Source organism: Nocardia sp. bgisy118, from assembly GCF_057708605.1.
On record NZ_JBYISM010000009.1, the window covers coordinates 1 to 56,338 of the forward strand.

At 67.3% G+C, this 56,338-nt stretch carries 55 protein-coding genes and 1 tRNA gene (1 of these 56 cut by a window edge); 33 read left to right on the forward strand and 23 right to left on the reverse strand.

All coding sequences use genetic code 11. The annotated features are described in order from the left end of the window. From AC3EO7_RS13365 to AC3EO7_RS13375, 3 genes are all read left to right on the forward strand, one after another. Positions 1–2,704: VirB4 family type IV secretion system protein (locus tag AC3EO7_RS13365; RefSeq protein WP_435591323.1), on the forward strand; the 2,704-nt coding region annotated here is incomplete at its 5' end. Between the two features lie 598 nt (positions 2,705–3,302). Further along, positions 3,303–3,524 (forward strand): helix-turn-helix domain-containing protein, encoded by a 222-nt coding sequence (locus AC3EO7_RS13370; RefSeq protein WP_431950284.1) that lies wholly within the window; start codon positions 3,303–3,305, stop codon positions 3,522–3,524. Next, the gene (locus AC3EO7_RS13375; protein ID WP_435591324.1) at positions 3,524–4,861 is read left to right on the forward strand and encodes a site-specific integrase; all 1,338 of its coding nucleotides are present in this window, start codon (positions 3,524–3,526) and stop codon (positions 4,859–4,861) included. The genes AC3EO7_RS13370 and AC3EO7_RS13375 overlap by 1 nt, the downstream gene beginning before the upstream one ends. Positions 4,862–4,904: 43 nt before the next feature. Here the strand turns inward: AC3EO7_RS13375 and AC3EO7_RS13380 are convergent. Together AC3EO7_RS13380 and AC3EO7_RS13385 are read right to left on the reverse strand one after the other, a co-directional pair. Next, positions 4,905–4,978: transfer RNA gene (locus AC3EO7_RS13380), tRNA-Pro, on the reverse strand. Positions 4,979–5,043: 65 nt separating this feature from the next. Next, on the reverse strand, positions 5,044–5,202 hold the full coding sequence (locus tag AC3EO7_RS13385) for a hypothetical protein (protein WP_431969812.1): 159 nt from the start codon (positions 5,200–5,202) through the stop codon (positions 5,044–5,046). A 596-nt stretch (positions 5,203–5,798) separates the two neighbouring features. Between AC3EO7_RS13385 and AC3EO7_RS13390 the strand changes: the two genes are divergently transcribed. After that, positions 5,799–7,634 carry an acyl-CoA dehydrogenase gene (locus AC3EO7_RS13390; RefSeq protein ID WP_435591325.1) on the forward strand — a complete coding sequence of 612 codons (1,836 nt, stop codon included), beginning with the start codon at positions 5,799–5,801 and terminating at the stop codon, positions 7,632–7,634. 120 nt (positions 7,635–7,754) lie between these two features. Here AC3EO7_RS13390 and AC3EO7_RS13395 read toward each other — a convergent pair whose 3' ends face one another. The 3 genes from AC3EO7_RS13395 to AC3EO7_RS13405 form a co-directional block, all read right to left on the reverse strand. Next, positions 7,755–7,958 (reverse strand): cold-shock protein, encoded by a 204-nt coding sequence (locus tag AC3EO7_RS13395; protein WP_068067736.1) that lies wholly within the window; start codon positions 7,956–7,958, stop codon positions 7,755–7,757. A gap of 242 nt (positions 7,959–8,200) precedes the next feature. Beyond that, entirely contained in the window at positions 8,201–9,727 is a 1,527-nt protein-coding gene (locus AC3EO7_RS13400) for an FAD-dependent monooxygenase (RefSeq protein WP_435591326.1), read from the reverse strand. Positions 9,728–9,964: 237 nt separating this feature from the next. Beyond that, positions 9,965–13,216: an ATP-binding protein gene (locus AC3EO7_RS13405; protein WP_435591327.1), complete on the reverse strand. Its 3,252-nt coding sequence runs from the start codon at positions 13,214–13,216 to the stop codon at positions 9,965–9,967. A gap of 75 nt (positions 13,217–13,291) precedes the next feature. Between AC3EO7_RS13405 and AC3EO7_RS13410 the strand changes: the two genes are divergently transcribed. From AC3EO7_RS13410 to AC3EO7_RS13430, 5 genes are all read left to right on the forward strand, one after another. After that, positions 13,292–13,927 (forward strand): hypothetical protein, encoded by a 636-nt coding sequence (locus tag AC3EO7_RS13410; protein ID WP_435591328.1) that lies wholly within the window; start codon positions 13,292–13,294, stop codon positions 13,925–13,927. Positions 13,928–14,133: 206 nt separating this feature from the next. Next, positions 14,134–14,436 (forward strand): hypothetical protein, encoded by a 303-nt coding sequence (locus AC3EO7_RS13415; RefSeq protein WP_435591329.1) that lies wholly within the window; start codon positions 14,134–14,136, stop codon positions 14,434–14,436. Beyond that, a complete protein-coding gene (locus tag AC3EO7_RS13420; protein ID WP_431969818.1) occupies positions 14,426–14,821 on the forward strand; it encodes a hypothetical protein in 396 nt (131 codons plus the stop codon). The genes AC3EO7_RS13415 and AC3EO7_RS13420 overlap by 11 nt, the downstream gene beginning before the upstream one ends. 349 nt (positions 14,822–15,170) lie before the next feature. Continuing rightward, positions 15,171–16,085 carry a D-alanyl-D-alanine carboxypeptidase family protein gene (locus tag AC3EO7_RS13425; RefSeq protein WP_435591330.1) on the forward strand — a complete coding sequence of 305 codons (915 nt, stop codon included), beginning with the start codon at positions 15,171–15,173 and terminating at the stop codon, positions 16,083–16,085. A gap of 846 nt (positions 16,086–16,931) precedes the next feature. After that, a complete protein-coding gene (locus tag AC3EO7_RS13430) occupies positions 16,932–17,309 on the forward strand; it encodes a hypothetical protein (RefSeq protein WP_435591331.1) in 378 nt (125 codons plus the stop codon). A 206-nt stretch (positions 17,310–17,515) separates the two neighbouring features. Here AC3EO7_RS13430 and AC3EO7_RS13435 read toward each other — a convergent pair whose 3' ends face one another. After that, positions 17,516–18,307 (reverse strand): hypothetical protein, encoded by a 792-nt coding sequence (locus tag AC3EO7_RS13435; RefSeq protein ID WP_435591332.1) that lies wholly within the window; start codon positions 18,305–18,307, stop codon positions 17,516–17,518. A 335-nt stretch (positions 18,308–18,642) separates the two neighbouring features. Here AC3EO7_RS13435 and AC3EO7_RS13440 point away from each other — a divergent pair, with 335 nt between their 5' ends. Together AC3EO7_RS13440 and AC3EO7_RS13445 are read left to right on the forward strand one after the other, a co-directional pair. Next, entirely contained in the window at positions 18,643–19,530 is an 888-nt protein-coding gene (locus AC3EO7_RS13440) for a hypothetical protein (RefSeq protein WP_435591333.1), read from the forward strand. Between the two features lie 82 nt (positions 19,531–19,612). Beyond that, positions 19,613–20,242, forward strand: coding sequence for a TetR/AcrR family transcriptional regulator (locus tag AC3EO7_RS13445; protein WP_435591334.1), 630 nt, complete (start codon positions 19,613–19,615; stop codon positions 20,240–20,242). 154 nt (positions 20,243–20,396) lie between these two features. Here the strand turns inward: AC3EO7_RS13445 and AC3EO7_RS13450 are convergent, their stop codons facing one another. Together AC3EO7_RS13450 and AC3EO7_RS13455 are read right to left on the reverse strand one after the other, a co-directional pair. Beyond that, the gene (locus tag AC3EO7_RS13450; protein ID WP_431969824.1) at positions 20,397–21,050 is read right to left on the reverse strand and encodes a CoA transferase subunit B; all 654 of its coding nucleotides are present in this window, start codon (positions 21,048–21,050) and stop codon (positions 20,397–20,399) included. Beyond that, the gene (locus tag AC3EO7_RS13455) at positions 21,047–21,793 is read right to left on the reverse strand and encodes a CoA transferase subunit A (protein WP_435591437.1); all 747 of its coding nucleotides are present in this window, start codon (positions 21,791–21,793) and stop codon (positions 21,047–21,049) included. The genes AC3EO7_RS13450 and AC3EO7_RS13455 overlap by 4 nt, the downstream gene beginning before the upstream one ends. A 79-nt stretch (positions 21,794–21,872) precedes the next feature. Between AC3EO7_RS13455 and AC3EO7_RS13460 the strand changes: the two genes are divergently transcribed. After that, positions 21,873–22,652, forward strand: a complete 780-nt coding sequence (locus AC3EO7_RS13460; protein ID WP_435591335.1) for an IclR family transcriptional regulator domain-containing protein — start codon at positions 21,873–21,875, stop codon at positions 22,650–22,652. Positions 22,653–22,679: 27 nt separating this feature from the next. Here AC3EO7_RS13460 and AC3EO7_RS13465 read toward each other — a convergent pair whose 3' ends face one another. Next, positions 22,680–23,456: a helix-turn-helix domain-containing protein gene (locus tag AC3EO7_RS13465; RefSeq protein WP_431969826.1), complete on the reverse strand. Its 777-nt coding sequence runs from the start codon at positions 23,454–23,456 to the stop codon at positions 22,680–22,682. A 396-nt stretch (positions 23,457–23,852) separates the two neighbouring features. On the opposite strand from AC3EO7_RS13465, the gene AC3EO7_RS13470 reads away from it, so the two are divergent. The 6 genes from AC3EO7_RS13470 (at position 23,853) to AC3EO7_RS13495 (ending at position 29,761) form a co-directional block, all read left to right on the forward strand. After that, positions 23,853–24,743 (forward strand): NAD(P)-dependent oxidoreductase, encoded by an 891-nt coding sequence (locus AC3EO7_RS13470; protein WP_431969827.1) that lies wholly within the window; start codon positions 23,853–23,855, stop codon positions 24,741–24,743. Further along, a complete protein-coding gene (locus AC3EO7_RS13475) occupies positions 24,740–25,147 on the forward strand; it encodes a nuclear transport factor 2 family protein (protein ID WP_431969828.1) in 408 nt (135 codons plus the stop codon). Before AC3EO7_RS13470 ends, AC3EO7_RS13475 begins: the two co-directional genes overlap by 4 nt. Continuing rightward, the gene (locus AC3EO7_RS13480; RefSeq protein ID WP_431969829.1) at positions 25,144–26,214 is read left to right on the forward strand and encodes a maleylacetate reductase; all 1,071 of its coding nucleotides are present in this window, start codon (positions 25,144–25,146) and stop codon (positions 26,212–26,214) included. The genes AC3EO7_RS13475 and AC3EO7_RS13480 overlap by 4 nt, the downstream gene beginning before the upstream one ends. After that, positions 26,211–27,095 carry a dioxygenase family protein gene (locus tag AC3EO7_RS13485; RefSeq protein ID WP_435591336.1) on the forward strand — a complete coding sequence of 295 codons (885 nt, stop codon included), beginning with the start codon at positions 26,211–26,213 and terminating at the stop codon, positions 27,093–27,095. Before AC3EO7_RS13480 ends, AC3EO7_RS13485 begins: the two co-directional genes overlap by 4 nt. A gap of 293 nt (positions 27,096–27,388) precedes the next feature. After that, a complete protein-coding gene (locus AC3EO7_RS13490) occupies positions 27,389–28,621 on the forward strand; it encodes an MFS transporter (protein ID WP_435591337.1) in 1,233 nt (410 codons plus the stop codon). Between the two features lie 87 nt (positions 28,622–28,708). After that, positions 28,709–29,761, forward strand: coding sequence for a zinc-dependent alcohol dehydrogenase (locus AC3EO7_RS13495; protein WP_435591438.1), 1,053 nt, complete (start codon positions 28,709–28,711; stop codon positions 29,759–29,761). A gap of 138 nt (positions 29,762–29,899) precedes the next feature. Here AC3EO7_RS13495 and AC3EO7_RS13500 read toward each other — a convergent pair whose 3' ends face one another. Beyond that, positions 29,900–30,523 carry a prolipoprotein diacylglyceryl transferase gene (locus AC3EO7_RS13500; RefSeq protein ID WP_435591338.1) on the reverse strand — a complete coding sequence of 208 codons (624 nt, stop codon included), beginning with the start codon at positions 30,521–30,523 and terminating at the stop codon, positions 29,900–29,902. Next, positions 30,520–31,083, reverse strand: coding sequence for a hypothetical protein (locus AC3EO7_RS13505; protein WP_435591339.1), 564 nt, complete (start codon positions 31,081–31,083; stop codon positions 30,520–30,522). The genes AC3EO7_RS13500 and AC3EO7_RS13505 overlap by 4 nt, the downstream gene beginning before the upstream one ends. Positions 31,084–31,465: 382 nt before the next feature. Between AC3EO7_RS13505 and AC3EO7_RS13510 the strand changes: the two genes are divergently transcribed. Next, positions 31,466–32,110, forward strand: a complete 645-nt coding sequence (locus AC3EO7_RS13510; protein WP_435591340.1) for a TetR/AcrR family transcriptional regulator — start codon at positions 31,466–31,468, stop codon at positions 32,108–32,110. Positions 32,111–32,648: 538 nt separating this feature from the next. Beyond that, entirely contained in the window at positions 32,649–33,410 is a 762-nt protein-coding gene (locus tag AC3EO7_RS13515) for a hypothetical protein (protein ID WP_435591341.1), read from the forward strand. A gap of 134 nt (positions 33,411–33,544) precedes the next feature. On the opposite strand, the gene AC3EO7_RS13520 is transcribed toward AC3EO7_RS13515, so the two are convergent. The 7 genes from AC3EO7_RS13520 to AC3EO7_RS13550 all read right to left on the reverse strand — a co-directional run bounded on the left by AC3EO7_RS13520 (position 33,545) and on the right by AC3EO7_RS13550 (position 41,049). Then, positions 33,545–34,009, reverse strand: a complete 465-nt coding sequence (locus AC3EO7_RS13520; protein WP_431969836.1) for a nitroreductase/quinone reductase family protein — start codon at positions 34,007–34,009, stop codon at positions 33,545–33,547. Positions 34,010–34,038: 29 nt separating this feature from the next. Beyond that, complete coding sequence (locus AC3EO7_RS13525; RefSeq protein ID WP_435591342.1) at positions 34,039–34,452, reverse strand: PPOX class F420-dependent oxidoreductase; 414 nt, start codon at positions 34,450–34,452, stop codon at positions 34,039–34,041. A 166-nt stretch (positions 34,453–34,618) separates the two neighbouring features. Continuing rightward, on the reverse strand, positions 34,619–36,196 hold the full coding sequence (locus AC3EO7_RS13530) for an alpha/beta hydrolase (RefSeq protein WP_435591343.1): 1,578 nt from the start codon (positions 36,194–36,196) through the stop codon (positions 34,619–34,621). Between the two features lie 121 nt (positions 36,197–36,317). Then, positions 36,318–36,752 carry a saccharopine dehydrogenase family protein gene (locus tag AC3EO7_RS13535; protein WP_435591344.1) on the reverse strand — a complete coding sequence of 145 codons (435 nt, stop codon included), beginning with the start codon at positions 36,750–36,752 and terminating at the stop codon, positions 36,318–36,320. 176 nt (positions 36,753–36,928) lie between these two features. Further along, the gene (locus tag AC3EO7_RS13540) at positions 36,929–38,512 is read right to left on the reverse strand and encodes a succinic semialdehyde dehydrogenase (protein WP_431969840.1); all 1,584 of its coding nucleotides are present in this window, start codon (positions 38,510–38,512) and stop codon (positions 36,929–36,931) included. Positions 38,513–38,559: 47 nt separating this feature from the next. Then, the gene (locus AC3EO7_RS13545) at positions 38,560–39,477 is read right to left on the reverse strand and encodes an acetoacetate decarboxylase family protein (protein WP_431969841.1); all 918 of its coding nucleotides are present in this window, start codon (positions 39,475–39,477) and stop codon (positions 38,560–38,562) included. Positions 39,478–39,762: 285 nt separating this feature from the next. Continuing rightward, positions 39,763–41,049, reverse strand: coding sequence for an NADH:flavin oxidoreductase/NADH oxidase family protein (locus AC3EO7_RS13550; RefSeq protein ID WP_431969842.1), 1,287 nt, complete (start codon positions 41,047–41,049; stop codon positions 39,763–39,765). A 105-nt stretch (positions 41,050–41,154) separates the two neighbouring features. Here AC3EO7_RS13550 and AC3EO7_RS13555 point away from each other — a divergent pair, with 105 nt between their 5' ends. From AC3EO7_RS13555 to AC3EO7_RS13570, 4 genes are all read left to right on the forward strand, one after another. After that, the gene (locus tag AC3EO7_RS13555) at positions 41,155–41,745 is read left to right on the forward strand and encodes a TetR/AcrR family transcriptional regulator (RefSeq protein ID WP_431969843.1); all 591 of its coding nucleotides are present in this window, start codon (positions 41,155–41,157) and stop codon (positions 41,743–41,745) included. After that, entirely contained in the window at positions 41,742–42,251 is a 510-nt protein-coding gene (locus AC3EO7_RS13560) for a winged helix-turn-helix transcriptional regulator (protein ID WP_431969844.1), read from the forward strand. Before AC3EO7_RS13555 ends, AC3EO7_RS13560 begins: the two co-directional genes overlap by 4 nt. 80 nt (positions 42,252–42,331) lie before the next feature. Then, complete coding sequence (locus AC3EO7_RS13565; RefSeq protein WP_435591345.1) at positions 42,332–42,838, forward strand: SRPBCC family protein; 507 nt, start codon at positions 42,332–42,334, stop codon at positions 42,836–42,838. After that, the gene (locus AC3EO7_RS13570; RefSeq protein WP_435591439.1) at positions 42,838–43,911 is read left to right on the forward strand and encodes an LLM class flavin-dependent oxidoreductase; all 1,074 of its coding nucleotides are present in this window, start codon (positions 42,838–42,840) and stop codon (positions 43,909–43,911) included. Before AC3EO7_RS13565 ends, AC3EO7_RS13570 begins: the two co-directional genes overlap by 1 nt. A 33-nt stretch (positions 43,912–43,944) precedes the next feature. Here AC3EO7_RS13570 and AC3EO7_RS13575 read toward each other — a convergent pair whose 3' ends face one another. Together AC3EO7_RS13575 and AC3EO7_RS13580 are read right to left on the reverse strand one after the other, a co-directional pair. Further along, positions 43,945–44,919 carry an RNA polymerase sigma factor gene (locus AC3EO7_RS13575; protein ID WP_435591346.1) on the reverse strand — a complete coding sequence of 325 codons (975 nt, stop codon included), beginning with the start codon at positions 44,917–44,919 and terminating at the stop codon, positions 43,945–43,947. Positions 44,920–44,967: 48 nt separating this feature from the next. Then, positions 44,968–45,924, reverse strand: coding sequence for a GlxA family transcriptional regulator (locus AC3EO7_RS13580; protein ID WP_435591347.1), 957 nt, complete (start codon positions 45,922–45,924; stop codon positions 44,968–44,970). A 60-nt stretch (positions 45,925–45,984) separates the two neighbouring features. Between AC3EO7_RS13580 and AC3EO7_RS13585 the strand changes: the two genes are divergently transcribed. The 7 genes from AC3EO7_RS13585 to AC3EO7_RS13615 all read left to right on the forward strand — a co-directional run bounded on the left by AC3EO7_RS13585 (position 45,985) and on the right by AC3EO7_RS13615 (position 52,263). Beyond that, positions 45,985–46,299: a putative quinol monooxygenase gene (locus AC3EO7_RS13585; RefSeq protein WP_431969848.1), complete on the forward strand. Its 315-nt coding sequence runs from the start codon at positions 45,985–45,987 to the stop codon at positions 46,297–46,299. A 58-nt stretch (positions 46,300–46,357) separates the two neighbouring features. Then, positions 46,358–47,449, forward strand: coding sequence for a lipocalin-like domain-containing protein (locus AC3EO7_RS13590; protein ID WP_435591348.1), 1,092 nt, complete (start codon positions 46,358–46,360; stop codon positions 47,447–47,449). Between the two features lie 190 nt (positions 47,450–47,639). After that, on the forward strand, positions 47,640–48,668 hold the full coding sequence (locus tag AC3EO7_RS13595; protein ID WP_435591349.1) for a zinc-binding dehydrogenase: 1,029 nt from the start codon (positions 47,640–47,642) through the stop codon (positions 48,666–48,668). Positions 48,669–48,770: 102 nt separating this feature from the next. Then, positions 48,771–49,568 (forward strand): crotonase/enoyl-CoA hydratase family protein, encoded by a 798-nt coding sequence (locus AC3EO7_RS13600; RefSeq protein WP_435591440.1) that lies wholly within the window; start codon positions 48,771–48,773, stop codon positions 49,566–49,568. A gap of 490 nt (positions 49,569–50,058) precedes the next feature. Further along, complete coding sequence (locus tag AC3EO7_RS13605; protein ID WP_435591350.1) at positions 50,059–50,661, forward strand: putative immunity protein; 603 nt, start codon at positions 50,059–50,061, stop codon at positions 50,659–50,661. Positions 50,662–50,833: 172 nt separating this feature from the next. Next, entirely contained in the window at positions 50,834–51,058 is a 225-nt protein-coding gene (locus tag AC3EO7_RS13610; protein WP_431969852.1) for a hypothetical protein, read from the forward strand. A gap of 77 nt (positions 51,059–51,135) precedes the next feature. Beyond that, positions 51,136–52,263: a metallophosphoesterase gene (locus AC3EO7_RS13615; protein ID WP_435591351.1), complete on the forward strand. Its 1,128-nt coding sequence runs from the start codon at positions 51,136–51,138 to the stop codon at positions 52,261–52,263. Positions 52,264–52,636: 373 nt separating this feature from the next. Here the strand turns inward: AC3EO7_RS13615 and AC3EO7_RS13620 are convergent, their stop codons facing one another. Together AC3EO7_RS13620 and AC3EO7_RS13625 are read right to left on the reverse strand one after the other, a co-directional pair. After that, positions 52,637–53,314: a hypothetical protein gene (locus AC3EO7_RS13620; protein WP_431969854.1), complete on the reverse strand. Its 678-nt coding sequence runs from the start codon at positions 53,312–53,314 to the stop codon at positions 52,637–52,639. Between the two features lie 1,190 nt (positions 53,315–54,504). Further along, entirely contained in the window at positions 54,505–54,990 is a 486-nt protein-coding gene (locus tag AC3EO7_RS13625) for a carboxymuconolactone decarboxylase family protein (RefSeq protein ID WP_435591352.1), read from the reverse strand. 178 nt (positions 54,991–55,168) lie between these two features. Between AC3EO7_RS13625 and AC3EO7_RS13630 the strand changes: the two genes are divergently transcribed. Then, entirely contained in the window at positions 55,169–56,083 is a 915-nt protein-coding gene (locus tag AC3EO7_RS13630; RefSeq protein WP_435591353.1) for an RNA polymerase sigma-70 factor, read from the forward strand. Positions 56,084–56,124: 41 nt separating this feature from the next. On the opposite strand, the gene AC3EO7_RS13635 is transcribed toward AC3EO7_RS13630, so the two are convergent. Next, positions 56,125–56,256 (reverse strand): SDR family oxidoreductase, encoded by a 132-nt coding sequence (locus AC3EO7_RS13635; RefSeq protein WP_435591354.1) that lies wholly within the window; start codon positions 56,254–56,256, stop codon positions 56,125–56,127. Here AC3EO7_RS13635 and AC3EO7_RS13640 point away from each other — a divergent pair. Beyond that, on the forward strand, positions 56,229–56,338 hold the 5' portion of the coding sequence (locus tag AC3EO7_RS13640) for a response regulator transcription factor (RefSeq protein WP_435591355.1). It continues 22 nt past the right edge of the window; the window shows 110 of its 132 coding nt (coding positions 1–110); its start codon is at positions 56,229–56,231; the stop codon falls past the right edge of the window. The genes AC3EO7_RS13635 and AC3EO7_RS13640 overlap by 28 nt on opposite strands.

Sequence of the window (56,338 nt, forward strand, 5' to 3'; positions counted from 1 at the left end):
GCTGTCGGCCGACCTGCTGCTCGTGGCCGCGATCCGCCACCGCTTCCGCCCACGCCACCTCGCCCGATCACGCGGAAGCACCCGGACCGAGGCACCGCGCTGGATCGCCACCCGCGCCAATCGATCCCGGCCTCGCCCACCCGTCCCCACCGAGCTGTCCGCGAATCAGGTACGCCTGCCCGAGTCGGTGTCGAACAGCGGCAGCGGCGCTGTCGGGGTGATCGACCTCGGCGCCGACGGGCTCGCCGTCATCGCGGCCGCCGGAACCCTCAACCTCTCGCTGCGCACCCCGGCCGAACAGGACAGCCTCGTCGGTCAGCTCGCGGGCTGGCTGCACACCCTGCGCCAACCGGTACAGATCCTGGTGCGTTCGGCACGGCTGGACCTGACCGAGCACATCACCGGCCTGCACACCGCCGCCGAACAGATGTCACCCGACCTCGCCGCTGCCGCGCTCGACCACGCCGACCACCTCGCCGAGCTGACCGCACGCGAGGACCCGACCCACCGCCAAGTGCTGCTGATCTGGCGCGAACAGATCGAGACCCTGGCCGCCACCGGGCTGCGTGCCAAGTTGCCCGGCAGGGGTCGGGCACGGCGCGCGTTGTCCGGCGGTGCCCGCCGGGCGGCCGAGTCCCGGCTCTTGCGTCGTATGAATGAGGCCGCCGATGTGCTGGCACCGCTGGGTATCTCGGTCAACGCCCTCGATGACGTGGCGGCTACCGCCGTGCTGGCCAGCTGCACCAACCCGGAGGGCCTCGTCTCGGCCGCCGCCGACATCGCCGCCGCCGACGCGATCATCACCACCGATCCCCAAGTCCGGACACCCGACCCGTTCACCGGTGAGGGCCTCGACCGGTTCGCGCCGGAATCCCTCACGATCGGCACCCGGCATCTGGAGATCGGGTCGGACTGGACCGCGACCCTCGCGGTCACCGGCTACCCGCGAGAAGTGACCGCTGGCTGGCTCGCGCCGCTGCTCTCGCATCCCGGCAGGGTCGAGGTCGCAGTGCACATCGACCCCATCGACCCGGCCACCGCCGCGACCCGGCTGCGCCGCCAGCAGGCCCGCCTGGAATCCTCGCGCATGCACGACGCGAGCCGGGGCCGCCTGACCGACCCGCAGGTCGATGTCGCCGTCGAAGACGCCGCCGACCTGTCCGCCCGGGTCGCCCGCGCCGAAGCGCGCCTGTTCCGGGTCGGGGTGTATCTGAGCGTGCACGCCGCCTCGGAAACCGAACTGGCCGACGAGGTCGCCGCCGTCCGCGCCCTGGCCGCGAGCCTGCTCGTGGACACCTGCACCCTGTCCTACCGCGCCGCTCAAGCCTGGGCCACCACCCTCCCACTTGGGCTCGATCTCATCCGGGTGCAGCGGACCTTCGACACCACCGCCCTCGCCGCGGCCTTCCCCTTCGACTCCCCACAACTACCCGCCACCGACCCTGCCCAGGCCACCCGCCCGCAGGGGGTGCTCTACGGTCGCGATGCCGCCTCGGGGTTGTTGTTCGTGGACCGGTTCTCCCCCGACGCCCACAACCACAACCTCGTCATCCTCGGCCGCAGCGGCGCGGGCAAGTCCTATCTGGTCAAGACCGAGATCCTGCGCTCGCTGTATCGCGGCATCGAGCAGGTGATCATCGATCCCGAAGACGAATACCGCCGCCTCGCCGCAGCCGTCGGCGGCGCCCACATCCGCCTCGGCGCACCGGGTGTCCGGCTCAACCCGTTCGACCTGGAAATCCACACCCGCCCCGACGGTCACCGCACCGCCCCCACCGACGCCCTCACCCGACGGAAACTGTTCCTGCACACCCTCATCCAAGTCCTGCTCGGCGACCAGAACCCCGCGCAGCGGGCAGCATTGGACACCGCCCTGGCGGCGACCTACGCCGCTGTCGGGATCACCGGCGACCCCGCCACCTGGACCCGGCCCGCGCCTACGCTGAGCGGGTTGCGTGACCAACTCGCACGCCTCGCCACACCGGCTGCCGGGGAGTTGGCCGCCGCACTGCACCCGTTCGTCGGCGGCGGGGCCTATGCCGGGTTGGTGGACGGGCCGACCACCACCGACCCCGAGGGCGGGCTGATCGTTTTCTCCCTGCGCGAGCTACCCGAGGAGTTGAAGACGATCGGGACCCTGCTCGTGCTGGATGTGACCTGGCGGCGAGTATCGAGCCCGGCGAATCGGAGGCCCCGCATGATCACCGTGGATGAGGCGTGGCTGCTCATGCGCCAACCCGCCGCCGCCGAGTTCCTGTTCCGGGCGGCCAAGAGTTTCCGCAAGCACTGGGCCGGGCTCACCATCGCCACCCAGGACAGCGCCGACGTGCTGTCCACCGAGTTGGGGCGCGCGATCGTCGCCAACGCCGCGACCCAGATCCTGCTGCGCCAAGCCCCGCAAGCCATCGACGAGGTCGCCACCGCCTTCCGCCTCTCCGAGGGCGAACAGCAATTCCTGCTCTCCTCGGCACGCGGCAGCGGCCTGCTCGCAGTCGCGGGCACCGATCGGGCCGTATTCGGATCATTGGCCTCACCAGGTGAGAACGCGCTCATCACCACCGACCCCGGCGAACTCGCGACCATCGACACCGTCGACACCGACATCGAACTCGACCGGGTCCGGCCACTGGCCCCACTCACCGAACCCGACCCAGGCGACGACACCGCCACGGCAACCGCAGGTCTGGACGGGCGGGTGGCATGAGCGCGGATTTCTCCATCCCGCCGCCGGTCGTCGTCTCCGTGCGTCGCGCGGCGAAGGCAACTGTCGCACGCGAACGGGGGCGGCCGGTGGTGTGGGTGGTTGATCGCGCCCCCAGGATCGGCCGCTGGCGCGATGTCGGGGGCAGCGGTGGCCCGGGGGTCAAATGGCGGCCGGGATGGCGTCAGAAGCGTTGGGCGAGAAGACAGTTGACGACTCGGCAGGTAGGGAGCGTTGATAGACCCCCGGTGCCCGGCGATCCGGCCACCGAGACACAGATATCAGCGATACCTGGTGCCCGCTCCACCCGTATTGGACGTCGTGGACGTGGTGCCGGGAATGGAAGGAAAAGGGGTGTTCGTGGACAGGCAATCCCCAGCGAGACAGGTAGTCACGTCGCTACACCGCCCGGGTGAGCCGCGTGATCGGGCAAAGCGTGGAAATGATCGGAGAGGTGAGTCAGCAATGACAATTGCGAAGGTAAGCGATCAGTTCGGTATGTCGCCGGTTCGGAGGGGGAAGTATTTGGGGGCCGCAATGTGCTCTCGCAATGGATTGTCCACCACGAACCCCGGATTCGGCAGCGCAGGAGGTCGCGGTGATGGGCAGTAATGAGCAGGTTATCCAGCCGTCATGCTGGTATACGACCGAAGAGGTGGCGGCGGTCCTGAAGGTGGATGCGTCGAGCTTGCGGCGCTGGCGTACCGCCAGCCCGACCCAGGGTCCGCCGTTCGTCACGATCTCCGACCGCACCACCCGGTACAGCGGCGCTGATCTTTTGGACTACCTGAACAGTCGGCGTGTGGATCCGAGAGCCGCGTGATGGGTGATCGGATAGGCGTGATGCCGATCGGTGTGCCGATGCGCGGCGATATCGAGGTCCGGGGAAAGGCCGGGCGTTGCCGGGCTCGGATGCGGTGGACCGACCCGGTTACCAAGCGACGTGACTCGAAATCGGAATCCTTCGCTACCGAGGACGAGGCACGGGCATGGATCGAGCGAATCGAACAGGCTGCCGCGCGTGGTGTCGATCCGAGGACCGCGACATCCACTCTGGCCGAGTACGGAGACGCCAACTGGGACACGGCTCTGCGCGGAGTCGAGCCGAAGACGCTGGACCCGTACCGGGCGGGCTGGCGGCTGCGGGTGAAGAAGACACTCGGGCATCTGCCGATCACGATGGTGACAACCGGCGTTGTGGACAGGGCCGTGACGAAGTGGATCGAGTCCGGGTGCGGTGAGTCGACGATCAAGAACACCCTTGCGGTATTGAGCCGTGTGCTCGATCAGGCGGTGCGCGACGAGGTGATCGATCGAAACCGAGTGAAGGTCGTCGGCTGGCAGAACCAGCTCGTCAAGCACGAGGACGACATCGATGATCCGCGAGCGTTGGCGTTGCTGAACTGGGAAGCGTTGCAGCAGTTGGCTGCCGCGCTCGTGGAGGCGTCGGTCGGCCGTTTCCAGGGGTGGGGTGATGTGGTGCTGTTCGCGGCCTGCACCGCTGTGCGAATCGGTGAGGTGTCCGGCTGCCGCATCCGTGACATCGATACCGAGAAATGGATCTGGACGCTGCGCCGTCAGACGACTCCGGGGCCGGGTGGAATGCTCGACAAGCGCACGAAGGGCAAACGCGCTCGCTCGATTCCGCTGATCGCGGAGATCCGTCCGATGATCCTCCGCCGGATCGAGGCGGCTCAGGAGCGGGTCGCCACCGATCCGGCGCTCCGCGATGCGAATGAAGACGAGCGACGGGAAGCCCTGCTGGACGCGCGGCTGTTCGTCGGTCCGCGCGGCGGCCGGATCGCTACCGCAGTTCTCCGCAACGCCACCCACTGGGACGAGGTGGTGACCCGGCTCGGTCACCAGCATCTGCGTCGTCACGATCTGCGGCACACCGGCCTCACCTGGTTCGCTGACGCGGGCGTACCGCTGCACCGGCTTCAGCGCATCGCAGGACATACCGACCCGCGAATCACTCAGCGATACCTCCATCCCGACATTCAGGCGTTACAGAACGACGGCGAGCTGTTGTCGCGGTTCCTCGTGATGCCGAACAGCGGACCACAGATCCCGGAGCTACTGGCCCGACAAGGGCAGGACTTCACGGACGATGGGCCCGACGGTCCCAAAATGGTCCCAAGGCTTCGGATGGTCGAGTGACAGAAAACCCCTTCCGACGCTGGTCGGAAGGGGTTTTTCGGTGTCGGGCTGACAGGATTTGAACCTGCGACCACTTGACCCCCAGTCAAGTGCGCTACCAAACTGCGCCACAGCCCGTGGTGCGCCCGTTGGGGCGCTTGAAGAGATTACAACAGTGTGTGTCGGGAGAGCTAATCGGCTGGTCAGATGGGGTGGCGGGCGCGTTGGTCAGGGTCGGGTGGTGGGCGGTGTTGTGATGAGGATTCGGGGATCGCTTGTCCGAACCAGGGCAGCCGGGTGTGCCAGAGGTCGTGCCGCCACAGGTGCTCGTAACCCAGCTCGATCACCACCTTGTCCGCCATCGGTGTCGAGATCGCCCACGCAGCAACCCAATACCTCACCGATGCGGGTCGCGGTGCACGGAGCGAACTCCACCACCTCACTCCAGCCCTGCCATTCGCCCGCCGACGCAGCGACCAGGGCCGCGGCGGATCTGGATGCCGAAGAAACCGTTCCACACCGGTATCGGCGCTCCCGAACTCATGCTCGCCATCATGGTGGGCGCCACACCCGACCGCGTGTCAGCTCGGCAGGGGCCGGTCGCACGAGTCCCGATAAGGCGATGTCGACTGTCCCCGCCGACCCGGGCGCAATCCACGGTCCACTCGACGCGGGGATCTACTCGAAGCCCTCGTCGACCGGATCGCGTTCTTCTCCCCTTTCGCCGAACATGCACCCAGACCACCCGCCTAGCTGTAATTTATCATTAACTTCCTCTCCCGAATATCAAGAGGTACTCCTTTAGTTCGCACATCAGACGCAACAGATACTCCTTAATGATCAGTAACTTACGACTCCCTCGCGAGCTTCCCGCCTGCCAGAATTTCGGCTGGGCGTGATCACATGCGCCCGACACGTCTCGGCAACCGGACCGAGAATCGTCGGAAGGACAGGGCCGATGGGGCACTACAAGAGCAATGTCAGGGACCTGGAGTTCAACCTGTTCGAGGTACTCGGCCTCGAGGAGATCTTGCGGACCGGCGCGTTCGGCGACCTGGACGGCGAGACTGTGCGGTCGATGCTGACCGAAGCCGCGCGGCTGGCGGAGGGGCCGGTCGCCGATTCCTTCGCCGAGACCGACCGCAATCCGCCGGTCTTCGATCCGGCGACGCATTCGGTGCGATTGCCCGACGCGTTCAAGCGATCGGTGCGCGCATGGTACGACGGCGAGTGGTGGCGCGTTGGCAAAGCCGAGGTGGTCGGCGGCGTTCCCGCACCGCGGATGCTGGATTGGGCTATCAGCGAATTCGTCCTCGGGGCGCAGCCTGCCGCGTTCATGTACACGGGCGGACCTGGCATGGCCGACATCATCAACGGCATCGGCACCGAAGAACAACGCCATTGGGCCGCGCTGGCGGTACAACGGCAATGGGGCGCGACCATGGTGCTGACAGAACCCGACGCCGGTTCCGACGTGGGCGCGGGCCGCACCAAGGCGGTCGAGCAGGAGGACGGCTCCTGGCACATCGAGGGAGTCAAGCGCTTCATCACCTCCGCCGACTCCGACGACCTGTTCGAGAACATCCTCCACCAGGTGCTGGCACGCCCCGAGGGCGCCGATCCCGGTACCAAGGGGCTGAGCCTGTTCATCGTGCCGAAGTACCTCTTCGATTCCCAGACAGGCGAACCCGGTGAACGCAACGGTGTGTTCGTCACCAACGTCGAGCACAAGATGGGCCTGAAAGCTTCTGCCACTTGCGAATTGACCTTCGGCGGTCACGGCATCCCGGCGAAGGGCTGGCTGGTCGGCGAGGTACACAACGGCATCGCGCAGATGTTCGACGTCATCGAACAAGCCCGGATGATGGTCGGCACCAAGGCCATCGCGACCCTGTCGACCGGGTACCTCAATGCGCTGGAGTACGCCAAACAGCGCGTGCAGGGCAGCGACCTCACCGAGATCGCGGCCAAATCCGCCCCGCGGGTGACTATCACCCACCATCCCGATGTGCGTCGCTCACTGATGATGCAGAAGGCCTACGCCGAGGGCCTGCGCTCGATCTACCTGTACACCGCTGCCCACCAGGATCCCGTTGTCGCCCACCATGTCTCCGGCGTAGATGCCGAACTCGCCGCGCGGGTCAACGATCTGCTGCTGCCGATCGTCAAGGGCGTCGGTTCCGAGCGGGCCTACCAGTACCTGACCGAATCGCTGCAGACCTTCGGCGGCTCCGGCTTCCTGCAGGACTACCCGGTCGAGCAGTACATCCGCGACGCCAAGATCGACTCGCTCTACGAGGGCACCACCGCCATCCAGGCGCAGGACTTCTTATTCCGCAAGATCGCCCGCGACCGCGGCGTGGCACTGGCCCATGTTGCGGGCAAGGTCAGGGAAACAGCCGAATCCACCGCCGACAACGACCGGCTGAAGGCCGAGAAGATCCTGCTCGCCACCGCCCTGGAGGACGTGCAGGATATGGCGGGCCGGCTCACCCAGCACCTGCTCGACGCGCAGGAGAACCCCACCGAGCTGTACAAGATCGGCCTGGAGTCGGTGCGTTTCCTCCTCGCTGTCGGCGACCTGCTGGTCGGATGGCGTCTGCTCGTCGCCGCCGAAATCGCAATCACGGTGCTGGATTCCGGCGATGGCGGCGCCGACCGCGCCTTCTACGAAGGCAAGATCGCGGTCGCGTCGTTCTTCGCCAAGACAGTGCTGCCGCGACTGAGCGCCGATTGGGCCGTCATTTCCGAGATCGACACCTCGATCATGGAGCTCGACGAAGCCGCCTTCTGAGGCGTCGTACGCCCGGGATGAGCGTGACGGCCGAGCCCGAACAAACGTGGAAGCCGCTCTTGCCGCTGGAAAGGCAGAAGCCCCGCATCCGAGGGATGCGGGGCTCATCTACTGCGTCGCTCAGATCGTGCGGACGTCCTGCGCCTGCGGGCCCTTCTGGCCCTGACCGATCTCGAACTCCACGCGCTGTCCTTCTTCCAGGGACTTGAATCCCGAGCCGGACACGGCGGAGAAATGAACGAAGACGTCGGGGCCGCCACCGTCTTGCGCGATGAAGCCGAAGCCCTTTTCGCTGTTAAACCACTTCACACTGCCTTGAGCCATTTGCTTACTTCATCTTTTCTGTAGGTGAGCCAGCGAATCACACCGATAAGCCTGATCTCACTCGTCTACCCTCCCATGGATCGGCGGTTTCCCCGCCATCGATACCGCAGCCTGTGAGCAAGCCGACAAACGACGATTCAGGCCGATCTCCGTTCGCCTGGCATCGGAGCGCGCTGACCGGCGACACCATCCTCGTGGCGCTAACGCCTCCGGTCGAGCCGCATGCGATGGGACGCGCGGGACTACGCGACGGCCGCTGAGCCGAACCAGTGCGACAGCGCTTCGCGCAGCGTGGGTGCGGCGGTATCGGCCGGTTCGCCGATCGTCACGGCCCAAGCGATGTGGCCGTCCGGGCGGATCAGCAGGGCGTCGGCCGGTTGATCATCGGTCTTGGCCGTGTGAATGTCGATGCGGTGCGCCCATTCCCGGCCGATCTCGCGGAGCTCCGGGCGGTCGGCCAGGTCGAGGAAGACAGGCCGCCCGGCGTGCATGAGTTCGGCGACGCTCGTCGTGCCCCGATCGGTGTGCAGGGTGAGATCGGCCGCGAAGACGCCGGTCAGTATGTGCTCGCCGGGCATCGGGTAGCGGATGTCGGTGCCGCCGACCAGCGCTCCGATGCGGCGCAGAGCCGGTTCGTCGCTGAGCAATTCCTGGAAGACCTCGCGCAGCGAGTCCGCGGCCTCGTCGTGTCCGCGCCGCAGCGCCACCTGCGCCCGGGTCTGCAGCCGTGCCCGCGCACCGGCGAAGTGGCGTTCGTCGTGATAGGTGTCCAGCAGTCCGGCCGGAGCCCAGCCCTGGACGTCGGCGGCCAGCTTCCAAGCCAGGTTGACCGAATCGAGCATGCCGACATTGAGCGCGGTGCCGGTGGCGGGCAGCAGGTGCGCCGCATCGCCTGCGAGCAGGACCCGCCCGTCCCGGTACCGTTCGGCCTGCCGATCCTTGAAGGTGAAGCGCGACAGGCGCTTCGGATCCGACATGGGGAGATCCACGCCGAGCACGCGGCGCACACTGTCCGCGAGCTCGGTCAGGGTCAGCGGCTCGTCATCGTCGTAGTCGGCGGTCTCGTCCTCGACGGTTTGCAGGAACAGACCCCCGGGGTTGGGCGCGAACGCGAACATACCGCGGTCGGTTCGGTTGAACCCGAAGGGAAGCCGGCCCAGCCCGGGGACATCGATGTCGCCGTTGTCGTGCACGGTGACCGTATCGCCCACGGAGACCTGAGCGACCCGGTTGACCTCCGGATAGGTGGTGCCGGGGAACGCGATACCCGCCAGGTCGCGGATACGGCTGCGGCCGCCGTCGCAGCCCACCAGGTAGCGGGCGGTCAGCCGGTACGGTCCGTCCGGCCCGCGCACCTCCGCGGTCACCGTGGCCTCGTCCTGGCTCACCCCGACCACCTCGTGTCCGCGGCGGATCTCGGCGCCGAGTTCGCGGGCGCGTTCACCGAGTAGTCGTTCGATCTCCCGCTGCGGAAGCGGCACCGCCCGCATCGGCGGATCCGCCAGCTGCGTGAAGTCCAGATGCGTTCCGCCGAAAGGGAATCGGGCGGTCACGTGTGGGTCGCTGCTGGCCGCCTCGAAGCGATCCAGAATGCCGCGGTAGTGCAGCACGTCCAGAATCCGACCGGCGATACCGCTGGCCTTCGGGACGTCTCGGGGCTCCCGATGCTTCTCCAGCACCAGCGGCCGCACACCGGCCAGGCTCAATTCGGCGGCCAGCGTCAGCCCGGCCGGGCCGGCGCCCACGATGATCACGTCGATGTCGGTCACGCGTTACTCCCAAATGTCCGCAGGTTCTGGCTCAGGTCGGCAATTCTGCGGCACACCCCGGGTCTTGCCGCAAGGCCCCCGGTGGGCTATATGTTGAGAAGGGAAGGGATTCAGCAGCACCCTCCGTTTTCCCGCAAAATCCCCAAACGGCACGCGAACCCCGAGCTTCCGTTGTGCCGGTGGCCGGTCAAAGTCGGCGCCGCGCCCTTGGTGATGATCGAGGTGCCGGTGAACGGCTCAGTCGAACGGCCACCGCGTCAGGCGGTCCGCCGCACGCAACTCGTAAGGCCGCGCACCGAGTACGCGCGCCCGGTGCCGCGCGGCGACCACCTCGTCGCGCGCGCCAGCGAGTCCGAGAATTCCGCGTGCGGTGCCGCGGTAGAGCCCGGACGGCCCGAGGCACACCAGCCCCGGCCATTGCACGATCAATGTCTCGCCCCACCCCTGGGTGAACGGTTCGAGTTCGGCGGTGAGCTCGACCACCCGGTCGCGCTGCCGCGGCGCGCGCTGACCGACCGCGAGCAGCGCCTCGACCAGCAGTGGCACACGCACGACCAGGCGCGGGCCGTGCAACCTCCCCGGCAGGGCGATGATGGACTCGATCGACGACAACGCGCGCTCGTGGTCACCGATCTCCGCCGCGGCCATCGCGACCACGAGCGCGAAGTCCTCGTCGAAGTCCTGAGCCATACGGTCCACTTCGGCGAGTAGCTCGCCGAGACGCCCGCGATGCCACAGCTCGATCGAATTGCTCGTCAGCGCCGAGACCTCGGCGAGCAGTCGGGCGTGGTCGTCGACCGCGCCGAGATCGTCGGCGAAGCGTGTCATCAGCGCCTGCGACTGCTGGTAGTCGCCACGCAGCACGGCGAGCATCACCTGCCACCACAGCTGGGTGGCCGCGAGGTCGATGTCGCCGGCGGCGGCGAACCGGGCGAACTCGGCCGAAAGCCGGCGGACCAGCCGCATATCGCCGGCCTCGAGGGCGCAGACGCGGCGCAGATGGACCGCCGTCGCGCGCGCCGTGCGGTCGTGACCCGCGAGTTCCTCGAGTTCCTCGGCGATCTTGCGCCGGTCGGCGACTGTTGTCGGGCCCCAGGTGCACAGAAACTCGGCGAGCAGCACCTGGGGCCACGATCGGCTGCCGGGTGCGCTGCGCGCCCGCGCTTCGGTCAGAGCATCGAAATGCCCTGGTAGACCGTGGATTGCGCGGTCCGCGGCCTCGATCGCTTCCGCTTCGGCGACCAGCTCGGCATCGAGATCGAGGCGATGCGCCAGTGCCTGCGCCCGCAGCGCCGACGAACCCGCATGCACCACACCGTATCCGGAGAAGTAACCGGCTACGCCACGCGGCGCGGCCAGCAGTGCGGTCCGTGCCAGACCAGACCAGTCGCCGCGGTCACCGCATCGCCGACCGGCCCGGTCGAAACTCTCGGCGGCCGCGCCGTAGTGGCCGAGACGGTGATGTGCCTGTCCCGCAAGCCAATCGAACTCGATCAGCAACTCCACGTCACCGGGATCCGCGTGCCGGAGTCCGCGCGCGGCGAGTTCGGCGCATTCGGTGGGCGCGTCCCGCCGTAGTGCGTCCCGCGCCGCGACTGAACAGGCATGCGCGGCAGAGGAATCCAGCGCACCGAGCGCGGCGGCGCTGCGATGCCGTGCCTGTGCCGCGAGTGCGCCCGGTTGCAGGTCGGCCAGCGCGTCCGCGATCCGCCTGTGCAACAGTGCCGTTCGCACCTCACCGATCGTGGCGAGTACGGCATCGCGCACGAGTTCGTGTTCGAAGGCGACGGTGCCGTCTTCGAGCGAGACGACCCGTGCGGCGACGAGTTCACCGATCCGATCGTCGAACCGTGGCCCACCGTCTGCGGCGGCGACCAGTCCGATCGACGCGCACGCGCCGATCACGGCCAGCACCTCGGCGAGCGCACGCGCCGAGGCCGAAACAGCGGCCAGCTTCGCCGTCGTGATCTCGGGGGCGGAGCCCCTGACGTCCAAGGGGCGCCCCGCTCGAACGAGATCGCACAGTTGCGCCGCGACGAACGGGCTGCCGGCGCTCAATTCGATGATCTGGGCGCGCACTTCGGGACCGACCGAACCGAGATCGGCGCGCATCAACTCGTCCACCGCCGCATCGGACAGCGGCGGCAGGTCCACCACGATATGGGTGCCTGAGGACTGGAGCAAGCGCACCGCGGCGTCCACCTCGGCAGAAAGCGGCTCTGGGCGAACCGTGAGAAAGAGCAGGACGGGGTGGGCACGCAGCACCCGCATGGCCGCCGCGATCATCCGAACCGAATCGGGATCGGCCCACTGCACGTCATCGATGACCGCGACCAAGTGTCCGGTCTCTCGTGCCACGTCGGCGAACAGCGCGGCGAGCGCACGCGGTGTCGGGACGTCGGGCACGGCGCGCCCGGCCAGCGCGGCCTGATCCAGCCACGGCATCACCGTCGCCAACGCCGAAGCGCTCGCCCCGCTGATCCCCGCGGTGAAGAAGGGCGCGTCGCCGTGGCGTCGTACGGCGTCCTCGACGACGGCCGTCTTGCCGATGCCGGATGCGCCGCGCACGGTCACGACGGCCAGTCCCTGCCGCGACCGGTTCCGAGCACGGTCGACGACAGCGGCGACGTCGTCACGTCCGACGAGGGCCGACCGTCCCACCGCCGGTGCCGCCGTCGGCGTCGCGGGATTGCGGATCTCGTTCTCGACCCGGACGGTGTCGGGCGCGGGATCGAGGCCGAGATCTTCCCGCAGCGATCGCCGCAATCGAACGAGAACGTCGAGCGCCTCCGAGATCCGTCCGCAGTCGCGCAGCGCCAGCGCCAACAGCCGTGCCGTGCCTTCCCGCTGCGGATGCCGCTCGCATTCGTCGGTGAGCAGTGTGACCGCGTGCCGGGCGCGGCCGAGCACGATCAATCCCTCGGCACACATTTCGACGAGTTCCGATCGCAGCTCGGCCAGACGCGCGCGTTCGGGAGCGAGTTCGGCGACGTCGTCGACATCGGAGAGCGCGTCGCCGCGCCACAGACGTAAGGCGCGTTCCAGCAGATCGACGGTCCGTCCGACGTCACCGTCGGTGTGTGCCGCGCGGGCGTCCCTGGACAGCACGTCGAGCAGGTCGAGGTCCGTGCCGGATCCGCCGCACCGCAGCACGTAGCCGTTCGGGCTGGTCTCGATCCGGAATTCGGAGAGTGGCCGCAGCGTGCGGCGCAGCCGTGACACATAGCCCTGTAGCGTCACCAGGGCGCTCTCCGGCGGGCTTCCTCGCCAGAGCAATTCGCAGAGATAGGGCGCGCTGCGGGCGGTGCGCTCCGCCGCGAGAATGACCAGGAGCTCGGCGTGTTTACGCGCCGGGATGGTGACGCGAGCGCCGTCCTGGCCGCGCACTTCCAGCGGCCCGAGTACCGAGATGGCCGGTCGGTCGTCGTCGGACCTGCCGCGCACCAGCGTCACACCAGCGCCCTCGTCGACCCTTGGCTCATGACACACACGCAAGCACTCCTACCAACCCCGACCACCGGCGACAATCGGACCATCGGCCCCTCTCGCGAGACTGTACTGCGGATGAGCGGTGCCGCACTGGCCATCGCAGGACCCCTGTGCATCGCGGGCGGCACACTGCATCCGATCGTCGCGCGCAAGAGCCATTCGGTCGAGGCGCTCACCAGCCCCGGCGCGCCGATCGCGCAGATCCTGCTCGGCATAGGAACCGTACTGCTGATCCTCGGCCTGCCCGGGATGTACGCGTGGATGCGGCCGAGACTCGGCACGGCCGGATTCATCGGCACGGTCTGCTATCTGGTCGCCAACGTCGTCACCGCAACCGGTCATCTCACCGTCGAGTTGTTCGTCGCCTACCCATTCGCGGCCGACTCCGCCACCGCGCACCTGATCGCCGACAACGACAACATGATCGACACGACCGCGTTCGCGTTGTTCAACATCATCGGCGCTCTCCTCCTGCTCGCCGGGATGGGGCTGCTGGGTGCGAGCATGCTGCGCAACAACACGGTGCCCCGCTGGATCGCGGTGCTCACCCTGCTCGCCGGAGTCGGCTTCTTCCTTCCGATTCCCGCTACCCAGGGGTTGACCGGATTCGTCTACGAGGCGCCGCGCGGCATCGTCGTCGCGGCCATTGGTGTCCTGATGTTGCGTTGGCCGGACGGATTGCGGCGGTGGGTGGAGAACACGGGTAAGTAGGTGAGGCGATCACCCCCGTGTCGGCGGCGGAGTAGTGCAGTTCCTTGCCGCCCTTTGCGGTCCCCGCGTCGCTCCGCTGCCTCGGTCCGGAGCGACCTGCGGGGATACCGATCGAGTCCAGCCGTCCTCACCGCTGCGCGCGGAACTGTCACCCGCCCGGTTGGGCAGTAGTCGCGCTGTCGGTGATCGGCGCTACGGTCGACTCCATGTCCGTGAATATTGATGTCTCCTTGACGATTCGGGAGCTGAGGGACGAGCGCGAACGTGCGGGCGTCACCGCACTGCTGACCGACGTGCTCGAGAGCGAAGGCTTGAGCCGCGAAGTGTTCATCACTCTGGGAGAGGTCGGGGAGAGTCTGTTCGTCCGGGCGGACTCCGACTATCCAGTCATCTTCAGCAGGTTCTATCTCTGGTCGGAGGACTTCGAGCAGAAGCTGACTCGCCGGGTGACCGCCCTCGTCCCGCACGCCCGGGTGGATTTCGATTGGGGGTACCCGGATGAAGACTGACGAGGAACTCGGCGCTCCCTGGCCCGACACCCTGCCGGCGGAGGCGCCGGTCGTGCATCGAAGCCTGAACGTCACAGTCGGCGCCAGAGAGTTGACGACACTCACCTACGACCACCTGAACTACTGGCTGGGTAACCTGCTCTACACCCGTGGCGGTCCCTTCATGACGGTGGCAAGAGCCAACGGGGCGGCGTTCATTCAGACCTACCGCAACAGCGACACCGACTACCTGATCGAGGTGCACTCCGGAGTCGCCGACGCCGAATACCTCGCCGCTACGACGGTGCACGACGCGCGCGAGGTCGGGCAGCTGATCTGGGACTGGCTGGAGAACGACTGGCAGCGACTCGACGCGGTCGCGTGGGAACGGCACTACCTGTCGTGAGCTGCGGCACTGTAGCGGATCACCAGAAGTAGAGGGTCGGGCCCCATGCATCGAGGCGGTCCGCACGGCGGTGTGCTGACCGGCGGTTCACAGCCGATTTCGGCGAAACTTTTTTCGCCGCAATACCATCGGATGCGCACTCGCGATGATGCCCCTATCGACCGGTTCGAGAGGGAAATTGCGGCCCTGCGGAGCCGCCCCGGAAATCCACTCATGCCGCTCACACGCGACAAACGTTGGGCTCGGAGCATCCCGGCAGCAATCGATTGCATGTTGTCGCCGGAGCCGCGCGAAAATCCGGGCGGTTAAATACCGCTGGTCGACGAGGTTCAACGGCACAATATGGGCCATGCGCAAATTTGCCCAATTGTTGCAGGCTGTCATCGCCGGGGCGCTGGTCGTCGCAGTCAGCCATGGCGTCACGGCCGCCCCCGCCTCGAGCGTCCCCCATATTCAGTTGCCCTGGCTGGTTTCTGAGCCGGGCGGGGTGCAGGCGACGGGAGCGCAGCTGGCAGAAGGATTCACTGGCACGGCGCTCTGGTCGCGACAGGCGAACACCCCGATCCCGATAGCCAGCATCACCAAGGTGATGACGGCACTGGTCGTGGTCGAGGCCGGCGACCTCGACCGGACTATTACCGTGCCGCAAGAAGCCATCGCCTACTGCAGCAGGCACGACGGAAGCACCGCGGGCCTGGCCCCCGGCGAGGTGCTCACCGCGCGACAGCTTCTCTACGCGTTGATGCTGCCGTCGGGCTGCGACGCCGCCTATACCCTTGCCGAGACCTACGGGCCCGGCCAAGACGGCTTCATCGCCAGAATGAACGACACCGCGCGTGGAATGGGCCTGGCAGGAACATTTTTCACCGACCCCAGCGGACTGCCCGTCCCCACCGACCACTCCACCTACTCCACACCGGCGGACCTGGTGACCCTCGGACTGCGCGCGATGCGCCTGCCGGCGTTCCGCGAGATCGTCAGCTCGCAGAGCTATCACCTGCCCGCAGGCCCGGGCAACCGCGATCACCTCTGGCAGACCACGAACCTGCTGCTGGGCGACTATCCCGGCACCATCGGCATCAAAACCGGATGGACCGACGCCGCGGGAACCTGCCTGCTGTTCGAGACGGTCCGGGCGGGAATACCGCTGATCGGTGTGGTCCTGCACAGCTCACCCGGCAACGCCGTCGCCGCAAAGGACGACGCCGAGCGCATGCTGAACTGGATCTACGACCCGCTCCTGAGCGTGCTGCCGATCGGTTAGCGCCAGGTCTTCGCTTTGTCAGGTCGCCAGGCCGTCACCAACGTCATGACCCGCAACAGCTAGCTCACATACTTGCCCAGGACGTTCTGCAATTCGATGAGGGTAGGACCCGTGTAGAGCTTCGGATTCTCACGATCCACGACCTCGAGAATCCCACATCCGGATGTATGGTCCCCACGAATCAATTCGCGGCCGACCTCGCGTCCTGTCTTGGCCTCGTATACGACAGCGTTGTACAGACCCCGATACTGTGTCACCTCGACCCCACCGGCGAATGCGCAGTCCCCACGTACTCCCCGTTGTCATGTCCGCGCCCGAGGCACGCGATGAGCTGATAGCGCTTGGGATCGAACTCGTTCATCCACTCGGGTGGCTGCAGCGGTGTGTTCAGGATGGGACTTACCCCTCCCCTGGCATTTTCGTCGAACACCGCAATGGGATGCGGCCCGGGCCCACCGTAAGCGTCCAGTGCCGGAAAGAAGCCCCGCTTCGATAAACACGCATCCGCCAGATCCCCAATTCTCCGCACCGTGTCCGTGACGGCCGTCGGCGCCGGGGGGCTCGCTTCCTTCTGGCTACCGTCGATCACCGCACACGCTGACACCGCCGCCAACACCGACAGCGAAACAACCGCCGCCACGACCGAACCCCGCCCTCGACAAACCACGCGCCCCAACATAGCGCGGAGCCTACCGATTCATCTCGGCTCGGTTCGGCGCCGCCGACCAGACCACAGATCCCCCACTCGGTCCTTTCCCGGGTTCCTGGTGGGATCGGAGGGACTCCAGGTAAACCTGGTGGCAGTCGATGACTACGCCATCAGGAGAGGCACCGTTGGAATTCGATATGTCGAAGCTGACGCTGAGGGAACACGACTTCGTGGACGCCGCACTGGCCAGCTGGACCGGAGTGTCAGGCAGGGCACCGATCCCGGTGCGGGCATTAGGGTTTCCCGACCGTGACCGGTTCGACGATGAGACCGAAAGGCTTCGTCGCGCGGTACGCGAGCGCGCGACGCTGACCGAGGTAGAGACCGCGAGGGTGCTGTTCCTCATCGAACTGGCTTTCGGCAGTGACCTTTTCGGTGCCGGTGTGGAGTTCCACTTGGTCAGCGCGATCCGCGACGCCGAAGCAGTCGCGATCCTGCGTTCGCTGCAACGGAAGCTTTTCACCCGCGCGGGAGCCGAGGCGTTGTTCGAGCCCGAGCTCTACGCACCCGAATAAGCCCAAAGCAGCAGCGCCTCGCCGGTGGCAACCGAGCCGCATGACAGCGCCAGTGACTGCCCCGCGCGTGGTTTGAACCGCGGGCAACACGGCGGTGGTCGGCGTCTACACCACCGCGATGGCGAACACGGCGGCGAAGGCGAGCGGTTCGTCTGCGCCGCCGAACCTTTCGCGCATCACTTCAGCCCGGTGTGCCGTCGCAGTCGTCACGATGTGGCCGCGACCGGGGCCGCCGCGATCATCCAATTGCTGAACTCGCAGGCCAGATGCCACTGGTGTTGGCGAATGAGTCTGGCGGGCGAGGTGCCCGGGAACTGCACGGTCAGCAGGGCATCGAGTGTGCCGTCGCGGTCGCGGAACTGGTGGCGGACCCCGCCGATGACCAGACCGTCGTCGAGGAGGGCTTGGCCCGCGATCTGGATCGGATAGCCGGGATCGATCGGGATGGTCAGGGTTTCGGTCCTGCCGTAGTCGACGACGAACCGCGACGCCGCCGGTGATCCGCCGGTGGTTTCGACGACTTCCTGATGGCCGTCGGGCAGCCCGCGCAGCAGGTAGTGGTCCGGGCAGGCGTCGACCATGTCGGTTTCGGCGTTGGTCGCGGTCAGGTTGTCGAACCACGCGGCGAACCGCTCAGCGGAGTAGCCCGGAACTTCGAGGCGGGTGATGGAATGCTTGGTCCTCCCTCTGCTCATAGCGACACCGACCCGGACCATCCGCTCGGAAACCGCCAACTCGCGCCTGAGCATCGCGTAGACACCGGCATGACCCAACCGAATCTTCAGTGCCGTCAGCGCGGATCGCTGCACATCGAGAGGGGCGGCGAGCAGTTCGTCGATCGTATGGTCCGGCATGATCTCGGCCGTGCCGCGCGGCCCTAGGCGCGCGGCGAACTTCGCGAGCACCGCTGCGGCCCGAAGTGCTTCCCACGCCCGCACCTGTTCGCGCGAGACCCTGTCCGCACCCACGATCGCACGGATCTCGATGGACTCGACCACGGTGGTTCCTGCCTCTCCTGCGCCGGTGATCCGACATCGATGAACAGCTTCTCGAACAGTGGTTCCCCTTCGCCGAGGCGGCGATCGCGCCGCGACGCTCACCGCAAGGCGGAGAAGGTCACCATCAGAGTTAAAGCTAGTCTCAATTGCGTTAAGAATGCAGCACGCGCCGTACTAACGCAAGTTCTAATAGCCTTTGCTGCCGCGTAGCCGTTGACAGGGCCAGGCACATCGCCCATGCTTCATTAACGCAAGTTCGACTTGCGTTAATTCTGTCACTGGTCCGTCCGTCGATTACGTGCACGGATAAGCAAGTACGCGAAGGGAATTGGTCAATGCTGACCAGAAGAAACTTCATCGTCCGCGCGGCCGGAGCAACGGCCGCCGCCACAGCGGCCGCGGCCTACGTCGGCGCGGGGCCTGCGGTCGCCTCCCCCGGTTCGCCGGTGACCGGAACTGGGTTGCGGACGTTCATCGACGGTGCGCTCGTCGACCAGTCCAGGGTCGCCGAGTGGGAACGCCAGCGCATTGCCGTCGCGGCGGCGCGGCTGTCGAAGGACTACGTCGGCGTGCTGCGTGGCGAGTTGGAGTCGCTCATCGGGCGCTACACGGTCTCGGTCGGCGACATCCCCGCCGCACGGTCGGCGCTGTCGCGAGCCCGTGCCCTGCTCGGCCCGGATGCGCTGCGGGAGCTGCTCGCCAGCGAGCTCGCCGCCTCCGATGCCGCCACGCGGACCGCGCTCGCCGCCTCGGGTGGGCGATGGGCTGTGTCGGTCACCGAGATCGTCAGCGACCGCGGCAGCGCCGAGGGGTTCGTCGACTGGTTCACCAAGGCCAAAGACACCGACGACCGCGCCACCTGGACCGATGCGTGCCCGGACCACTACATCATCGTCACCGGCCCCGACGGTCGGCAGGAAGTCATCGAGGTGACCGGCGGCGCGATGCTGGCCAGCCGCTTCTTCGTCGACTACACCGACCGGGCGCGGGTGGCGGTGCCCGCCGACCCGGCCTACCCGCTGGTTGTCGCCGGAACCGCCTCGCTCGCCAGCGGAGAACTCATCGGCAGCGTCTGCCACCAGTTCCGCGACGAACCCGGCGGCGGGTTCCGCAGCCAGCTCAAAGTCGCCTTCCCCGCCGCGGTTCCGAGTCTGTACATCGCCGAACACCGGTGGCATCTGGCCTGCGAGTTCGGCAACTGGATCACCACGTACCTGCGCTGATCCGACCGATCGGCACACAACCTCCTACTCGCACGCCCGCACCGTTCGGCGCGCAACGCGCGCCGTCGAGTAGAACAGGGCCATGAACCAGCGCGGACGTGATCCCGAGAACGAGCAACCGGTAGCGCCCCCGGCTCCGCGCAAGCGGACCGGGGGACGCTCCGCCCGGGTGCGGGAAGCTGTGCTCGCCGCGACCCTCGACCAGGTCGCCGAACACGGCATCGAGGGCTTGACCATCGGCGACGTCGCCGCCCGGGCCGGTGTCGCCGAGACAACGATCTACCGGCGCTGGGGCACCCGCACGGCCCTGATCGCCGAGGCGGTCACCGAGCTGGCGGCCGTGGGCAACCCCGCCCCCGACACCGGCACGCTGCGCGGTGATCTCCAACAGCTCGCCGAGCAGATCTCGCATCTGATCTCCCGCCCCGGCATCGCGCGGCTGCTGGGCACCACCATCGCCCTGTCCACCGACCCGGACGTCGCCGCGGCACGCCACAGCTTCTGGAACGAGCGATTCGAACGGACCGCCCACGTCATTCGCCGAGCCGTCGACCGCGGCGAACTACCCGACGACGCCGACCCCCGCGAGTTTCTCGAAACCCTCTCCGCCCCTTTGTATTTCCGGCTATTGGTCGGCGACAGCCCCCTCGACGGCGCATTCATCGCCCGCTGCATCGACCACACCCTCACCCTTTACGGCAAGCCGGACTGACGAGCGACAACATGCCCCACCGCCGCGATGGACGAAGCGACTCCCCACCCCCTGCGTGATGCCCACACCCCCCTTCGGTGTGGGCATCACGTGTTGCGGTCACCGCAGCCCGGCACGGCAACGCGCGGTGCGAGCCCGAACCGACCGACCGATGTCAACAGACCGGTTCGACGTCTGCCGCGACCCGGAAGTCCGCTCCCGTGGCCTCTCGCACCTCGGATTCACTGACTCCCGGCGCGGTCTCGACCAGCACGAGCCCGTCGGGTCCGACATCCATCACCGCCATGTCGGTGATGATTCGGTGCACGCAGCGCATTCCGGTCAGCGGCAGAGTGCATCGGTCGACAATCTTCGGTTCGCCGCCGCGGGAGACGTGTTCCATCATCACGATGACCCGTTGTGCGCCGTGGACCAGGTCCATCGCGCCTCCCATGCCCTTGACCAGCTTGCCCGGAATCATCCAGTTCGCCAGGTCTCCCCGCGCGCTGACCTGCATGGCGCCGAGAACGGCGACATCGACGCAGCCGCCACGGATCATCCCGAAGGACTGCGCGGAGTCGAAATACGATGCACCCGGCACCACCGTGATCGTCTCCTTCCCGGCGTTGATCAGCTCGGGATCGAGTTCGGCTTCGGTCGGGTAGGGCCCGACGCCGAGAACTCCGTTCTCCGAATGCAAGACGACCGTGACATCGTCGGGTAGGTAGTTCGGAACCAAGGTCGGCATGCCGATGCCGAGGTTCACATACTGGCCGTCGCGCAACTCGGCAGCCACGCGCGCCGCCAGCTCCTGCCGTGTCCGTTTCATGCCCTTACCGTCCTGTTCTCGATGCCGACCTCGACCTTTCCGACGTGGACCACGCGCTGCACGTGGATGCCCTGCGTGTGCACCTCGTCCGGGTCCAGCTCCCCCGGCTCCACCAGCGTCTCCACCTGAGCGATGGTGATGCGGCCTGCCGCGGCCGCAGGCGGATTGAAGTTTCGGGCGCTGCGGCGATACACGAGATTGCCGTGACGGTCGCCTTTCCAGGCGTGCACGAGTGCGAAGTCGGTGACGATCGCATGTTCCAGCACATAGGGAACCCCGCCGAAGTCCCGGGTTTCCTTCGGAGAACTCGCGAGGGCGATCCCACCGCCACCGTCATAACGCAGCGGAAGGCCACCGTCCGCGACTTGCGTGCCCACACCAGCGGGCGTGTAGAACGCCGGAATGCCTGCGCCGCCGGCCCGCATCCGCTCGGCCAGCGTCCCCTGCGGCGTCAGCTCCACCTCGAGCTCGCCGGACAGGAACTGGCGTGCGAACTCGGCGTTCGCGCCGACATAGGAGCTCGTAGTGCGGCGGATCCGGCGAGCCTCCAGCAGCACGCCCAAACCGACACCGGCTGTCCCGCAGTTGTTGCTGACGACCTCCAGATTCGTGGCGCCTTGCGCGAGCACGGCATCGATCAGCGCCTGGGGGACGCCGACCAGCCCGAATCCGCCGACCGCCAGCGACGCACCGTCGTGAATATCAGCGACGGCTTCGGCCGCCGTCGCAAAGACTTTGTCCATCACGGCAGCGATGATAGACCGCGCGTTCGTTCTACGCACTATAGTTCGCATAGCGAACACATAGGAGGATTCGGCAGCCATGACAGAACCGTCGCCGGAATACGTGCAGTCCCTCGGACGCGGCTTGGCCGTCATCCGATCGTTCAACGCCAGGCATCCCCGGCGCACGCTGAGCGAGGTCGCCAAAGACACGGGCCTCACACGTGCGACGGCCCGGCGCTTCCTGCTGACCTTGATCGAGCTCGGCTACCTGCGCACCGACGGGTCGCAGTTCTGGCTCACCCCCAAGGTGCTCGAGCTCGGCTACAGCTTTCTGTCCAGCCTCTCCCTGCCCGATGCCGCAGGCCCGCACCTGGAAACCCTGGCAGAGCGGGTGCGCGAGTCGACCTCGGTGTCGATTCTGGACGGGACCGACATCGTCTACGTCGCACGGGTACCCGTCAGCCGCATCATGACCGTGTCGATCGACATCGGCACCCGCTTTCCGGCATTCGCCACCTCGATGGGTCGTGTCCTGCTGGCCGGGCTCGAACCCGAGGCGCTCGACCGGCACCTGGCCGAGGCCGAGCTCATACCGCTCACCGAGGCGACGATCACGACGCAACGGCAGCTTCGCGAAGAACTGGCGCGGGTACGCGCCGACGGTTACTGCGTCGTCGACCAAGAACTCGAGCAGGGGCTGCGGTCGATGGCCGCACCCATCCGCGACCAGACCGGCACCGTCGTTGCGGCGGTGAACATTTCCACCCAAGCGGCCCGCTACTCCCTCGGCGAGGTCCACGCCACGCTGATACCGGCCCTACTCGAGACAAGTGCCGCGATCGAGCTGGATCTGACCCGGATTCGGTCCAACACCTGACGCCCACCGAGCCTCTCGCGGCCAGACTCACTCGCTCCGGCGGGTTTCCGAACTCATGTCCTGGCGGTCCTGCTCGATACGAGCCGGCCCGGCTCCGAGCAGGTCCAGCACGTCGACGGCATTCGCCACGCGGGGCGATGATTCGGTCTCACCGAGTTGCGAAGCGACCCATGCGCGCGTGTGGACCAGATCGTGGCGACCGGACACGAACCACACTCCCCGCGCGGGCTCGTCGCCCTCGTTGACATACAGGTGCGGTCTGGTGGAGTCGAAGCACAGCGAGTCACCGGCGGCGATCGAGTAGCGGTCGAAGTCCAGCAGCAGCGTCAACTCACCGGAGAACAGGTAGGCGTACTCGGTTCCCTGGTGGCGCATCAGCATTCGGTCGACCGAGCTGGCGGCCCCCGGCTCGTAGGTCACCAGCAGGGCATCAACAGCGCCATGCGGATCGACGGCCAGCTTCTCCCACCGAACTCCGTTCGCCATCTCCAGAACAGGGTTGTCCGCGGCGCGCTGAACAACGCTGGACGGCTGGCTGGGGCCTGAGCGCTCGGATGATCCCGAGCCCGCGACGGGGGTCGGGGAGCCTTCGGCACGGCCGTGTCCGATGCCCAGCAGCTCGTCGAGTGAGACATCGAGGTGGGTGACCAGCGCGTACAACGTGCTCACCGACGGCTGGGACTTGCCGGTCTCGATCTGGGAGAGCTGGCTGGCCGAGATTCCCGCTGCCGCCGCCAGCCCCCGCAGACTCAGGCCACGCTCGAGGCGCGCCTGCCGCAATACCGACCCGATCCTGTCCTGCATCAGCGCACCCCTGTCCACATACACACCCGAGTATCAACTCTCAGTGAACAGTACCGGCCGCACGCGGTGAACAGCGAGGGCCGACGGTCAGCACGGCCCGGCATTCCCGCAACCATCAGCGGTTGACCTGGTCACGACACAAAGTGGCAGGAACAAATAGCGTTCCGCTATTCAATCATGTGTTCCGTGGCAGTTGACACTCACGCGGAGCTGTTCCATGATACTGAACACATTGGTGGCCCCTACGGCCCGTTCCCGTCATCGACGACCTAGGAGACTCGTGTCCTCCCCGATTCCACGACTTCGCTCGACCTGTCCGCCTCCGCCTTCGGCGACTGCTCGTCGAGTTCGCCGGTTCGCCGATTCGCACTCGTCGGAGGCCGGTGAGGGGCAGCCGTGCTGATCGGATTCGCGGGACTGGGACGGATGGGCCGGCCGATGGCCGCGCACCTGGCACGGGCGGGCCACACCGTTCTCGCCTACGATCCCGCGGTCGAGCGAGCCCCAGAGGGAGTAACCGTTCTCTATTCGGTCGACGAACTCGCCGTGGTGCCTCTGTCGATCAGCATGCTGCCCGATGGCGAATCCACGCGCGCACTGGTCGTCGACGGCTTGCGCGAGGTGGCCGCCGGCCACCTGCACATCGTGATGGGCACTGTCGGCCCCGAAGTCGTGCGCGAACTGGCAGGCCGACCGCAGCTGGAACTGATCGACGCGCCGGTGTCGGGCAGTGTGTCGATGGCCGAAACCGCTGCCATCACAACGATGGTCGGCGCTACCCCCGAACAGTACGAGCGGGTTCGCCCAGTGCTGGCCGCGATGACCGCGGCCCAGTTCCACGCAGGCCCGGTCGGTTCGGGGTCGGCGGCCAAGCTCGCGGTCAACGCGGTGCTCGCCGGACTGAGTCAGGCTGTCGCAGAAGGACTTCTACTTGCCGAAGCGGGCGATCTCGATCTGGCGACCTTCTACGACATCCTGCGCAACAGCGCAGCGGGCGCCCCCTACGTCGGCTACAAACAGCAGGCGTATCTGGCGCCGGACGCCGCACCCGTCGCGGCGCCGGTGTCGCTCATCCGTAAGGACCTCGGCCTCGCCCTCGACCTCGCCCATCGACACGGGCTCACCCTGCCGGGATCCGAAGCCGCGCTCGCCGTGCTCGACGACGCCATCGCCGACGGGCTGGGCCAGGCGGACATGGCCCGAATTCTCACCGCGCTGCGCCGCCGCAGTCGTGCGCCACTTCGCGGAACCCTCTCCACCCCTCAGCAGACAGGAGCAAGCCGATGAGCGGCGAAACCACCACCGCCACAGCGGAGATCGAGTCGACCATTCGGTCGCTCGAGGACGAACGCTACGCCGCGGTGCTGGCAGGAGACATCGAACGGTTCGCCGCACTGGCCCACCCGTCCCTCGTCTACACCCACTCCAACGCCGATGTCGACACCCTCGACAGCTACCTCGACAAGCTCCGCTCGGGCCACTACGTCTATCACCGCATCGATCACCCGGTGACACGAATCGTCGTCGCGGACGACACCGCTGTCGTCCTCGGTGAGATGCACGCCGATATCACCGCGGGCGGAGTGCGCAAGCAGCTGGCCAACCGCGCACTGGCGGTGTGGGTGCGCGAAGGCGCCGGCTGGCTGCTCCTCGCCTACCAGCCGACGGTCATCCCGGGAGACATCCGATGACGACCTTCACCTACGACGGACTACCCGGTCGCGTCGTCTTCGGCGCAGGCGCCGCGCGCACCGAACTGCTCGGCGAGGTCGACCTTCTCGGAGCCGAACGTATTCTCCTCATCTCCTCCGGCCCGGAAGGCGAAACCGCGACGCGGCTGTGCGCCCCCTTCGCCGACCGGCTCATCGAGACCTTTTCTGGTGTGCGCCCACATGTTCCGGTGGACGTCGCCGAGCTCGCTCGTGAAGCAGCGGCCGAGGCCGACCTGGTGCTGTCCGTCGGAGGCGGCTCTACGACAGGAACAGCCAAGGCCGTCGCGCTGACCACCGCTCTGCCGATCATCGCCGTACCGACAACCTATGCGGGGTCGGAGGTCACGCCCGTGTGGGGAATGACCGACAAGGGCCGCAAGACCACGGGGACCGATCGACGGGTCCTGCCGAAGACAGTGGTCTACGACCCCGAGCTGACGTTGTCACTGCCCGTAGAGCTCTCCGCCGCCAGCGGCCTCAACGCGGTGGCGCACTGCGTCGAAGCGTTCTGGGCGCCCGGGCGCAATCCGGTGTCGAGCGCTGTCGCGGAAGACGGCATCCGCCACCTCGCCAACGGCTTGGCGACGATTGCCACCACGCCGACAGACCCCGCTACCCGCACCGAGCTACTACTCGGCGCCTACCTCGCTGGATCGGCATTCGCCGTGGCCGGCTCGGGGCTGCACCACAAGATCTGCCACGTCCTCGGCGGCGCGTTCGATCTGCCCCACGCGCAAACACACGCGATCGTCCTGCCGCATGTGCTGGCCTATAACGCCCCGAACGCACCCGAGGCCGCCGACCGGATCAGCCGTGCACTCGGCCGATCCGGCTTCGTCGACGGGCTGCGCGAAGTGGGCGAGAAGCTCGGCGTCCCGGCCGGGTTGCGCGACCTCGGCATGACCGAAGCCGATATCGAGGCCGTGATCGAAGACATCCTGGCGATTGCCCCGGCCGACAACCCCACCCCTGTCACACCAGCCGGTCTCCGCGCGATTCTGCACGCGGCATGGGCCGGATCCGACCTAGCAAGGCACACGCCATGACCACCGACCACATCGTCGCCGCCGACCGGGAACAAGCCGTCACCGAAGAAGTTCTCGCCAGCTTCGACGCCACGCCCGATCCCCGGCTGCGTGAGGTGATGCATAGCCTCGTACGGCACCTGCACGCCTTCGCCCGAGACGTCCGGCTCAGCGAACGCGAGTGGGAGACGGCGATCGAGTTCCTCACCCGCGCCGGGCATATCACCGACGAGCACCGCCAGGAGTTCATTCTGTTGTCCGACGTGCTCGGCCTGTCCATGCTGACCGTCGCCATCAACGAACCATCCGCACCCGGCGCCACCGAATCGACGGTGTTCGGTCCCTTCTTCGTCGACACGGCCCCCGAAGTACCGCTCGGTGGCGACATCGCTCGCGGCGCGTCCGGGATCCGCTGCTATGTGTCAGGCCAGGTTCGGTCGGTCACCGGAGAACCGATCGACGGAGCGCGCATCGAGGTATGGGAAGCCGACCAGGACGGCTTCTACGACGTCCAGTACCCCGACGGCCGCTCGGCAGGCCGCGGATGGCTGCGGTCGGGTGAGAACGGCGAGTACCGATTCTGGTCGGTGCTGCCCGCGCCGTACCCGATCCCGCACGACGGTCCGGTCGGAGACCTGCTGGCGGCCACGGCCCGCGGCCCGATGCGGCCTGCCCACCTCCATTTCATGGTCACCGCCTCCGGGTTCCGGACACTGATCACGCACATCTTCGTCGCGGGCGACCCGTACCTCGGCTGTGACGCGGTCTTCGGGGTGAAGCAAGACCTTGTGGTCGAAGCAATCCACCACCCCCACGGCTCCGCCCCTGACGAGTCACATTACGAAACAGGTTGGACAAGCATCACTTTCGACCTGGTTCTCGCCACCCACGACGGTAGATAGCACTTCGGTGCCGAACCGCGCCGTTGCCGCGGAAAAGCACAGCCGCCCGTAATCGGCTGTCCACTACGGCAATCGACCATTCCGCCGGGCAATTCCACAGCCCGGACACTCAGCCGACCGGAGCCTCCGAGGCCCGGACCGATCGGTGCCGCAGTCACTTACCGTCCAGTTCTCCACTGACGTGCCGCGACTCGATACCGGACCTGCCCCTGCGGGGAACCCCCGTTCCCCGCGATCGAAGTTTCTCTGCTGCAAGGGCATTCGCCGCAGCGGCTCACAATGGAGGTGCGACGATGCGACGTACTCGTTGGATCGTGCTCAGCGGGTGTTTCCTCGCCTACCTGTTCGATGCCCTGGAGATAGTTCTGCTGTCCATGGCGCTACCGACGATACGCAAGGACATGGGCCTTTCGGTCACCCAGGGCGGACTATTGGCCACCGCCACGCTGATCGGCATCGGCGTCAGCAGTGTCCTGGGCGGATACGTGGCCGACAACTTCGGGCGCAAGAAGGCGCTCATCGCCTCGCTGGTCACCTTCGGCGTCTTCACCGCGGCGATCGCCGTCGTGCCGAACTATGAAACGTTCCTGCTGCTGCGGTTCCTCGCCGGCATCGGGCTCGGCGCGGTGTGGAGTGTGGTCTCGGCGTATGTGGTCGAGACCTGGCCGGAGAAGAGCCGGGGTCGTGCGGCGGCGTTCGTGATCAGTGCCTTCCCTGCCGGTGGCGCGATGGCGGCCACCATTTCCGGCCAGTTCCTGCCCGACTGGCGCCTGATGTTCCTGGTGGCGGGCGCCGCCGTCGCGCTCCCGGTCCTCGTGGTCCTGATCTTCTTCGCCGAATCCGCCACCTGGGCAGCCCACAGGGCCGACAACACAGGCGATGTCGTCTCGGTCCGCGACGTCCTCGGCTCGTCGCTGCGCCGCAGGACACTGCTGGGTACCCTCATGGCGGCCCTGGCGCTGTTCGGCTACTGGGGTGCCACGACCTGGTTGCCCACCTACCTCACCACCGAACGTGATCTGCCATCGAGCTCGGTAGCGGTGTTCATGACGATCCTGAACCTGGGAATGTTCGCCGGATACAACGGATTCGGCTTCCTCGCCGACCACATCGGCCGTCACCGGACGATCATCCTGACCTTGCTCGGGGTCTCGCTGACATTGCCGGTCTACGCGGTCACCACCCATCAGAGCACGCTGCTGTGGCTGGGTCCGCTGTTCGGCGTGTTCACCGCATTCTTCGGCCTGTTCGGCTCCTACCTGGGCGAACTGTTCCCGACGAGGGCTCGGGCCACAGGCGCCGGATTCTGTTTCAACGTCGGCCGCGGGGTGTCCGCGTTGGCGCCGTTCGCGCTCGCCGGCCTTGCCACCACCATCGGATTCAGCGGTGGGCTCCTCGTGTGCGCCGGGTTCTTCGCCCTCGCCGCACTGGTCGCGATGATGCTGCCCCGCACCGGAGCGACCACCGACAGCGTTGTCTCCGAACGCATCACCGATCCGCGAGACGGCGCACCGACCACGGTGTGAGTCCCGTTCCCGGGCCGGTCGGCACGCCACGGCGCCGACCGGCCCGGTGCCGAACCAACCGAGAGGAAAACTCCTGTGCCACCGACGATGAAAGCCGCTGTGTACTACGGCGCCCGCGACATTCGGCTCGAAGAAGTAGACATCCCGACGCCTGGTGAAGGTGAGGCGCTCGTCCGAGTGTTGCGTTCGGGTATCTGCGGGACAGACGCTTCCGAATGGGTGGCCGGTCCGAGAATCTATCCCGTCGAACGCCGCCACCAACACAGCGGCCACCTCGGGCCCATCATTCCAGGCCACGAGTTCGTCGGTGAGATCGTCGAAGCCGACCCGGACTCCGAGCTCCCGCCGGGCAGCCTCGTCGCCAGTGGCGCCGGAGTCTGGTGCGGGACCTGCCGGAGATGCCGTGAAGGCCGAACGAACCAATGCGCGCGGTACAAGACGTTAGGACTCAACGTCGACGGCGGCATGGCCGAATACGTGGCGGTGCCCTCGAAAACGTTGCGCCAGTTGCCCAGTGGTGTGCCCCTGGACCATGCCGGACTCGCGCAACCACTCGCGGTCGGCATCCACGCAGCCCGACGAGCCGGGGCACGCGACGGCGACCGTATCGTCGTCATCGGCGCCGGAGCCATCGGCTCGTTCGTCCTCGCAGGCCTCGCACACCTCGGCGACTTCGACATCACCGTCATCGACTTCCCCGGTAGCCGCCTCGAACGCGCGGCGCGGCTGGGAGCCGACCGCTGCCTCCCACCATCGCAGACCATCGCCGCCGAAGTCACCGACGCTCTCCGAGGCCGCAAACCCGATGTTGTCATCGAGGCGAGCGGCGCGCCGGGACAACTGGCGGCAGCGCTCGAGATGGTTGTCGATGGCGGCCGGGTGCAAGCCATCGGGATTCCCAAGGAGAAGCCCGCGCTCGACCTGCACTCGATGATCTTTCGCGAGATCACCCTCGACACCACACTCGCGCACGTCTGCGACAACGACCTGCCTGCCGCATTGCAAATCCTCGCCACCAGCCCGCTGCTGGGAAACGAATTCGCCGAGACACCAGTGGGACTCGACCACTTAGGCGCATCACTCGACCGACTCGCCGACGGCCAGGTGGAAGGCAAGATCCTCATCGACCCCGCCGCATGACCCCAGGCCGCAGGCTTCCGCGGGGCGCGTGAAGCGCTCCCGTTCGGCATCCCGCCGACCGCGCAGGGCCCGCAGCAGTTCGTCGAGATCCACAACACCGATCACTTCCTGGTGACCGATGTGGAGTCGCCCGTCCGGCTAGGCGCCCGTCGACAGCAACTGGTCGAAGAACTCCTTGTAGCCGCGCAGCGCCTGCCGGAGGTCTTCGGTGTCCGACGTGTCGCCGCGCCGCTCGTCGAGGTCGTGCTTGCGCTGCTGGCAGGTGGCGATCATCTGGTCCATGGTGCCGCTGACCAGGTCGTCGGCGCGGGCGACAGCGGTTTTCGGATCGTCGACGAAGGTGACCTGGACCTCCCGCCACTGCGTGCGCAGGCGATCGGAATCGGCTTCGGGGAGCAGCGGTGCGGGCTGGCCGCCTGCGGCGGTCGCCTGCTCGGACGTCGCGGCGGTGCGCGACCCGGCGTACTCGACGCGTTCGGTGGCGGACTCCCCTGCCGCGGTGTCCGCACGCGCGGACTCCGGCGCGCGAGCGGGACGGTCCGCCTCGACCGTATCGCCGGTGCGCCGTGCTTCGGGGTCCGCGGTCCGCTCAGTGTCGTTCCGTGCCTCTGCGGATTCACCGACCCTCTCCGCGTCGGCCCCCTGGCGGCGGCCTGCCTCCGGCGCTCCCGCGCCGTACTTGTCGTCCTGGGACTTCGAGCCGGTTTCCCCAGTTCTCGCCGTCCCGTCTCCGGGCAGTCGCCGCTCGGACTCGGTGCTCATGATTTCACGTCCTTGTTCTCCTGGCCGCCCACGCCGACCAGGTCTTGAAACAGTTCTCGGTAGTGCACGATGGCGGTGCGGCGGTCCTCGGTGGACACCTCGGATTCCGCGGGTCGCGTCACGATCTCGTGCGCGGCGCGATAGTGGCCCAGCGGAGCGGCGTGCTCTACGGACAGATCGGCGATCTGCTGCTCGTAGTTCTCCGTGGGGTAGCCGCGCTCGGACATGATCGTGGTGACGAGGCGGTCGGCCTCGGTCAACGCCCCTGAGGGGTCGTCGATGAAACGCTCCTGCACCTCTACCCAGCGGGTGGTGTAGACCCGCTTCTCGTCGTCCGACAGTTCACGTAACCGCAGTTTCGCGTGCCTGCGCTCGCGTTCGCCGAGTTCGCGCTCGGCGGCCTTGCGGTCTTCGCTTTCCTCGACCGTCCGGTCGTACTCGGGCCCGAACGTACGGCGTAGTCGCTGCCTGCGCACCATAGGCCACACCAGGAACGCGACAACAGCCGCGACGACGACAATGGCGATGACGACAATGATTACCCATACTGCAGTCGACATCCGAACCTCCTTGTCGAGCTCGTTCGCAGGGGTAATGCCTCCTGGCGGTGGTTCCAAACTCTCGAGCGTCAAGAGGCTCTCTGCCGCCCGGCGCCGTCAGCGGCGCGACGACGAGAACACACGGGCAAAGCCGTTGCGGCACAGCGCTGCTCGTCATTCGGGGGCGTTCGCGCAGCGGCGCGGCGATTGAGCACAGTTTTCACGGCGATGCGAGTTCGTGCCGTGATGCGCCGGTCCGCGCCGAAACAACCCGTCGAATCGGTGGGAACGCCGAGGCCGTATCCGGGCCGCACTTCGAGACACGCCCCGGCTGGCCGAATCGAGCCTCGGGCGGGTTTCGTTGCGCGGGGCCGGGTGAGTGGGCGCCAGTAAGCTGGCCGCCATGGATTCAGCACTCGAGCCGACGCCGAGCCCGTCCACGCGGGGACGTAGGGCGCGCGGTATCAGCGGTGACGACCGCGAGCGCGCGATCCTGGCCGGGGCGGAGCGCCTGCTCGCCGAGCGGCCCCTGTCGGAAATCTCGGTGGACGATCTGGCCAGGAGCGCCGGGATCTCGAGGCCGACCTTCTACTTCTATTTCGCGTCCAAGGAGCAGGTGGTGCTGTCCCTGCTCGACAAGCTCGTCCAGGAAGCCAGGGAACGCCGCGGCGAGGCGCTGCTGTCTCTGGATCGCGGGGAGGAGCAGGGGTGGCGCGCGGCGATCGGCGCGTTCGTCGCCACCTTCGCCGCACACCGCTCCGCCGCCGCGGCGAGCGCGGCCGCGCTGTCCAGCAGCGCCGCGGTCCAGGAATTGTGGTCTCAGGTGATGGAGCAGTTCATCGAGGACGGTGTGGTGGCGATCGAGGCCGAACGCCGTCGCGGCGCCGCGCCCGAGGGGATTCCGGCACGGGATCTGGCGACCTCGCTGAGCTGGATGGTCGAACGAAATCTGTTCGCCACCTTCGGCAGTCAGGGTCCCGCCGTGGCGGAGGACCGGCTCCTCGACACCCTTGTCTCGATTTACATGCAAGCGGTGTACCAGCGCTGAAGTGCCCGTCACCGCACTCACGGCGGCGAGCATCTCGTTCGGAAGTCTCGTGAAGCGTTCGACGAGTGCGAACTCGACCACGCACACCACTACCGCCAGCAGCGCACCGCGTACGACGAGTACGCGCGAACTCAGAGCTCTCACGGGCAGATTTGTCCTTTCGAAGCCGTCTCCACGAAGTGATCGGAGCCACCGTCGTCACGGCGAGTGACGACGACCACGGCGAGTCCCGACTTTAGATGCCGCCTTGACCTCGGTCAACATCGTGTTGATAATCTCATCACAACGTTGAATCGTGACGGCCTTCGTCACCCGGGCACGCAGTGCCCATGCCGACTGCGGCACTCTGCACGCCCTCGATTTCGGGACGAGCCCGCCAGTCGACACTCCGGCCCGCCCCTGTCGAGAAAAGACACCACCGTGACCCTGACCCACACCACCCCTCCCCGTCGGCGCCCGGTTCGCTGAAGTGAGCCGAAACCGCCGCACGAATCGCGTGAACACAATCCCGGCCGTTCGTCCCACCAAGGAGTCGATGATGACCAAGCCCCTCCGCACCACGTCGATGCTCGCGCCCGTGATGCTGCGCGGCGACCTGCCCCGCGACGTCGCAACCTCGTATTGGTCGACCCGCCACGCCGAGAAGGTCAGGAAACTTCCGCACCTGATCGAATACAACCAGCGACACTTCTCCACCGACGATCACGGTTACTGGCCTGCGAGCACGGGAGTCGGCACCGCCATCCCGCCGCAGTGGCGCCTCGACGGGTGCGCGGAGATCCGGTTCCGCAGCGCGATCGCCGTCCCGGCAACGGCAGCCCACGCCCGCGAGGTGTATCTCGACGAGCAGAACGTCTTCGCTCGTGTGCTCACCCAGCCCACGGCTCCCGGCGGCGGCCGTTGGTGGACAACGGGTTTCGACGACACCTGTCACCACCACGTGGCGCTGCTGCTGCGCCGTCGACGCGGAGTGCGTACGTCCGCCTTCCGCGAGTTCGTGCACGGCCGCATGGCGCCGTCCCTGCTCGACGCGGGGGCGCGCGACCTGCGCTCCTACGTCTTTCTGCCGTGGACCCGCCTGAGCGACGTCTCCCCTGGCGTCGGGCATCACAATCCTGTCGAACACCGCTACCACGGCGCGGTGCTCTTCGGCACCGACTCCCGCGCCGCCGTCGACGAGCTGCTGCGCACCTCAGCCGTGGCTGTCCTCGTCGCCGATCAGCACGCGGTCCTCACCGCCGTGCACGCCTACAGCCTCGAACGCTCGGTCCCGGTCATCCGCGCGAACTCGAATTCGTAGACCAGGATTGCCTTTTCGCGTGTCGGATCCCGACGAGGTCGAAATTCGAGCTGAGCACTCGGATCTCGTCGTCGACTCGGTCGCACCGCGCAGCACGTCGGTCACGAGGTTGCCGGCCACAGCCGGTGGATGGATCAGCTGGATCGGGGCGTGAGGCGAATGACCGGGATCTCGCGGTCGGTCTTTTCCTGGTATCCGGCGAATCGAGGTGCGGTAGTGGTGATCTGGCGCCATGCGTGCTCGTGTTCGGCGCCATGGAGTTGTTCGGCGGTCACTTCGAGGGTGCGGCCCCCGACGTCGATGCGGACCTTGTCGGGGTTCGCGGCGATGTTGTAGTACCAGGCGGGGTTGGCGGCGGCGCCTGCCGCCGAGGCCACGATGAGGTAGGCGCCGTTGTCGCCGGGGAACCAGGCCACCGGCGTGGAGCGCTCGGCGCCGGTTTTGCGGCCGAGTGTCGTGAGGACCAGGGCGTCCATGCCCATGAATTTGCCACCGCCCTTGCGGCGCAGGCGTTTTGCCATCAACTTGTTCATCCACACAGCGATCCGGCCGGAGGGCTGGCGGGCGCCGCGGGTGCCCGAAGGGGTGCCGAAGCTCATCGGGTTCTCACTTTCGTCGAGGTCAGCGGTCAGGCGGTCGCGGTGTGGACGGTGCGCTCCACCCGCACGTCCTCGTAGGTGAACGGGCGGCCTGCGAGGTTGAAGCTCCACGAAACGGTGGGCGTGATCCGCATGTAAGGGCCGGGACCGAACTGGCCTTGGCGCTGCACGAGTTCAGCGGTTCCGTAGACGCGCAGGTAGCGCGGGATCCACGGATCCGTCGACACCAGGTCGTCGATGACGACGGCGACCTTCGGGTTGCCGCGTTCGACATTGCGGTACTTGCGGCTCCGCACCGGGTCGTGGCCGCCGATGTAGATGTGCGTGCCGTCGAACTCGTAGCCCACCGGGACCACGTCGGGCTGCCCGTCGGGGTCGACGGTGGCAACCCTGGCGAGCCGCTGGGTCCGCAGGTAGTCGATCTCTTCTTCGGTAAACGACATCGCCGGGCTCCTTCCGATCGTCGGTCGTTGCCGTGCTGACCTGCGCAAAGATGCTCGAGACTGATGACAGTTCGTGACATCAACTGTACGTGCACGCCCTCACCCCGGTGCAGGCCGAACTGCCGTGTGTCCTGCTCGACGGCCCCGAACCGATGGCATGCGCCGGTCAGTTGAAGGGCGACTTGTCCGCGACGCAGTGGGTGCCGGCCGGTGGCAGCCCGCCGGTGAACAGGTACTCCCGTTTGGTCCGCTCGGCGCAAGTGCTCGGCACGTACATGCTGCTGTGGCCCGCGCCTTCGATCACCACCACTTGGGCGTGGGCCAGTTGGGCGGCGCCGGCGTAAGCGCCGGGCAATGGGGTCGCGGGGTCGAATCTACTGTTGAGCACCAGGATCGGCGCGGCGGTGCGCCGGTTCCACGGTCCGGTGTATCGGTCGGCGTCGTGGCCGCGCCAGAAGGCACAGCCCGCGGTGCCGAATACCGCGACCCGCCCGAAATACGGCACCCGCAGATCTTCCGATACCGCCACGCGACTGTAGACGCCGGTGTCGGTCGGGACGACGCTGTCGGTGCACTGAATCGCGTGGTACGCCTCGGTGCGGTTACCCAAGTAGGACGCGCCGCGCGCGACCGGTAGCAGTCCCGGGACGGTGGTGCCCGCGTCGAACAACTTCTGGAGCAGCACCGCGAGGTCCGGGAAGGTGGACGGCTGCGAAAGACTGGCTGCGGCATTGACGATCGCCGAATACGTCCACGCCTGACCCTCCACCTTGATGGGTGCCAGTCGAGCACGCTCCGCGAGCACCGTCCACTTGATCCTCGGATCACCGGACGAGAACGCGCAGCGCGGCCCCGCCGCGGAACACTGCTGCAGGAATGCTTCGAAGGTAGCGGCGATGCCGTCTGCTACGCCCTGCCGGGTGTCCAGCGGAACGGTGGCGCCCTGCCCGTCGTGGCCGTTGACGTTGCCCTCGAAGTCCATCGATCCGTCGAACACCATCGCCCGCACCCGGTCGGGGAACATGTTCGCATAGATCGCGCCGAGCTGTGTGCCGTAGGAAATGCCGTGATAGGTGAGCTGCGGATCGCCGACGGCGCGGCGCAACAGTTCCAGATCCCGCGCGGTGTTGGCGGTCGAGGCGTGCTGCAGGATCGGTCCGGCCTGCTGCTCGCAGCGGTCGGCGAACTCCTTCGACCAATCGTAGAAAGGGCCCTCTTCGGCTGCGGTGGTAGGCATCTCGGCCATGGAGCCGAGGAATGCCGTTTGCTCGTCCACCGTCGGAAAACAGCGCGCCGCCGCGCTGCGTGCCACCGCTCGGGTGTCCCAGGAGACCACATCGAACCGCGACCGCAGCTCATCGGAGAACAGCCACGGCCACCGCGCCCGTTCCCGTAGGCGATCCACTCCGGACGGGCCGGGGCCGCCGAAGTTGACGAACAGGGTGCCGATGCGGTGACTCGGATCGGTAGCGGGCAGTTTGATCACCGCCAGCTCGATCGGGTCACGGTGCGGCTGGTTGTAATCCAGCGGCACCTTCGCGGACGCGCACTGGAAGCCGTCCTGGCAGTCGGACCACTGCAGCGCCGGGGTGTCCGCCGTCTGGGCAAGGCGATCGTCGTAGGAGTCGATGCCGTCCTCCGCCGACGCCGACACCGGGGCACCGAGCACACCGGCCCCGACCGCGAGCGCCAAGGCGGCACGCCGGATCCGGTGAGATCTTTTGGGTCCCAAGCGCAGATCCAATCGAAGGCCTCCTGTGCACAGATCTACGAACCGGGCGATCTTGCCATACGCCCGGCGGCGACTGCCACAAACGGAGATCTGGGACACACCTCGCGACATCCCGTCCGATCGGGTCCGCGCATCAGACCGGGGTGAGTCCGATTTCGGCGCAACCGTCGCGGAGGGTGTCGAAGCCGAAAGCTTCGACGGGTCCGACGACTCCGGCAGTGCGGGGTGGCGTGGTGGCGAGATGTTGTGCGGCCCAGGCCATGAGCTCCCCGGTCAAGCTGTACGCGCTCGGGCCTTCGACGTGGACTTCGGCCGGTGGGGCGGCATCGGAGGAGGCGACCGCGACGACGTGCGAGCGGGTACGTGCGCGTTCGGCGGCGTCGGGACCGCTGGGGGGACCGATCATGGGGCGAGTGAGGACGTCGAGCACCTTGCGGCCGAGAGGGATTCGCGTCGCGGCCGCGGTGATCGCCGACATCGCCGCGATGGGGCGGGCCAGGGCGGGGAACCAGCCGTTGTAGACGGTGACGGAGTCGAGGGTGGGAAAATCGGCGGGAAGGAACAGCACTTCGGTGCCGGACGAGAGTGGCGTTCCTGCGGCGGCCGCGGACCTCGAAGCCGTGGATCTTGGATCCGGTGCGTTCCTGGACGAGCCGGTGACGGTGCCAGCGCAGCACGATGCGTGCGGTCATCGGGTCTGTTCTCCTTCGGAAACAACAGGATGTGGCGGGTGTGGCTGGTGCCTCAGCGAGCGCCGACTCTCTTCAGGACTTTCAGCGCGACGGTCAGGAATCCGGCCCAGGCTCGATGCGAGACGCCTTTCGGCGCGTTGAATCCCAGGATGCGTTGGTGGGCAACGGTTTGCGGCTCGGTGTATTTGAGGATGCCGTCGGCGCCGTGGCGACGACCGAGTCCCGAGTCACCCATGCCGCCCATCGGCGAGTCGATGCTTCCCCACGCGGCGGCGAAGGCGTCGTTGACGTTGACCGTGCCTGCGTGCAGGCGGGCAGCGACGGCCCGCCCCTTGGCGCCGTCGCGGGTCCAGACGCTGGCATTCAGACCGTACGGCGTGGCGTTGGCCCGGGCGATCGCATCGTCGACGTCGCGGTACGGGTAGATCGAGACGACCGGGCCGAAGGTCTCGTGCGCGTACAGCGTCATGTCGGGGGTGACGTCGGCGAGGATGGTCGGTTCGTAGAACAGCGGCCCGAGATCGGGTCGCGCCTTGCCGCCGGCGAGGACGGTCGCGCCCTTGGCGACGGCGTCCTCGACATGCGTTGTGACGGTGTCCAATTGGGTCTGGTTGGTGAGGCTGCCGACGTCGCGGCTGTAGTCGTACGCGGCACCGATCTGGAGTTTCTTGGTGCGGGCGACGAACGCGGCGACGAATTCGTCGTGGATGGCCTCGGCGACGTACATGCGCTCGATGGAGACACAGAGCTGGCCGGTCGAGGGGAAGCACGCGGCGATCGCGCCGTCGGCGGCGCGATCGATGTCGGCGTCGTCGAGGACGAGCATGGCGTTCTTGCCGCCGAGTTCGAGCGATGACCCGATGAGGCGTTCGCCTGCGTCGCGTGCGATCTGGCGTCCGCTGGCGGTGGAGCCGGTGAACATCATGTAGTCGGCGTTGTCCATCAGCGCGCCGCCGATGGAACTGCCCCGGCCCACCACCATCTGCCACACACCGGCAGGCAACCCGGCTTGCTGCATCAGATCGAGTGCCCACAGCGCGGTGAGCGCGGTCTGGGTGTCCGGCTTCTGGACGACGGCGTTGCCTGCCATGAGCGCCGGAATCGCGTCGCCGGCGGCCATACTCAACGGATAGTTCCACGGTGAGATGACGGCAACGACGCCCTTGGGGTGGCGCAGTTCCGTGGTGTGGGTCAGCAGCGGGATCGCGCCGCGGCGGCGCGTGGGCGCGAGAAGCTTGCCTGCGCTGCGCGCGTAGTACCGAGCGGTGATCGCGATGTCGGTGACTTCGAGGAACGCGTCGCGTCGGGTCTTGCCGCTTTCGGCCTGCATCAGGTCCAGTACCTCGTTCTGATGCTCGAGTACGAGGTCGTGGAAACGCAGCATGATCTTCATTCGCTCACGCATGGACGTGGCGGCCCAGGCCCTCTGGGCGGCACGGGCCCGCGTGAACGCCGTCTCGACGTCCGCGGGCGTCGAGACCGGCAGGTCGGCCAGCGGGCCGCCGGTGTACGGGGCGGTGGTGGTGACTCGTACGGCGTCTGCTGCGGCGGTGACTCGTGTGGTCAGTCGCTCGATGCGGGCCGGGTTCACTGACGACGGCAGGCCGGAGCCGCGGACGGGCTCGATCACGGTCATCGCACTCTCCTTCGGTTGCTTGGTGTTTCCTGACCCCCCGTGTGTTCCTAGTTCCGGCTCGGGACCGAGGTGGGGACCGGCATGTGCAGGGCGAGTTGACCTTCGGTCATGACGTCGAGCCGAACGGTTTTCATCGGCTGGAGCGATCGCAGGTCGTCGGCCAAGCGGCCACGTCCGATCTGGAGGTCGAGTTTGCTCGGCAGGAGCGCACTTCCGGCCGACAGCACGTTCGTCTGGCTCAGGGTCGAGTGCCACGCACCGTTGATCGACGTGTACGAGGTGAGTGTCGAGACACGCTCGCCGGTCGGATACGCGGTCTGAGCGGGTGTGGCGACCGAGAGCGAGAGGTCTGTCTCGCCTGCGTCGTTGGCCACGCGTGCGACGGTTCGACCGGCATCGATCTCGACATCGAGCTCGGTGACCCACTTGGGGAAGCCGTAGCCGTCGTGGCCGCGCACCTGGGCGATATCGGAGCTGACCGGCAGGGACAGCACGTACGAATTGATGTGGTCGTTCTTCAGAGCGGAGACCAGGTCGACGAATCCGAGTCCGCCGTGCCGCGCCGGCCTGACGGCGATGCCGACGGCGGCTTCGGTGTAGAAGTCGATGTCGCACACGTCGTAGCGAAAGAACATGACCGAGACCAGTCCCAGGCCGGGCGCGATCTCCAGCGGCGCCAACTCTCTCGGCAGGCGAGCACGGATCGCGCGGGAGCGGGCGAGCATCGTGAGCCGGGCCGTCGAGATGCGGTAGTAGAAGTTCGGAGTGAGCGTGGGGCCGATCGGCGAGTCGACCTTCGCCTTGGGCAACCGCCGGAAGAAGTCGACGCTGCCGACGCGGGGATCGCGCACGACTTCGTCGAGATCGGTGTTCATCCGATACCGGTCGTACAGGCCACCTTTCGGAACTGTGACCGTGCGGCCACCCAGGTCGACCTCGACGGTGTCCTGATGGGTCGATGACATCGGTGTCTCTCCCTCGCTCTCATGTTTGCAGTGCAAACATGAGGTTAGCCGCGGATGTAAGCGCTGTCAACAATGCGAGGGTTGTGATCCAGGCCATGGGTTCAGCGACGCCTCCGGAGGGAGGACCGGAGGCGGTTCAGGCCGAAAGAATTGCTTGAAATGAGGAGCGCGCCCGGATGGTGTCTTGGGGCAATTCCTCCCGATTGGGCAACCCGGTCATCCGGCAACCGGCGAACGGCGACGTGCCGTTGGGCTTGGCCGCGGCCCGGATCGCCGACGCGTGGCTCAGAGCGCCGCCGCGCTCGGCTTCCGGGCCTCGTGCCGTTCCTTCGACGTGAGCCATCGCGAGTAACGACGTAGTGCGCGACCTTGCACCCGCTGATCCGCGATCAGCGCGAACACCGGGCCGACACCGAGCGCGGGGTTCTTCCCAGCGGCCATCCGGCGCATCTGGTAGCGGACACGCGCCATTTCGGCGAGGGACGCAAGCGGCTTGTCCGACCAGGTCACCGGTTTCAAGGTCCCGGCAGCCGCCAAACCCTCGCGCCAGCGGTTGGGCAGATCGGGAGTCGCCGCGAGCGCCGTTCCCATGCCGATCACGGCGACGTTGTTCGCCAGCACTCGCTCAGCGGTATCCGGGCGGGAGATCCCGCCTGTCAGCATCAGGGGTATCGCACTGGTTTCGGCCAGCTCTGTGGCCAGTTCCAGGAAGTACGCCTCCCGGGCTGCGGTGCGCCCATCGGCCGGGCGACCGGACATGGCAGGACTTTCGTAACTGCCGCCGGACACCTCGACGAGGTCCACGCCCAGCGACGCGAGCATCGCGATCACCTTGTGCGCGTCGTCGGCCTCGAAGCCACCGCGCTGGAAGTCCGCGGAATTCAGTTTCACCGCGACGGCGAAACTCGGCGACACCACGTCGCGGACGGCACGCACGATCTCGAGCAGCAGCCGCGCGCGGTTTTCCAGCGAGCCTCCCCACTCGTCGGTGCGAGTGTTGACCAGCGGAGACAGAAACTGCGACAGCAGATAGCCATGCGCGGCGTGGACCTCGACCCCGTCGAACCCGGCCAGCTCGGCCCGCTCCGCGGTGGTGACGAACCGAGCGATGGTGGCGTCGATCTGCTCAGGGGTCATCGCCACAGGTCGGCCGAACCGCTTGGAATGGCGGCCCACATCGACCGCGATATCCGAAGGCCCCCAGACGACTCCGGGCATCCGCGCCTGGACCTGCCGACCGGGGTGGCTGATCTGCATCCACATCGCCGCGCCCACGGTCTTACCGGCCTGCGCCCACGCCACGAACGGCTCCAGCGGCGAGTCGGCGTCCAGGACGATGCCGCCCGGTCCGGTCAGCGCTTCGGCGTGCACCATCACGTTTCCCGTGATCAACAGGCCCGCGCCTCCTGCGCCCCACCGTCGATACAGCGCGATCAGGCGATCGTCGGGCAGCTGCGCTCGCCCGGCCATCCCCTCTTCCATGGCCGCCTTGGCGATCCTGTTGCGCAATACCTGGCCGGACCGCAGCCGGAGAGGCGAGAACAACCCGTCCGACTCTGAACCGCTCGCCATGGGGAACTCCCTCCGATCACGAATGTTTGCAGTGCTCACATAATGTGCGCGGTGCTTACACTAGAGAAAGGTGTAAGCGATGTCAACACTTGTTAGGTTGGACCCATGGCAACGTCGACCACGTCGTATCACCACGGCGATCTACCCAACGCGCTGATCCGCGCGACCGTGGAGCTGCTCGAGGAAGGCGGCGCGGGCGAGCTGTCGCTTCGCGCCGCAGCACGGCGCGCCGGCGTGTCCACCGCGGCGCCATACCGTCATTTCGCCGACCGCACCGCCCTGCTGTCCGCCGTCGCCGCGGTGGGCTATCGCGACATGGCGGCGCATCTGGCCGCGGCGAATGCCGCGCCGACCACCGCCGAGGACCTCGCCGCGATCGCGATCGCCTACGTCCAGTTCGCGCTGTCGCGTCCGGGACTGTTCCGCGTGATGTTCGCCGAGCCTTGCGATCCGACGAGTCCCGAACGGGTAGCCGCGGCGGCGGCGATCAACGAGTACGTCAAATATATTGTGCAGCAGGCCTTTCCAGCTGCCGAGCCGGAGGGGATGGCAACGGCCGTCTGGGCGCTGGTCCACGGCTTGGCCTTCTTGCACCTCGACGGCAAGTACGACTCCTCCTCCCCGGAGGTCGTCGCCGACCGAGTCCGCACGGCGGTCTACGCGGTCCTCGGTGCGTCAGGCCAGGTGGTGGGATGAAGCGACTCTCCTTCGCGCACTGGCCGTGTTCGATCGCGCGCACCGCGGACATCGTCGGCGACTCGTGGACGCTCCTGGTCTTGCGCGAGGCGTTCTATGGCATCCACCGGTTCGATCAGATTCAGCGCGCGCTCGGAATTCCGCGCAACACTCTCACCGAACGGCTGGGCAAACTCCTCGAGGAGGGACTGCTGATCAAGCGCGCCTACACGGACGAGCCGAAACGCTACGAGTACGTCCTCACCGAGAAGGGGCGCGACTTCTTCGGCGTGATCGCGGCGATCACCCGCTGGGGCGATCGCTGGCTGGCAGGCGAGGAAGGCGCCCCGATCACGCTGCACCACGAATCGTGCGGGCACGACACCCACGCCGAAGTCGTCTGCGCCGAGTGCGGGCACTCACTGCGCGCCGAGGAGACCACCATGCACACCGGTCCCGGATATCCCGAGCAACTCGCACGACATCCCGAGGTACGACGGCGGTTCGAACCGGACCACGAGGCTTGACTTCGGCCATCTAATTACGCAACTGTTGAGGTGAGAGGCCCGGGTTGCGGGTCCCGTCGAGGACGAGGAGGCCGGACGGCATGGAGTGGACGGGCGCGCGATACGCCGACAAGCCCAGCGTCGAGGTGGATATCTGGATCGACGCGCCGCCCGAACGCGTCTGGTATCTGGTCTCCGATATCGACCTCATGCCGCATCTGAGTGCCGAGTTGCAGTCGGTGCACTGGCTCGACGGCGCGACCGGCCCCGTCGTGGGCGCGCGATTCCGGGGACGTAACAGCCACGCCGCATTCGGGGAATGGGAGACCACCTCCCATGTCGTCGAATACGAACCGCCACACGTGTTCGCCTGGGCCATCGACGATCCGGCGAACCCGTCGGCGATCTGGCGATTTCGCTTGCGACCCGAGAACGGCGGCACCGCGTTGTCGCAATGGGCGCAACTAGGACCGGCCCCGTCCGGACTGTCCCGAGCGATCGAACGAATGCCGGACAGAGAGCAGAAGATCGTCTTCGTGCGCCTGCGCGAATTCGAATCCGGTATGCGCGCCAACCTCGCCGAGATCAAGCAGCGAGCCGAGGCATGATGCGCACCGCGACCACCATCGAAGCGTCCGGCGGCGACTGGCGAGAACAAGCCGATTTCGTCGTCGAGGCCGAGAAACTCGGCCTCGACATCTGCTGGGTCGCCGAGGCGTGGGGTTCCGACGCCCCGTCCGCGCTGGGCTATTACGCGGCCCGAACCAGCCGAATCCTCTTGGGATCCGGCATCATTCAAGTCGGCACCCGCACCCCGGTAGCCATCGCGCAAGCCGCCATCACTCTGTCGAACCTGTCCGGCGGCCGGTTCCTGCTCGGTCTGGGCGCCTCCGGACCGCAGGTGATGGAAGGTCTGCACGGCGTGCCGTATGCGCGGCCGCTGGCCCGCATCCGGGAAACCGTCGATATCGTCCGCTCCGCCCTGCACGGGGAGAAGATCTCCTACGCGGGCAACGAATTCCAGATCCCTTTGCCCGGCGGCGACGCGGTGCCGATGCGATTGTCCACCCGCGCACTGCACACCATCCCCCTCTACCTGGCCACGCTCTCCCCCGCCATGCTGCGCCTGACTGGTGAGATCGCCGACGGCTGGCTCGGCACCAGCTTCGTCCCCGAAGGTGCAGCCGACGCCTACTTCGCCCACTTGGACCAGGGCCTGGCCCGATCCGGCCGCACCCGAACAGATCTCGACATCTGCCAAGGCGCTGAGGTCGCGTTCGCGGCCGACGAACAGGCGCTGGCGGCCATGGTCGCCGGCCGTAAGAAGGAACTGGCTTTCAGCCTCGGCGGCATGGGCTCGAAGTCGACCAACTTCTACAACCGCGCCTACAGCCGCCAGGGCTGGGCCGAGGTCGCCGCCGAGGTGCGCGAACGCTGGCAAGCCGGCGATCGCGACGGTGCCGCGGCCCTGATCAGCGATGAGATGGTTTTGGCGACCACCTTGATCGGCACCGAGCCGGTGGTGCGCGATCGACTGCGGGTCTGGCGCGACGCCGGAGTGACCACCGTGCGGCTCTACCCCGCCGGTGTCACCCTCGACGCCCGCCTGGACACCCTCGGCAGAGCCATCGACATCGTGCGCGACATCGAGCCGGTCGGCACCCGGCCGGCCCAAGGGTGACCAGGTAGCCGCGCGCATCCCCGAGTCGGCCGCTCAGTCGGCGGACAGAGCGGCGGCGCGGGCGTACAGGTAGCGCTGGGTGGGAAGGCTGGTGGTCTGCCGGGCCGCGCGCAGGTAGAACTCGCGCGCGGCCGCTTTCTCGCCGAGAAGCTCCAGCAGGTGGGCGCGCACGGCGGGCACCCGATGGTCGGCGCGGAGTCGCTCGTCGGCCGCGAGGTCGTCCAGCAGCCGCAGACCCGCTCGCGGGCCGACCGCCATGGCGACGGCCACGGCGTGGTTCAGCGCGATGATCGGATTGTCGACCAGCCGCAGCAGCCTCTCGTAGAGCAGCATGATCTGCGGCCAGTCGGTCTCCGCATAGGCCGGGGCCTCGTCGTGCACCGCAGCGATCGCGGCCTGCAACCGATACGGACCCGGCGTACCCCTGGTCAGCGCCTCGGTGATCAGCGCGATGCCCTCCTCGATCATCGCGTGATCCCAGCGAGATCGGTCCTGTTCGGCCATCGGGACGAGTTCGCCGCAGGGCCCGGTGCGGGCGGGCCGACGCGCATCGGTCAACAGCATGAGGGCCAGCAAGCCGGCGGCCTCGCCGTCGTCGGGCAGCAGCCGGTGCACGAGCCGCGTCAGGCGGATGGCCTCGGCGGACAGCTCGACCCGGTGCAGATCCGGGCCGGAAGTCGGCGCGTATCCCTCGGTGAAGACGAGATACAAGACGTGCAACACCGCGGCCAATCGCGCGTCGCGCTCAGCGGCCGCGGGCGGGGCGAAAGCAGCGCCGCTCGCCTTGATCGCCTGCTTGGCCCGGCCGATGCGCTTGGTCATGGTCGCCTCGGAAACCAAGAACGCTCGGGCGATTTCGGCCGTGCCGAGGCCGCCGACGGCGCGCAGCGTCAACGCCACCTGCGCGGTCGGCGACAGCGCCGGGTGGCAGCACAGGAACAGCAGGACGAGCGTGTCGTCGGAATCGGCCGGGCGGCGATCGTCCGAGACGTCGAAGCCACGGACCATTCTCGGACACCCCCCGCGAAGAAAGTTTCGCGTGACACGAGCAGACTCTCAGTCGTTCTCGCGACTTTCGGTGGTGTTGAGTGCGTTGCGCAGCGCGGCGCTGCTCTGGTAGCCGACCATCGGGGCGATCTTCGCGAGGGTCAGCTTGGTGGTGCGTTGGAGGTGCCGAGCCCGTTCGGCGCGCATCTGCTGAACGAGGGCGTTGGGCGTGATGCCCAGTTGCTGACGGACGCGGCGTTCCAAGGTGCGACGGGTGGTTCCGATGGCCGCGGCGCCGTCGGCGATGGACATGGGTTCGGCCAGGTGTAGCCGGGCCCAGGTCTCGAAGTCGGTGACGAGCCGGTCGACGGACGAGAGATAACCGAGGGCGGATTCGATACTGCGGGCAGGGCGCTGGTCGATGAGCAGGGTGGCGGCGGTGAAATCGGCGAGTTGCGGGCTGGACCTGCCGACGAGGGTGATCGCGAGATCGATGTGCGCGAACGCGGCGCCCGCCGTGGTGATGTGCCCGTCCTGCACCACCATTCGCGTCATGTCGAGGTCGACTCGCGGGTAGCGACGCTGGAATTCGGTGGCCAGCCACCAGCTGGTCGTGGCGCTGCGTCCGGTGAGGATGCCCGCCTCCGCGAGCAGCAGGGTGCCGGTGCAGGCGGCAGCGAGTTGACGGCCTTCGTCGGCCCAGTCCCGCAGCCGAGTGCGCAGCCGGGAGACGTCGGGGCGCATCAACGCGTCGATCACGCCGGGTGGGCTGTTGGCGCCGAGGGCGGGGATGACGAGTACATCGAGGTCGTCCATCCGGGCGTCGTCGAAGGTGAAATCGATCGGGACCAGCAGCCCGCCCTGGGTGGGAATCGGCTCCGTTCCTGCCGCGATAGTGCACACGGAGATCGCCGGGATGTTCCGGTCGACGCTTTCTCGGGCGGCTTCGGCGGTCCGCAGTACGTCCAGGACTGTGGTCAGCCCGGAGTCCCAGCCCCCGGCGATCGCGGCCACACCGATCTTCATGTCGCAAAGTTTAGCCACTTTGTCGCAATCCTTACCGTTGCCGCCAATAGCGTCACCGCCATGACAACGAGCACAGCAATGATGGTCACCTTCACCACCGCCGCGGACAAGGCGGATGCCTTCGCGGGCCTCCTCGAGCGCGCCCTTCCGCTCATCGAAGCCGAGGCCGGAACGACCGTGTGGCTGGCCGGGCGATCGGCGACGGAGCCGTCGACGTTCTTCCTCGTCGATGTGTTCGCCTCGCCCGAGGAGCAGAAGACCCACATGGCAGGCGCGGCCGCGGCACTGATCGTGGGCGAGGGCAGCGACCTGCTCGCCCAGCCGCCGGTGGTGTCGCCGCTGTCGGTGGTCGCGGTCAAGAACGGCGCGGCGTGATCGACGCCGTCGCAGCAGCGGCCGCTGTCTCGGCGGCCGCTCGGCGTAAGGAGTGGAAATGAAATCCGTAGTGGGCAGGACCGAGAATCACTACCGGCGGGCGAACGTCGTCCCGGGCGTGGTCGCGCCCCGGGAGGACGGGCTGCGCACCCGCGCAGCCGACGGGACCTTCGAATGGTGGTATTTCGACGGTCATCTGGAGGATGGCTCGGTCCTGACGATCGAGTTCCACACCAAGCCCCCATACGTGTCACCGAAGGCGCCGCTGACGCCGTTCGTGTTGCTGACGCTCACGCGCGCGGACGGCAGCCGGCTCGAGAAGACCTATGTCGGGCAGCCGTCGGAGTTCTCGGCCGCCACGAACACCTGTGATGTGCGGATCGGCGCCAACATCTTTCGCGGGGATCAGCGCGGCTATGTGATCCACGTCGAAATCGACGAAGTCAGCGTGGATCTCACGCTCACGCCGCAGGTGCCGCCGTGGCGGCCCGAATCGGGGTTCTTGTACTTCGGCGAACACGAGGAGCACTACATCGCGTGGTTGCCGGTCGTCGCACGCGGCTCGGTCGAGGCGGCCCTGACGATCGACGGCAGCGCGGCGCGGTTGTCCGGTCTCGGTTACCACGACCACAACTGGGGCAACATCGCGCCACGGAAGGTGCTCGACCACTGGTATTGGGGCCGCGCCCTGCTCGGCGAGTACACCATCGTGACGTTGATGTTCGTCGTCGACGCCGAATACGGTGGCGCGACGGTTCCGGTGCTGTTGATCGTCAAATCCGGGGAGATCGTGGCGGCGCGAGTGGGCGACGACGGCGTCGACGTGATCGCCGACGATCGCTCGATCCATCCCGACAGCGGTGTGCCCGTCGACAAACGTGTGCGGTATTCCATCGAGCAAGACGGCGCCACCTACGCCGTGACCTTCCGGTACCGCAAAGACATCTTCCGGCTCGACTTCGGCGCACACGGCGCCTATCACCGCTTCCTCGGCGACGTCGAACTGACCGAGACCAGCGACGGCCAGACCAGCACTCGCAGCGGGCAAACCGTATGGGAGCTGCTGTATTTCGGTGAGCGCGGACACGAGCCGACCGCTGTCACGCCCGCCGGTGACGAGCGCCCGCTCCTCTTCGGCCATCAGGCCTGAGACGTTCTTCGAACGGGTGCGCCTGTCGGACATCCGCCTCGACGAAGCCGATGCGGCACGGTCACAGCTGCCCACCCTCGTCGGCGCGGTGACGTACCGCTGAGACGACAGCCTGCGCCCGCCTTGGCCGAGGCGGGCCCAGGCTCCGAGTCTCACCGAACACCCAGACCCCGATTACAGGAGGATGTTCATGCGAGCAGCCTATTTGTACGGACCCGGTGACGTCCGCGTCATCGATGTCCCCGACCCGGTGATCCGCGGCAGCACGGACGCCGTCGTCCGCGTGGTACGTGCCTGCGTATGCGGGACGGATCTGCACCCCTACCACTCCATGAAGCCGACGCCCCATGGCAGTTCGATGGGCCACGAGTTCGTCGGCGTGGTCGAGGACACCGGCCGCGACGTACGCACCGTGAAAAAGGGTGACCTGGTGATCGCGCCGTTCGTATGGTCGGACGGCACCTGCGATTTCTGCCGCGAAGGCTTGCAGACCTCGTGCAGGCACGGCGGCTATTGGAATGCGGGCGGCGGACAGGCCGAGGCGGTGCGGGTCCCCTTCGCCGACGGCACGCTCGTTCCCGTTCCCGCCGAGGAGAACTCACCACTCATCCCGTCGCTGCTGACGCTGTCCGACGTCTACGGCACCGGCTACCATGCCGTCCGCGCGGCCCGCGTCACCGCCGAGACGACGGTGACCGTCATCGGCGACGGCGCTGTCGGGCTCATGGCCGTTCTGTCCGCCACCCAATTCGGCGCCCGGCGCATCATTCTGATGGGCCGCCACAAGGACCGCACCGACCTGGGCCACGAATTCGGCGCCACCGACGTCGTGGCCGAGCGCGGCGAGGAAGGCATCGCCGCCGTCCGTGAGCTAACTGGCGGGGATGGCACCCACGTCGTCGTCGAAGCAGTCGGTCACATGCCCGCCTATCAGCAGGCCGTCGGCATCGTCCGCCCCGGCGGTGTGATCAGTCGGGTCGGTGTCCCCCAATACAAGGACGCCGCAGTGGGTTTCGGCACCCTGTTCGGTCCGAACATCACTCTCACCGGAGGGCCCGCACCAGTCCGGGCCTACATCGACGCCCTGCTGCCTGGCGTCCTCGACGGCAGCGTCGAGCCCGGCAAGGTCTTCGACCGCGAAACCGGCCTCGACGAAATCGCCGAGGCCTACCGCGCCATGGACACCCGCACAGCACTCAAAGTCCTCGTCCGTCCCTGACCGGAAAACCGGTCGGTGCACCACAGCACAACGCATTTCGACCGTTGCTCGGTCGTCGTCGATGTCATGAATGGAGAATCATATGAAGGCACAGGCTCAGGCATGATCGAAAATCTGCGGCCCAGTGAGGTACTCACCGTCGAACGGTCGGGTCATGTCTTGTTGATGGGATTGAACCGCCCGGCCAAGCGCAACGCATTCGATATGGAATTGCTGCGTGCTCTCGGCAATGCCTATTACGTACTGGAAACGGACGACGAGCTGCGTTGCGGTGTGCTGTACGGTCACGGCGCGAACTTCACCGGCGGGCTCGATCTGGCCGATGTGATACCGCAGATCACGGAAAGCAGCGTCGATTGGGCCGAGGACGAGCTGAATCCGGTGTCCACCACCGGACCGGCGCGCACCACTCCGGTGGTGGCGGCCGTGCACGGATGGTCCATGACCATCGGGATCGAACTGATGCTGGCCGCGGACATCCGCATTGCCTCCGCCGACACCCAGTTCGCGCAGATGGAGGTGCAGCGCGGGATCTTTCCCCTCGGTGGCGCCACTTTCCGGCTGCCGCGCGACGCGGGGTGGGGCAATGCGATGCGCTGGCTGCTCACCGGCGATCCGTTCGACGCGAACGAGGCGCTGCGCCTTGGACTCGTGCAAGAGGTCGTCGAGCCCGGCCGTCAACTCGATCGGGCAGTGGAACTGGCGGAACGGATCAGTGAGCAAGCGCCGCTCGGCATCCGAGCGACGATGGCTTCGGCCCGGCGCGCGATAAGCGACGGCGAGGTCGTCGCGGGCGAAGCCATCCGTGACGAGTTGCGGCGCCTGGTCACCAGTGACGATGCCCAGGAAGGCATGTTGTCGTTCCTGGAGCGGCGGCCGGCGCGGTTCACCGGCCGATAGGAGGATCGGCGGTTGCAGCGCACTCGACAGCGGGCGCTGCAACCGCCGAATCCGGCGTCGATTTCATGGGAGCTCGCCGCAGCCGAGGCCGTGAGTGTCACCGAGGCCGTATTCGGAGTTAGGAAAGCAATGTGCTGTGCCATCTGACAGTCGATTTCGGCCTCGGGGCGCCTCTACACTTCGTCGCTTCCCGGGAGGCGGCGGTGACCTTCGCGCGCGAGTCGACTGCAAGAGGGTGGGCGCGGGCAGCGACCGTCGATGATCGAGTCCAAGAAAGCTATCCGACTATGCCTTGTCAAGAACTGTTCTCGCCACCGACGAGCCGGATATCAATGCGTGACAGGTTGTTTCCAACATTCTGGCGCTGACGCGCATCGGCTGATCCACGACGGCGAGACCGTGGCCGATGTTCCTGCAAAACCATCGACTCGAGCGACTTTGAAGGTTTGCTCGCACTGTCCTGCCGATATCACCGCAAAGCCCCAACCAAATGTTCAACGATACTGTCGACAGCATGAATGCGGCTGACGATAATCTGACGATCGAACTCAGCATGGCCGAACTACGCGAAGTCACGGGTTATGCCGTGGCCTGCGCGGAGCCTGTTCTGGCGATCTTCGAGCGCGACTGCCCGGATGACCCACGCCCCCGGGCCGTGCTCGACGAGGCACGCCGATTCGCCGCTGGGGGCAAGCGAACGAAGGCGCTCCGCGTGACCGCACTGGACGCGCACCGGGCCGCACGGGCAGCCGGGGAGACGCACCATGAAGCCGCCGTCGACGCGGCGCGAGCCGCCGGTCATGCGGGAGGAGCCGCGTACCTGCACCCGCTGGCGAAGGCGACTCAAGGCGGACACATCCTCATGTCGGCCGCCCACGCGGCTCGAGCACTCGAACTCGACGCCGGTGACGACCGCAGCGTGGGAGACGAATACATCGAGAAGGCAACAAGTTTGGCCAGCCCCCTCGTGGTGAGCGTCCTGAGGCGTTACCCACCCGCCCCGAGTGGTCGCGGCCGCGTGGGAGAGCTGTGGCGAAAACTGGACGCATCGTTGCGCGAAAACCTCGGCCATCCAAAAGATCGGGTCTGTTAACTCGCTCGTTGCCGGGCGCTAGTGCGAGCCGAACAGCCTGAGCCGTCGGGTTTGTGGCGGTGAAAGCGTTGGTGTTGATGAGGATTGATCACGACGTGGCGGCGAGCGGGTTCCGGCACGAGATGCTTCCCGACGATCCGCGGGTGCGGCTGATCGGCGTCGAAGCGGCCGGGTGAGTTATCGCGCGGCCACCGACGCCGTCGCACTGCGCGGAATGCAGGCGCTCAGTCACACCGAAGGCATTCTCGCCGCGCTCGAATCGGCCCACGCCGTCGGGCATCTGCTGGAGATGGCCGACCGAGGAGAGGTTCTCGCGGACTCGCTCGTCGTGCTGTGCCTGTCGGGTCGCGGCGACAAGGATCTCGCCGTCGCCGCCGAGCGCCTCGGCGTGGGATAACCGCTGCTATCGTCGGAGGTGTTCATGGCGCCGGGTGAGGGACCGCGCGCTACACCCGCGCGCGAGGATGAGCCCTCTTGAGATATGTATCCCGCCTGGTCATGTTCCTGGCGATTCCCGCTGTACTGATCTTGCTGCCGTGGTGGACGTTGGTGGCAGCGCCCACCCAGGGAACCGGCTCGCTGTTCTGGCTGGGCTCGGCGTTGTTCGCGCTGGCGTTCTGCTGTCTGCCCGCATCGATGTATCTCGGTCACGGACCCGCGCAGTCGGATGCCGCTTCGATCGTCGGCGACACGCTGCTCGGCGTGATGTGGGTGGTGTTCAGCTGGTCGGTGCTCGGTAACGTGGCCCGCTTGGGGCTCGCCGTGGCCGGTGTCGGCGATCCGGCTCGCTCCCGGATCGTCGCCGCGGGCGTACTCGCCGCGGCGACCGTGCTCGTGGTGTGGGGCGTGGTCGAAGCGCGGCGGGTGCCGCGAGTTCGCACCGTGGAGGTCGCCATCCCCGGACTCGGTGCGGCGCTGGACGGCCTGCGTTTGGTAGTCGTCACCGACACCCATTTCGCCGCGCTCGACCGATTGCGCTGGTCGGAGCGCGTGGTCGAGGTGGTCAACGCGCAACGTCCCGATATCGCCTGTCACGCGGGTGATCTCGCGGACGGCTCGGTGGCGAAGCGGCGCGCGCAGGTCGATCCGCTCGGCAAGGTCGAGGCCGAGCTCGGCCGGTTCTACATCACCGGCAACCACGAGTACTTCGGCGACGCGCAAGGCTGGATCGACCACATGGGTTCGCTCGGCTGGCAACCGCTGCACAACGAGCACGTGACAGTGCGCCGCGGCGACGATCAACTGGTGATCGCGGGTATCGATGACCCGACGGGTGTCGGCCTGCCCGGTCACGGCCCGGACCTTCCCGCCGCGCTCGCGGGCGCGGACCCGGGCGCGCCGGTCGTCCTGCTCGCCCACCAACCCAAGCAGATCACCGACGCCGCGGCCGCCGGTGTCGCACTCCAGATCTCCGGCCACACCCACGGCGGCCAGATCTGGCCCTTCCACTATCTCGTCCGGCTCGACCAGCCCGTCGTCGCGGGACTGAGCCGCCACGGCGACACCCAGCTCTACACCAGCCGGGGAACCGGCTTCTGGGGTCCGCAACTGCGGGTCTTCGCACCGAGCGAAATCACCGTGCTGGTCCTGCGTCCGCAGTAACGACACGTTGGGCTCGACGCGACGGTACGGGCCAGCGGGCCCACCTGTCACCGGCCGAAACGCATGAACTGGACTATCCGAGCGTGACGCACACGAGTTCGGACCTCGCGCGTAGTCCGCTACTCGCCTTCGCGGTAGTTCGAGCCCGCCGTCATCGAGATCTCCGCTGTCGGGTCCGCCCACCGTCGTGGCCGAGCAGGACGCCGCCCGGGACTTCTGGACCGGCGGTCTGGCGATAACCGGGTGCCGATGCGTCCCAGAGGGGATGCACACCCGGCCGCCGCCATTCCGTGACGGCAGCCTCCAGTGGCTACCGCTCCGGCCGGGTTCGCCACCTCGGCGACCAACCCGCCTCCGAGGGTGGCTCGGTCGGCTACTGCGCAGCCGTTGTCGTGGTCGTGGTTGTGGTCGCTTCCGGCGACGACGTGGTCGTGGGCGCGGGTGTCGGCGTGGTCGTGGCCGTGGTCGGCGGAGCGGCGCTGGTGGTCGTGGGGCGGATCGGCTCCGGACACACGCCGTCTCGCACGCCGATATTGTTGATCTCGTTGTTGGAGCGGGGATCTCCGGCGTAGTTGATCTTGTCCGTGCACTTCACATAGACGCCGCAAGGTTCGGGCCCGCAGTAGTCGGTACCGCCCGGCGCCGGAGGCGGGTAGCTCGGCTCACCGCACAAGGTCGCACCGCAGGTGTCCGTACCACCCTCCACCGGCTGAGATTCTGGCGCCACACCACAGACGACGACGGTTCCACAGTTGTCGGTGCCCCCGGGAGCGACCGGCCGACCGGCCCCCGCCTGCCCAGAACCCGACCCTTCGCCACCGCCCGCCTGCCCGACACCAGGGCTGCCCGGCACCGTAGTGCTGGTGGCCGGGGTCGTGGTCTTCGAAGGGCTGACCGAGGTCGCCGTCGCGGTCCCCGAACCCGGCTTGGCGGAGTCCTGCTCGTCCGCTGTGCACGCGGTCACGATCAGCACCGGCGCGACGACGCTCAGCACCAATCCGGTGCCCGCACGCCACCGGCGGCCCATCCTCAACATCTGCACGATCCGCACAGCCTCTCCTCTGAATATGCCGCCCGGCCCCGAATAGGACAGGCGCGCAAGGGTTCCGGCAAACCGGAATGATCGGTAAAGAAATCCCCTGCGAGAGTCGTCGGATGCTCCCCGGTCGTTACAAACCCCATCAGATCGACGCGGCACCTGTCGGCCGAATCACGTTCCCCCACAACCGAACCCCGGTCGTCGCCCCCAGCGCGCTGCTGGCAACGCGAAAGGAACAGAACGGCCATTGCTCAGCAATACGGCGGTGATGAGGTTGCACCATCGCCCCGATCCGGGCGTTCCGCACCACCGATGGGGAGATCACGTCGTGCAGAAGAACACCATCTGATGTTCGAATCTTGTTACACGCCAGTCGATATCGCTCACCTGCTGCGGCACCGATACGGTCTGCCGGTCGAGCTGACCGCCGACCGCGCGACCGTGGTGTGCGGACCGCGAATCGGCGCGCTGGACCTCCCCTCCGCACTCGGACGTCGAGTCCTGGGGCTACTCGCGGATACCTGTCCGCCCGTCATCAGTGATCAGCGAGATACACAGTGGACCTTTCTGATCGAACCGCTGATGCCGTCGAGCGCGCCGAGGTTCATCGATCTCGGAGTCGTCCCCCGTCGAGCCGGGCGACGGATACTGCTCCCCATGTCGGACTCCGGCTTCGGCTGCCGCTGGGCATCGCGGCCCAGACCCGGCCCCCTGCACCTGCCCGCGGGATCGGATGTCCTGGACGCGATCGAACGCCTGAACCCGGTGCCGTCGCCCCAGCCGCTGGAGGCATGTGCAGCGATATCGCACCCGTCGCCCGGCTTGCCCGCACGACGGGACGGCCGGAGCTATGACAAACGACAGCACGCGGTACGCCCCGGGTGATCGCAGGTGTGGGCGCTGATTCGCTGCTGTGCGTTGCCCGAACTCGTTGCGAGTGCGGCTATTTGCAACGATCCACGCCTCCACCAACTGGCGCCCGGCCCCATACCCATGCCGGTGATCACGCCGTACGGCGCGTCGATCACGCCGTTCTCGTCGACGGCCGGGTCCGGGAATGGCGGTAGCGGGTCGGTGAATCCGACCAGCACGGCGGCTGTCGCCGTGGCGATCACACCGGCGGGGATCGATGGCCGCGCCCGGCGTCACCGGCCCCGGCCCGGATCGAATGATTCTGGGCCGGACCGGGATTCGCCTGACGATCAATCGGTGATGCTGGCGAACATGCCGCTCTCGTAGGAACCGCCCTGCATGCGTACGATCACGCCGAGCCGGTTGGCGGCGTTGATCATGGCGACCAGATAGACCAGCGCGGCGATCTGGTCGTCGTCGTAGTGCCTGCGCACCTGGGCCCACGTGTCGTCGGATACGCCATGGTGGGCGTCGGCGAGCCGGGTGCCCTCCTCGGCCAGCGCCAGCGCGGCCCGCTCGGCCTCGGTGAACACGGCGGCCTCGCGCCAGGCGGCGACCAGGTTGATCCGGACCGCAGGTTCACCGGCTTCCGCCAGCTCCTTGGTGTGCACGTCGGTGCACCACCCGCAGCCGTTGATCTGGCTGGCGCGCAGCTCCACCAATTCGAGCGTGGACTTCGGCAGGGTCGACTGCGCGATGGCCAGGCTGGTGTTCGCGAACCGCTTGCCGATCTTGGCGCCGAGTTCGTTGTCGTTCAGGGTGAAACGGGGTTCCATGACGTGGTCCTCACTGGTGGTGTCGGGTGCTTTCGCACTGAACGAACACCAGACGACGGCTCCCGGGGCCGCGTAACAGCGCGCCGATGTGACGTGCGCCACGACATTTCGGTGTTACGGAACGGCCGAGCCCGGCGTCTGATGGGTGAACTACTGGAGAGCGAACAGGAGTCACCCCATGGTCGGTACATCGCGGAGCGTGCCCGGCGACAGCAACAGTGACTCGGCGACCGCGGCGTTCGTCGCCCACCGCAACCTGCTGTTCACCGTCGCCTACCAGATGCTCGGCTCGGCCGCCGACGCCGAGGACGTCCTGCAGGAGACCTGGCTGCGGTGGGCGGGGGTCGAGGTGGACACGGTCCAGGATCAGCGCGCGTACCTGGTGCGGATCACCACCCGCCAGGCGCTGGACCGGCTGCGCACTCTCGGCAGACGCAAGGAGTCCTACGTCGGACCGTGGCTGCCCGAACCGCTGCTCACCACGCCCGATGTGGCCGAGGACGTCGAATTGGCCGACAGCGTCTCCATGGCGATGCTGCTGGTGCTCGAGACGCTCACACCCACCGAGCGGGCGGTGTTCGTGCTGCGTGAAGTGTTCGACGTGGGGTACGAGGAGATCGCCGTAGCCGTGGACAAGAGCCCGGCCGCGGCACGCCAGATCGCTTACCGGGCACGGGCACACGTCGCTGCGCGCCGACCCCGCGGAATCGTCTCCGCCACCGAGACGCGCGATGCGCTCGACGCGTTCCAGCGCGCGATCGACACGGGTGATCTCCAGAACCTGCTCGACATCCTCGCGCCGGATGTGGTGTTCCTCGGCGACGGTGGCGGCATCGCGCAGGCCACGCTCTCGCCCATCGTTGGCGCAGGCAATGTGGCTCGCGTGCTGTCCGCCGGGCTCGGCAGGCTCGCGGCGGCGGCCAAGCAGCTGGCACAGGTCAACGGCTATCCGGCGCTGATACTTCGGCGCGACGGCGAGATCGATACTGTCGTGGCGGTGCGCATCGATGACGGGCTCGTCACCGGGCTCTACGCCATGCGGAATCCCGAAAAACTGTCCCATGTGCGGCGCGAGACCGCCCTGTCCCGCTGACGATCAGGAAGTCTGCTGCGACAGGCTTGCGGGACAGGCGATCACGCGTGCGCTGTCTTCCCGCCGTCTATGACCGGTTGCGCCCCGGTGAGGTACTGGTGCTCCGGCGCGGCCAGGGTGAGGGCGAACGCCGCGATCTCCTCCGGTGTCGCAAGCCGGCCCAGGCCAGGCACACGCCGAGGTGCTGGAACTGGTCGCCGACGGCCTGTCGAATGCCGAGATCGCCGAGCGACTGCACGTCGGCATCACCACGGT

Bases quoted from the DNA above. Each gene is read 5' to 3' on its own strand.
- AC3EO7_RS13370 (WP_431950284.1), top strand. From the start codon at position 3,303: ATGGGCAGTAATGAGCAGGTTATCCAGCCGTCATGCTGGTATACGACC.
- AC3EO7_RS13375 (WP_435591324.1), top strand. From the start codon at position 3,524: ATGGGTGATCGGATAGGCGTGATGCCGATCGGTGTGCCGATGCGCGGC.
- AC3EO7_RS13385 (WP_431969812.1), bottom strand. From the start codon at position 5,202: ATGGCGGACAAGGTGGTGATCGAGCTGGGTTACGAGCACCTGTGGCGG.
- AC3EO7_RS13390 (WP_435591325.1), top strand. From the start codon at position 5,799: ATGGGGCACTACAAGAGCAATGTCAGGGACCTGGAGTTCAACCTGTTC.
- AC3EO7_RS13395 (WP_068067736.1), bottom strand. From the start codon at position 7,958: ATGGCTCAAGGCAGTGTGAAGTGGTTTAACAGCGAAAAGGGCTTCGGC.
- AC3EO7_RS13410 (WP_435591328.1), top strand. From the start codon at position 13,292: ATGAGCGGTGCCGCACTGGCCATCGCAGGACCCCTGTGCATCGCGGGC.
- AC3EO7_RS13415 (WP_435591329.1), top strand. From the start codon at position 14,134: ATGTCCGTGAATATTGATGTCTCCTTGACGATTCGGGAGCTGAGGGAC.
- AC3EO7_RS13420 (WP_431969818.1), top strand. From the start codon at position 14,426: ATGAAGACTGACGAGGAACTCGGCGCTCCCTGGCCCGACACCCTGCCG.
- AC3EO7_RS13425 (WP_435591330.1), top strand. From the start codon at position 15,171: ATGCGCAAATTTGCCCAATTGTTGCAGGCTGTCATCGCCGGGGCGCTG.
- AC3EO7_RS13430 (WP_435591331.1), top strand. From the start codon at position 16,932: ATGTCGAAGCTGACGCTGAGGGAACACGACTTCGTGGACGCCGCACTG.
- AC3EO7_RS13440 (WP_435591333.1), top strand. From the start codon at position 18,643: ATGCTGACCAGAAGAAACTTCATCGTCCGCGCGGCCGGAGCAACGGCC.
- AC3EO7_RS13445 (WP_435591334.1), top strand. From the start codon at position 19,613: ATGAACCAGCGCGGACGTGATCCCGAGAACGAGCAACCGGTAGCGCCC.
- AC3EO7_RS13450 (WP_431969824.1), bottom strand. From the start codon at position 21,050: ATGAAACGGACACGGCAGGAGCTGGCGGCGCGCGTGGCTGCCGAGTTG.
- AC3EO7_RS13455 (WP_435591437.1), bottom strand. From the start codon at position 21,793: ATGGACAAAGTCTTTGCGACGGCGGCCGAAGCCGTCGCTGATATTCAC.
- AC3EO7_RS13460 (WP_435591335.1), top strand. From the start codon at position 21,873: ATGACAGAACCGTCGCCGGAATACGTGCAGTCCCTCGGACGCGGCTTG.
- AC3EO7_RS13465 (WP_431969826.1), bottom strand. From the start codon at position 23,456: ATGCAGGACAGGATCGGGTCGGTATTGCGGCAGGCGCGCCTCGAGCGT.
- AC3EO7_RS13475 (WP_431969828.1), top strand. From the start codon at position 24,740: ATGAGCGGCGAAACCACCACCGCCACAGCGGAGATCGAGTCGACCATT.
- AC3EO7_RS13480 (WP_431969829.1), top strand. From the start codon at position 25,144: ATGACGACCTTCACCTACGACGGACTACCCGGTCGCGTCGTCTTCGGC.
- AC3EO7_RS13485 (WP_435591336.1), top strand. From the start codon at position 26,211: ATGACCACCGACCACATCGTCGCCGCCGACCGGGAACAAGCCGTCACC.
- AC3EO7_RS13490 (WP_435591337.1), top strand. From the start codon at position 27,389: ATGCGACGTACTCGTTGGATCGTGCTCAGCGGGTGTTTCCTCGCCTAC.
- AC3EO7_RS13495 (WP_435591438.1), top strand. From the start codon at position 28,709: ATGAAAGCCGCTGTGTACTACGGCGCCCGCGACATTCGGCTCGAAGAA.
- AC3EO7_RS13500 (WP_435591338.1), bottom strand. From the start codon at position 30,523: ATGAGCACCGAGTCCGAGCGGCGACTGCCCGGAGACGGGACGGCGAGA.
- AC3EO7_RS13505 (WP_435591339.1), bottom strand. From the start codon at position 31,083: ATGTCGACTGCAGTATGGGTAATCATTGTCGTCATCGCCATTGTCGTC.
- AC3EO7_RS13510 (WP_435591340.1), top strand. From the start codon at position 31,466: ATGGATTCAGCACTCGAGCCGACGCCGAGCCCGTCCACGCGGGGACGT.
- AC3EO7_RS13515 (WP_435591341.1), top strand. From the start codon at position 32,649: ATGACCAAGCCCCTCCGCACCACGTCGATGCTCGCGCCCGTGATGCTG.
- AC3EO7_RS13520 (WP_431969836.1), bottom strand. From the start codon at position 34,009: ATGAGCTTCGGCACCCCTTCGGGCACCCGCGGCGCCCGCCAGCCCTCC.
- AC3EO7_RS13525 (WP_435591342.1), bottom strand. From the start codon at position 34,452: ATGTCGTTTACCGAAGAAGAGATCGACTACCTGCGGACCCAGCGGCTC.
- AC3EO7_RS13540 (WP_431969840.1), bottom strand. From the start codon at position 38,512: ATGACCGTGATCGAGCCCGTCCGCGGCTCCGGCCTGCCGTCGTCAGTG.
- AC3EO7_RS13545 (WP_431969841.1), bottom strand. From the start codon at position 39,477: ATGTCATCGACCCATCAGGACACCGTCGAGGTCGACCTGGGTGGCCGC.
- AC3EO7_RS13550 (WP_431969842.1), bottom strand. From the start codon at position 41,049: ATGGCGAGCGGTTCAGAGTCGGACGGGTTGTTCTCGCCTCTCCGGCTG.
- AC3EO7_RS13555 (WP_431969843.1), top strand. From the start codon at position 41,155: ATGGCAACGTCGACCACGTCGTATCACCACGGCGATCTACCCAACGCG.
- AC3EO7_RS13560 (WP_431969844.1), top strand. From the start codon at position 41,742: ATGAAGCGACTCTCCTTCGCGCACTGGCCGTGTTCGATCGCGCGCACC.
- AC3EO7_RS13565 (WP_435591345.1), top strand. From the start codon at position 42,332: ATGGAGTGGACGGGCGCGCGATACGCCGACAAGCCCAGCGTCGAGGTG.
- AC3EO7_RS13570 (WP_435591439.1), top strand. From the start codon at position 42,838: ATGCGCACCGCGACCACCATCGAAGCGTCCGGCGGCGACTGGCGAGAA.
- AC3EO7_RS13575 (WP_435591346.1), bottom strand. From the start codon at position 44,919: ATGGTCCGTGGCTTCGACGTCTCGGACGATCGCCGCCCGGCCGATTCC.
- AC3EO7_RS13580 (WP_435591347.1), bottom strand. From the start codon at position 45,924: ATGAAGATCGGTGTGGCCGCGATCGCCGGGGGCTGGGACTCCGGGCTG.
- AC3EO7_RS13585 (WP_431969848.1), top strand. From the start codon at position 45,985: ATGACAACGAGCACAGCAATGATGGTCACCTTCACCACCGCCGCGGAC.
- AC3EO7_RS13590 (WP_435591348.1), top strand. From the start codon at position 46,358: ATGAAATCCGTAGTGGGCAGGACCGAGAATCACTACCGGCGGGCGAAC.
- AC3EO7_RS13595 (WP_435591349.1), top strand. From the start codon at position 47,640: ATGCGAGCAGCCTATTTGTACGGACCCGGTGACGTCCGCGTCATCGAT.
- AC3EO7_RS13600 (WP_435591440.1), top strand. From the start codon at position 48,771: ATGATCGAAAATCTGCGGCCCAGTGAGGTACTCACCGTCGAACGGTCG.
- AC3EO7_RS13605 (WP_435591350.1), top strand. From the start codon at position 50,059: ATGTTCAACGATACTGTCGACAGCATGAATGCGGCTGACGATAATCTG.
- AC3EO7_RS13625 (WP_435591352.1), bottom strand. From the start codon at position 54,990: ATGGAACCCCGTTTCACCCTGAACGACAACGAACTCGGCGCCAAGATC.
- AC3EO7_RS13630 (WP_435591353.1), top strand. From the start codon at position 55,169: ATGGTCGGTACATCGCGGAGCGTGCCCGGCGACAGCAACAGTGACTCG.